This window comes from Streptomyces sp. NPDC005576 (assembly GCF_042871745.1).
In the GTDB taxonomy this organism is placed as follows: domain Bacteria; phylum Actinomycetota; class Actinomycetes; order Streptomycetales; family Streptomycetaceae; genus Streptomyces.
Map to the genome: position 1 here is coordinate 1 of NZ_JBIAJC010000026.1, position 53,184 is coordinate 53,184.

General features: G+C 70.3%; 48 protein-coding genes. 18 read left to right on the forward strand and 30 right to left on the reverse strand.

Annotated elements, in window-relative coordinates; genetic code table 11:
- The first annotated feature begins 140 nt into the window (after positions 1-140).
- A complete protein-coding gene (locus tag ACFYPN_RS31610) occupies positions 141-392 on the forward strand; it encodes a hypothetical protein (protein WP_358763510.1) in 252 nt (83 codons plus the stop codon).
- A gap of 336 nt (positions 393-728) precedes the next feature.
- Here ACFYPN_RS31610 and ACFYPN_RS31615 read toward each other — a convergent pair whose 3' ends face one another.
- Entirely contained in the window at positions 729-1,256 is a 528-nt protein-coding gene (locus ACFYPN_RS31615) for a hypothetical protein (RefSeq protein WP_358763511.1), read from the reverse strand.
- Between the two features lie 615 nt (positions 1,257-1,871).
- Here ACFYPN_RS31615 and ACFYPN_RS31620 point away from each other — a divergent pair.
- Positions 1,872-2,711 carry an alpha/beta hydrolase gene (locus ACFYPN_RS31620; RefSeq protein ID WP_358763513.1) on the forward strand — a complete coding sequence of 280 codons (840 nt, stop codon included), beginning with the start codon at positions 1,872-1,874 and terminating at the stop codon, positions 2,709-2,711.
- On the opposite strand, the gene ACFYPN_RS31625 is transcribed toward ACFYPN_RS31620, so the two are convergent.
- From ACFYPN_RS31625 to ACFYPN_RS31690, 14 genes are all read right to left on the reverse strand, one after another.
- Complete coding sequence (locus ACFYPN_RS31625; RefSeq protein WP_358763515.1) at positions 2,684-3,391, reverse strand: ScbR family autoregulator-binding transcription factor; 708 nt, start codon at positions 3,389-3,391, stop codon at positions 2,684-2,686. The genes ACFYPN_RS31620 and ACFYPN_RS31625 overlap by 28 nt on opposite strands.
- Positions 3,392-3,396: 5 nt before the next feature.
- Complete coding sequence (locus ACFYPN_RS31630) at positions 3,397-4,476, reverse strand: DMT family transporter (protein WP_358763517.1); 1,080 nt, start codon at positions 4,474-4,476, stop codon at positions 3,397-3,399.
- A gap of 97 nt (positions 4,477-4,573) precedes the next feature.
- A complete protein-coding gene (locus ACFYPN_RS31635; protein WP_358763519.1) occupies positions 4,574-5,602 on the reverse strand; it encodes a GntG family PLP-dependent aldolase in 1,029 nt (342 codons plus the stop codon).
- A 47-nt stretch (positions 5,603-5,649) separates the two neighbouring features.
- A complete protein-coding gene (locus tag ACFYPN_RS31640) occupies positions 5,650-6,894 on the reverse strand; it encodes an MFS transporter (protein ID WP_358763520.1) in 1,245 nt (414 codons plus the stop codon).
- A 12-nt stretch (positions 6,895-6,906) separates the two neighbouring features.
- Complete coding sequence (locus ACFYPN_RS31645) at positions 6,907-8,220, reverse strand: DUF1116 domain-containing protein (protein WP_358763522.1); 1,314 nt, start codon at positions 8,218-8,220, stop codon at positions 6,907-6,909.
- Positions 8,217-9,581, reverse strand: coding sequence for an acetyl-CoA carboxylase biotin carboxylase subunit family protein (locus ACFYPN_RS31650; protein WP_389303047.1), 1,365 nt, complete (start codon positions 9,579-9,581; stop codon positions 8,217-8,219). Before ACFYPN_RS31650 ends, ACFYPN_RS31645 begins: the two co-directional genes overlap by 4 nt.
- 57 nt (positions 9,582-9,638) lie before the next feature.
- Entirely contained in the window at positions 9,639-10,640 is a 1,002-nt protein-coding gene (locus ACFYPN_RS31655; protein WP_358763526.1) for an aspartyl/asparaginyl beta-hydroxylase domain-containing protein, read from the reverse strand.
- A 52-nt stretch (positions 10,641-10,692) separates the two neighbouring features.
- A complete protein-coding gene (gene asnB, locus ACFYPN_RS31660; protein WP_389303051.1) occupies positions 10,693-12,495 on the reverse strand; it encodes an asparagine synthase (glutamine-hydrolyzing) in 1,803 nt (600 codons plus the stop codon).
- Between the two features lie 3 nt (positions 12,496-12,498).
- Positions 12,499-13,764: a hypothetical protein gene (locus tag ACFYPN_RS31665; RefSeq protein WP_358763530.1), complete on the reverse strand. Its 1,266-nt coding sequence runs from the start codon at positions 13,762-13,764 to the stop codon at positions 12,499-12,501.
- A gap of 41 nt (positions 13,765-13,805) precedes the next feature.
- Positions 13,806-14,813: a 2,3-diaminopropionate biosynthesis protein SbnB gene (sbnB, locus tag ACFYPN_RS31670; RefSeq protein WP_389303054.1), complete on the reverse strand. Its 1,008-nt coding sequence runs from the start codon at positions 14,811-14,813 to the stop codon at positions 13,806-13,808.
- An 86-nt stretch (positions 14,814-14,899) separates the two neighbouring features.
- Positions 14,900-15,880, reverse strand: a complete 981-nt coding sequence (gene sbnA / locus ACFYPN_RS31675; RefSeq protein ID WP_358763533.1) for a 2,3-diaminopropionate biosynthesis protein SbnA — start codon at positions 15,878-15,880, stop codon at positions 14,900-14,902.
- Positions 15,877-17,325, reverse strand: a complete 1,449-nt coding sequence (locus tag ACFYPN_RS31680; RefSeq protein ID WP_358763535.1) for a M20/M25/M40 family metallo-hydrolase — start codon at positions 17,323-17,325, stop codon at positions 15,877-15,879. The genes sbnA and ACFYPN_RS31680 overlap by 4 nt, the downstream gene beginning before the upstream one ends.
- Before the next feature lie 29 nt (positions 17,326-17,354).
- The gene (locus ACFYPN_RS31685; protein ID WP_389303058.1) at positions 17,355-18,287 is read right to left on the reverse strand and encodes a hydroxyacid dehydrogenase; all 933 of its coding nucleotides are present in this window, start codon (positions 18,285-18,287) and stop codon (positions 17,355-17,357) included.
- A gap of 269 nt (positions 18,288-18,556) precedes the next feature.
- The gene (locus tag ACFYPN_RS31690; RefSeq protein ID WP_358763539.1) at positions 18,557-19,564 is read right to left on the reverse strand and encodes a ScbA/BarX family gamma-butyrolactone biosynthesis protein; all 1,008 of its coding nucleotides are present in this window, start codon (positions 19,562-19,564) and stop codon (positions 18,557-18,559) included.
- A 147-nt stretch (positions 19,565-19,711) separates the two neighbouring features.
- Here ACFYPN_RS31690 and ACFYPN_RS31695 point away from each other — a divergent pair, with 147 nt between their 5' ends.
- The 8 genes from ACFYPN_RS31695 to ACFYPN_RS31730 all read left to right on the forward strand — a co-directional run bounded on the left by ACFYPN_RS31695 (position 19,712) and on the right by ACFYPN_RS31730 (position 26,479).
- Entirely contained in the window at positions 19,712-20,344 is a 633-nt protein-coding gene (locus ACFYPN_RS31695; RefSeq protein WP_358763541.1) for a ScbR family autoregulator-binding transcription factor, read from the forward strand.
- A 517-nt stretch (positions 20,345-20,861) separates the two neighbouring features.
- On the forward strand, positions 20,862-22,238 hold the full coding sequence (locus tag ACFYPN_RS31700; protein WP_389303063.1) for an IS1380 family transposase: 1,377 nt from the start codon (positions 20,862-20,864) through the stop codon (positions 22,236-22,238).
- Positions 22,239-22,558: 320 nt separating this feature from the next.
- A complete protein-coding gene (locus ACFYPN_RS31705) occupies positions 22,559-22,909 on the forward strand; it encodes a hypothetical protein (protein WP_389303065.1) in 351 nt (116 codons plus the stop codon).
- The gene (locus ACFYPN_RS31710) at positions 22,906-23,088 is read left to right on the forward strand and encodes a hypothetical protein (RefSeq protein ID WP_389303068.1); all 183 of its coding nucleotides are present in this window, start codon (positions 22,906-22,908) and stop codon (positions 23,086-23,088) included. Before ACFYPN_RS31705 ends, ACFYPN_RS31710 begins: the two co-directional genes overlap by 4 nt.
- Positions 23,089-23,415: 327 nt before the next feature.
- The gene (locus tag ACFYPN_RS31715; protein ID WP_389303071.1) at positions 23,416-24,486 is read left to right on the forward strand and encodes an alpha/beta hydrolase; all 1,071 of its coding nucleotides are present in this window, start codon (positions 23,416-23,418) and stop codon (positions 24,484-24,486) included.
- Positions 24,487-24,573: 87 nt separating this feature from the next.
- Positions 24,574-25,461: a helix-turn-helix domain-containing protein gene (locus tag ACFYPN_RS31720; RefSeq protein WP_389303073.1), complete on the forward strand. Its 888-nt coding sequence runs from the start codon at positions 24,574-24,576 to the stop codon at positions 25,459-25,461.
- 69 nt (positions 25,462-25,530) lie between these two features.
- Positions 25,531-26,226, forward strand: a complete 696-nt coding sequence (locus ACFYPN_RS31725) for an NAD-dependent epimerase/dehydratase family protein (RefSeq protein WP_389303076.1) — start codon at positions 25,531-25,533, stop codon at positions 26,224-26,226.
- 103 nt (positions 26,227-26,329) lie between these two features.
- Positions 26,330-26,479 (forward strand): hypothetical protein, encoded by a 150-nt coding sequence (locus tag ACFYPN_RS31730; RefSeq protein WP_389303079.1) that lies wholly within the window; start codon positions 26,330-26,332, stop codon positions 26,477-26,479.
- A gap of 237 nt (positions 26,480-26,716) precedes the next feature.
- Here ACFYPN_RS31730 and ACFYPN_RS31735 read toward each other — a convergent pair whose 3' ends face one another.
- Genes ACFYPN_RS31735 through ACFYPN_RS31755 form a run of 5 tightly spaced genes read right to left on the reverse strand, consistent with a single transcriptional unit; the run spans position 26,717 to position 32,075 of the window.
- Positions 26,717-27,802, reverse strand: coding sequence for a hypothetical protein (locus tag ACFYPN_RS31735; RefSeq protein WP_389303081.1), 1,086 nt, complete (start codon positions 27,800-27,802; stop codon positions 26,717-26,719).
- Positions 27,757-28,836 carry a hypothetical protein gene (locus tag ACFYPN_RS31740; RefSeq protein ID WP_389303083.1) on the reverse strand — a complete coding sequence of 360 codons (1,080 nt, stop codon included), beginning with the start codon at positions 28,834-28,836 and terminating at the stop codon, positions 27,757-27,759. Before ACFYPN_RS31740 ends, ACFYPN_RS31735 begins: the two co-directional genes overlap by 46 nt.
- Entirely contained in the window at positions 28,833-30,575 is a 1,743-nt protein-coding gene (locus ACFYPN_RS31745; protein WP_389303084.1) for a hypothetical protein, read from the reverse strand. Before ACFYPN_RS31745 ends, ACFYPN_RS31740 begins: the two co-directional genes overlap by 4 nt.
- Positions 30,572-31,081 (reverse strand): hypothetical protein, encoded by a 510-nt coding sequence (locus ACFYPN_RS31750; protein ID WP_389303087.1) that lies wholly within the window; start codon positions 31,079-31,081, stop codon positions 30,572-30,574. The genes ACFYPN_RS31745 and ACFYPN_RS31750 overlap by 4 nt, the downstream gene beginning before the upstream one ends.
- Before the next feature lie 4 nt (positions 31,082-31,085).
- Entirely contained in the window at positions 31,086-32,075 is a 990-nt protein-coding gene (locus ACFYPN_RS31755; protein WP_389303090.1) for a site-specific integrase, read from the reverse strand.
- Between ACFYPN_RS31755 and ACFYPN_RS31760 the strand changes: the two genes are divergently transcribed.
- On the forward strand, positions 31,983-32,855 hold the full coding sequence (locus tag ACFYPN_RS31760; RefSeq protein WP_389303092.1) for an AAA family ATPase: 873 nt from the start codon (positions 31,983-31,985) through the stop codon (positions 32,853-32,855). The two genes, ACFYPN_RS31755 and ACFYPN_RS31760, sit on opposite strands and share 93 nt — an antisense overlap.
- A gap of 31 nt (positions 32,856-32,886) precedes the next feature.
- Here the strand turns inward: ACFYPN_RS31760 and ACFYPN_RS31765 are convergent, their stop codons facing one another.
- A complete protein-coding gene (locus ACFYPN_RS31765; RefSeq protein WP_389303095.1) occupies positions 32,887-33,615 on the reverse strand; it encodes a TetR/AcrR family transcriptional regulator in 729 nt (242 codons plus the stop codon).
- A 151-nt stretch (positions 33,616-33,766) separates the two neighbouring features.
- Between ACFYPN_RS31765 and ACFYPN_RS31770 the strand changes: the two genes are divergently transcribed.
- The 4 genes from ACFYPN_RS31770 (at position 33,767) to ACFYPN_RS31785 (ending at position 38,298) form a co-directional block, all read left to right on the forward strand.
- Positions 33,767-34,915: an alpha/beta hydrolase gene (locus ACFYPN_RS31770; RefSeq protein ID WP_389303097.1), complete on the forward strand. Its 1,149-nt coding sequence runs from the start codon at positions 33,767-33,769 to the stop codon at positions 34,913-34,915.
- Positions 34,912-35,751, forward strand: a complete 840-nt coding sequence (locus ACFYPN_RS31775) for an amidohydrolase family protein (protein ID WP_389303100.1) — start codon at positions 34,912-34,914, stop codon at positions 35,749-35,751. Before ACFYPN_RS31770 ends, ACFYPN_RS31775 begins: the two co-directional genes overlap by 4 nt.
- A 103-nt stretch (positions 35,752-35,854) precedes the next feature.
- A complete protein-coding gene (locus ACFYPN_RS31780; RefSeq protein WP_389303102.1) occupies positions 35,855-37,360 on the forward strand; it encodes an FAD-dependent monooxygenase in 1,506 nt (501 codons plus the stop codon).
- Positions 37,357-38,298, forward strand: coding sequence for an MFS transporter (locus ACFYPN_RS31785; RefSeq protein WP_358763570.1), 942 nt, complete (start codon positions 37,357-37,359; stop codon positions 38,296-38,298). Before ACFYPN_RS31780 ends, ACFYPN_RS31785 begins: the two co-directional genes overlap by 4 nt.
- Positions 38,299-38,663: 365 nt before the next feature.
- On the opposite strand, the gene ACFYPN_RS31790 is transcribed toward ACFYPN_RS31785, so the two are convergent.
- Positions 38,664-39,707 (reverse strand): ParB/RepB/Spo0J family partition protein, encoded by a 1,044-nt coding sequence (locus ACFYPN_RS31790; protein ID WP_358763572.1) that lies wholly within the window; start codon positions 39,705-39,707, stop codon positions 38,664-38,666.
- Positions 39,704-40,933 (reverse strand): ParA family protein, encoded by a 1,230-nt coding sequence (locus tag ACFYPN_RS31795; protein WP_358763575.1) that lies wholly within the window; start codon positions 40,931-40,933, stop codon positions 39,704-39,706. The genes ACFYPN_RS31790 and ACFYPN_RS31795 overlap by 4 nt, the downstream gene beginning before the upstream one ends.
- Before the next feature lie 1,402 nt (positions 40,934-42,335).
- Here ACFYPN_RS31795 and ACFYPN_RS31800 point away from each other — a divergent pair.
- Positions 42,336-42,779: an HNH endonuclease family protein gene (locus tag ACFYPN_RS31800; protein WP_389303128.1), complete on the forward strand. Its 444-nt coding sequence runs from the start codon at positions 42,336-42,338 to the stop codon at positions 42,777-42,779.
- Here the strand turns inward: ACFYPN_RS31800 and ACFYPN_RS31805 are convergent.
- Positions 42,751-43,698: an IS3 family transposase gene (locus ACFYPN_RS31805; protein ID WP_389303107.1), complete on the reverse strand. Its 948-nt coding sequence runs from the start codon at positions 43,696-43,698 to the stop codon at positions 42,751-42,753. The two genes, ACFYPN_RS31800 and ACFYPN_RS31805, sit on opposite strands and share 29 nt — an antisense overlap.
- Positions 43,649-43,948, reverse strand: a complete 300-nt coding sequence (locus ACFYPN_RS31810) for a transposase (RefSeq protein ID WP_389303110.1) — start codon at positions 43,946-43,948, stop codon at positions 43,649-43,651. Before ACFYPN_RS31810 ends, ACFYPN_RS31805 begins: the two co-directional genes overlap by 50 nt.
- 173 nt (positions 43,949-44,121) lie before the next feature.
- Here ACFYPN_RS31810 and ACFYPN_RS31815 point away from each other — a divergent pair, with 173 nt between their 5' ends.
- Together ACFYPN_RS31815 and ACFYPN_RS31820 are read left to right on the forward strand one after the other, a co-directional pair.
- The gene (locus ACFYPN_RS31815; protein ID WP_358763583.1) at positions 44,122-44,349 is read left to right on the forward strand and encodes a hypothetical protein; all 228 of its coding nucleotides are present in this window, start codon (positions 44,122-44,124) and stop codon (positions 44,347-44,349) included.
- Positions 44,350-44,354: 5 nt separating this feature from the next.
- Positions 44,355-44,546 carry a hypothetical protein gene (locus ACFYPN_RS31820; RefSeq protein WP_389303113.1) on the forward strand — a complete coding sequence of 64 codons (192 nt, stop codon included), beginning with the start codon at positions 44,355-44,357 and terminating at the stop codon, positions 44,544-44,546.
- Between the two features lie 27 nt (positions 44,547-44,573).
- Here ACFYPN_RS31820 and ACFYPN_RS31825 read toward each other — a convergent pair whose 3' ends face one another.
- The 5 genes from ACFYPN_RS31825 to ACFYPN_RS31845 form a co-directional block, all read right to left on the reverse strand.
- Positions 44,574-47,228 carry a condensation domain-containing protein gene (locus tag ACFYPN_RS31825; protein ID WP_389303116.1) on the reverse strand — a complete coding sequence of 885 codons (2,655 nt, stop codon included), beginning with the start codon at positions 47,226-47,228 and terminating at the stop codon, positions 44,574-44,576.
- A 2-nt stretch (positions 47,229-47,230) separates the two neighbouring features.
- Positions 47,231-48,436, reverse strand: a complete 1,206-nt coding sequence (locus ACFYPN_RS31830; RefSeq protein WP_389303119.1) for a hypothetical protein — start codon at positions 48,434-48,436, stop codon at positions 47,231-47,233.
- Between the two features lie 89 nt (positions 48,437-48,525).
- Positions 48,526-48,777, reverse strand: coding sequence for an acyl carrier protein (locus ACFYPN_RS31835; RefSeq protein WP_358766284.1), 252 nt, complete (start codon positions 48,775-48,777; stop codon positions 48,526-48,528).
- Between the two features lie 26 nt (positions 48,778-48,803).
- Positions 48,804-49,655, reverse strand: coding sequence for a 3-hydroxyacyl-CoA dehydrogenase family protein (locus tag ACFYPN_RS31840; protein ID WP_389303122.1), 852 nt, complete (start codon positions 49,653-49,655; stop codon positions 48,804-48,806).
- Positions 49,656-49,701: 46 nt separating this feature from the next.
- Positions 49,702-53,184, reverse strand: a 3,483-nt coding sequence (locus ACFYPN_RS31845; protein WP_389303125.1) for an SDR family NAD(P)-dependent oxidoreductase, incomplete at its 5' end; no start/stop codon positions are given.

Below are 53,184 nucleotides of genomic sequence, written 5' to 3' on the forward strand. Positions count from 1 at the left end.
GACGGCAGCAACGGACCCACCAGCTCCCACAACCCGTCAGGAACCAACCGCAGCGACAGATCAGCACTCACAAACAACAATGATGCCGCACGTCACGGCATCACCACATGAGACATCCCCTTAGGCATCATTCGCTAGGAGTGTACGAAGAGCGCGTAACGCTTTGGAAAGCTGACTCGCTGGACGAGGCAATTACTTTCGCAGAGTCTGAAGCGCTTGAGTATTGTGAAGTGCTGGAAGAAGTCGATTATGCCAACTTCGCTGAAGCGTTCGAAATGGTCGATGCTCCTGGCGAGGGGAGTGAAGTATTCTCCCTCATGCGAGAAAGTACCCTTTCTTCCGGCGAATATGTGAGCAGATTTTTTGACACCGGCGAGGAGCGAACGAGCTGACCCGACAGGCACCACGGGTGCCAAAACGGCAACAGCCGTCCACGCGGCCGACGGCGGCGGGGACGTAGCAGATCATGGCGTTTACCCTCTCGGGTTCCGGGTTTTGGTCGCCCCGCAGGGCGCCCAGGGTGTCGCCGGCCAACGGCCGGGCGGTCAGGCCGCTCGGCCGTTGGCCGGCTGATCTCACGGCCCATTCGAGCGGCTCGCGGCCGTCGCGCCATACGACGGCGGTGGTGCGATGCTTCGGCCGACCGGTGCCGTTCTTCTTCGCCGCTTCCCGGGCGGCGGTCAGTGCCTGACGCGCGAGGTCAACCCCACTCAGCTCCGGCTCGGCACTCACGCGATCACCGCCCCGGTGGTGGTGCCGCCGAGGGTACGGGCGGCGAGCGCCGGCAGCCGGTCCATCCAGGGCGCGGCCCCGGCCAGCTCGGCCCGGTGCCCCGCGGCGGCCTGTTCGCGCAGCTGCTCCAGGCGCACCGCCAGCAGGTGGTGGGCGACGCGGTCCCGGGCGGTGGTAGAGGCCTTCGTCGCGGCTGCGATCGCGGCCTCGCCGGTCGGGTTGTGCCGGAACCAGCGGCGACCCTGCTCGGTCCGGTAGGCCCTGTCCGCCTCCGTGTCGGCATCGTCGGTCCGGCCGAACGCGGCCAGCGCACTGGCCTCAGCCTGGTCGGCGATCTGCTGGACGGTGCTGCGGGCGGTGAGCGCGGCCGCGAGCTCCGCCCGCTCCTGGTCGTCGTCGAGGTCGGCCGGGTCGGAAATCTCCTGGAACTGCGCCCACTCGGCGGCGACCTTGCGGCCGATCGCCGTACGGACCCTGGTGTCGAGAGCCGCGACGTCCACGGCACTGGCCGACGAGGCGAGCATCCGACCGCGACCCTTGACAGGGACACGGCAACTCGCCACTGTGAGGACGCCCCGCAGTGCGGTCGGCCGATCCGAGCCACCTGTCAGAGGATCTTCATCGGCACCCTCTCCCCGGCACCGGCGGGCGCGCCGGACTGGTACGGCGTCGTACCCCCGCGACTCGCCCCGCTCCGTACGGAGCTGCGTGACGTGTTCGGTGGTCTCCTGGCTCGCGGGAACTGGCGGGTGCTTCTCCTGCCGGCCCCCGCGTCGGTGGGCGGGGCCGGGTGGGCGCACCGGCACCAGCGGCAAAGGGGCTCGTGTGTACGGACGGGCCCCTTCTCCGTGTCCGGCCTTGGCCGTCGTTCCGTCACCTCACTCCGTTCGGGGAGTGAGTCCCGTCCGGTCGCGGTACGGACAAGAGTCGTCCCGCTCCTGGCGCGCCCCCCGTGAATCGCGGGACTGCCCGCAGTGCCCGCGCGGGCCGCCCCCGGGGCGAGGACCGCTCGGGGCGCGAGCGGCCCGTGGTCGCCGGGTCCGGCGCGAACCCGCCGTTTCCCGATACCAGCGCGGTCGTTGTGCCTGCCGTGTGTGCCTGTTTCGGGGCACGGGAATCGCTGCAGGAGGTACCACATCGTGCTGAAGCACGTGGAACGCGAGGGCGTCCCTCTCGTTCTGACCCGGCGTACGGGCTCGGGCAGACCGCTTCTGATCGTGCCCGGCGTCATGTCCGACGCCGCCGCGTGGCAACCGGTCGTGGACGCACTCGACGTCTCAGGCTCGGTCTATGCGCTCAACCGGCGCGGAAGACGGCCCAGCGGCCCGCTCGGCCCGGACTACTCCCTCACGACCGAGATCGACGACGTGGCCCACGTGCTCGACGTGATCGTGGCCGACGAGGAGGCGGAGCGCGGAGTGGACCTGTTCGGTTGGAGCTTCGGCGGGCTCGTCGCGCTGGAGGCGGCTGCGAGGCACCCCGAGAACGTCCATTCACTCACCCTCTACGAACCGGTCGTGCGGCCGTTCGGCCACCAGGTGCTCGATGCCCTGAGGAAGGCGGAGGCGGACGAGGACCTGGACCGGGCCGTGGAGATCGTGAACCGGGACATGTCGGGGTTCTCCGCCGAGTACGTGGCACGGCTGCGCGGCAGCGACACCTGGGAGCTCCTCAGGCCCCTGGCCGCCCCTCTCCTGCGGGAGTTGACGGCCCTCAACGAATACCCCGTCGATCCGCGGACGCGGAGCACGCTCGATCTGCCCGTCACCCTGTTGCTCGGGGCCGAGAACGAAGGCGTTCCGCCCTACGGGGAAGCATTCGCCCGCTTCGCTTCGGCGTTGCCGCGCGCCCGGGTCACCGTCATGCCGGGGCAGGGGCATCTCGCGCACGCGCAGGACCCCCAGAGCCTGGCCCGCCACCTCGGGGAGGCACTCGCCAGCACCGCCCGCCGTCAGGGCGCGGACGCCTGTCCCCCGTGACCGTGCCGCGGTCCGTCGGCTCGGGGTCCTTGGCCGATCCGCGCGGAACCGCTCGTGTCCTCCTGGGGTTTCCGCGTCGAGGGCGACGCAGGCACCGGCGGGACGGGCAGCAACCCTGGCAGGGTGGCGTGCCAGAAGCGCTCCAGGACCCGGGCCGCCCTTTGGGCGGGGCCCCGTCGGCGTGCCAGGACCTGGATGCCCACCGTGATCACCACGACGCTGTCGGAGATCTCGTCGACGGTGACGCCAGGCGCGATGCTCCCGTCGCGCCCGGCGTCCTCCAGCAGCCGTTTCAGGAGGCCGGTGAACCGGCGGCCCAACGCCGGTACCTCTCCTTCCGCACGGTCACAGCTGACCTGGAAGCCGGCCCGCACGACCACGTCACGGGTGAGGACCTGGGCGAACCCGCAGGTCATCTCGACGATGGCGGTCAGGGTGGGCGCGGACTCGCGTACATGGGCGGCTGCCAGTTCGTCGAGCGCGCGCGCCGCCTCCTGCTCCAGCGCGGAGGCCAAGGCGTTTTTGTCGGCGAAGTGGAAGTAGATCGCGCCCGGGGAGAGGCCCGCCTCGGCGCTCACCCTGGCGATGGTCGCGGCGGTCAAGCCGCGCCGGTCGACCACCTGGGCCGCGGCGCGCAGGATGACGTCGCGTGTGCGGATAGCGCGTTGCTGTCTTGCCACAGAGGTCAATTTCCTCCGTTGTCGAGCCTGCGGGGCGATCGGTCCGGCAGGGGCGCCAAGGGGGAGCTGGGGCGGCCCGCGGCCGGAGCCGCCAGCACGGCCGCGCCGATCAGCAGCACCGCTCCGAGCGCCACCGGCCAGAGCTCACGTACCGGTTGCCCCGTCAAAGGCCCCAGTACGAGCGACCCGAGCACCTGCCCGCCGACCATCGCGAGTCCTGCCGCCAGGACACCGATGCGGCGTACGGTCAGCACCGCGGACAGCACCACCGCGCAGCCCAGCAGGCCGCCCGTGTAGTGCCACGGCGGGCCGGCGGCGGGGGGCGCCAGCCTGCCGAATGCCGCCAGCGCCGCCACGACGGTGACCATCAGGGCGCTTCCGGCGGCGAAGCTGAGCAGGACCGCCGGGTACGGGTGCTGTCTGGCGGCCTCGTCCACGCGACCGTTCACCGCCATCTGCCAGGACAGTGCGCAGCCGGCGAGGAAGGGCAGGACGGCGACTGCGAGCGTGCGCCCCGCGTCCGGTGTGGCCAGCACCGGAAGGGCCACGGCGCACACGGACAGCAGTCCGCCGGCCAGTCGGCGCCGCGTGGCCCGGTGCGCTCGGCCGGGGCCCAGGCCGAGATGGTCGACCAGCACCCCGCACAGTGTCTGGCCCGAGACGAGTGCGAGCGTGTAGGAGGCCGGCCCGAGCGTCGCCGCCGTGAGCGCCTGGGTCAGGACCATGCTGCCGCCGGCGAGACCACCGAGGCAGTGCCATGGGCGCAGGGTGCCGGACCGCAGCGCGGCGAGCAGGGCGGCGAAGGCGGGGCGGAGCGCCGTCGGGAAGAGTGCCGCAATGGCCACGACGCACAGGCTGAGCATGTTCGACCAGGTCGCCGCGGCCACGGAGCCGGCGTGTTCGCCGAGCCTGCCGTTGACCACGGACTCCAGAGCGAGTGCGACTCCACCGGCGAGGGCCCCGGCCAGCGGCAGGGCGGCGGAACGTGCCGCGCCCGATGCGGCCGCCGGCTCACCCGGCGGCCGGGGAGGTGGCACCGGGCCGGTCTCGTGCATCGGTTCGCGTGGTGTGGACGACAGCGGCATGGGCGCTCCGGGTGGGGGTCGGCGGGCGGCTCTGGGGCGGCGAGGGGTCGGCCGGGTGGCGACCAGGTCGTCCCGGTGCCGGCGCCCGGCGTGCTGCTCAGTCGTGCGGGGGGAAGGACGCGACGGCCCGCAGGATGTCGTCGCGTGAGACGTCGCAGTGGGTGACCATCCGGACCGCGGCGGCCGTGGGTACGGTGAGGACGCCGCGCTCCGCGAGGCGGGCGACGGCGTCCTGCGGGTCGTCCGCCGCGACCATCACGATGTTGGTCTGCGGGGTGTCGGCTTTCCACCCGCGGTCGGCGAGAGAGGCCGCGAGGAGCCGGGCGTGTTCGTGGTCCGCCGCGAGCCGGTCCGCGCGGGTCAAGGCCACCAGGCCGGCCGCCGCGAGGATTCCGCCCTGCCGGACGGCTCCTCCCAGCATCTTGCGGACGTGGCGTGCCCGCCGCACGAACTCCGTGCCTCCCGCCAGCACCGACCCCACGGGCGCGCCCAGCCCTTTGCTCAGGCATACCTGGACGGTGTCGGCACCGCGGGCCAGTTCCGCCGGCGGCACGCCGAGGGCGGTCGCGGCGTTCCACAGGCGGGCACCGTCGAGATGGACCAGCAGTCCCGCGTCGTGGGCGGCGTCGACCAGGCGGCGGTGCTGCTCCGGTGCGGTGACCGTGCCACCGGCGGCGCCGTGGGTGTTCTCCAGGCAGAGGAGCCGGTCGCGCAGGGCGTAGTAGGGTCCGCCGGCCGTGACGGCGCGGCGGATGTCGGACGGGTCCGGCACGCCGGGGCCGGCCGTCCAGGGCAGGGCGTGGGGCATGCCTCCGGCCAACCACGCGGCCGTGCCGGACTCCAGCTCCAGGATGTGGGCACGGTCCGGGGCGAGGAAGCGGTCTCCGCGTTCGAGGTGCACATACAGGGCGATCAGATTGCCCATCGACCCGCTGGGCACCCACAGCGCGTCCTCGGTGCCGAGAAGCCCGGAGACCTCGGCCTCCAGTGCCCGCATGGTGGGGTCGCCGTCGAGGACGTCGTCGCCGACCTCGGCGCGTGCCATGGCCTCGCGCATCCGCGCGTCGGGCCGGGTGACGGTGTCGGACCGAAGGTCGACCGGTGGTCCGGTGGGGGGTGTGGTCATCAATGCCTCCAGGAGGTGGGTGCCGAGCGCGGTGACGACCGCGGGGGCTACTCGGGGCGGGCGACGCGGTAGCGGGTCATCAGCAGGGCGGCGAGCACGCTGAATCCGGCGCCGATGAACATGACCGAGGACGGGCCGGACGTGTCCACGAACCATCCGCCGATCAGCGCGCCGAGGGCGATGGAGATGTTGAAGGCGCAGATGTACAGCGAGGTCGCGGCTTCGGGCGCCTGCGGGGCGCTGGCGAAGACGAGGGTCTGAAGGCAGACCGGCAGAGCCGTGTACGCGATGCCCCACACCAGCAGCAGGATGACCGTGCCGGGGTGCCAGCCGCCGTTGACCACCAGCAGGACGACGGCGGCGGCGAGCAGCAGGACGCAGCTGAGCGTCGTCGTACGGAGTGCGCGCGCCGCGGCGGCGCCGCCGCCGAAGTTGCCGACGACCCCGGCCACGCCGTACAGGAGCAGCAGGACGCTGACCCAGCGGGCCGGTATGCCCGCGTCCTGTTCGAGGAAGGGCGCGACGTAGGTGTAGGCGGCGAAGTGGCCGATCACCATGGCCGTCGTGACGAGGGTGGCGATCCGCAGGTTGCGGTCCTTCAGCAGCCGGGGCAGGTCGGCCAGGCGCACCACGGTGCGGGGTTCGAGGCGCGGCACGAACAGGGCCGCCGCGGTGAGGATCAGGAAGCCGATCCCGGAGATCACCCAGAACGCGGTCCGCCAGTCGGACTGGCCGATGAACGTACCGAAGGGCACGCCGACGACGGATGCGATGGAGATGCCGCTGAAGACGACCGCGGTGGCCCTGACGGCCTGCCGCGCCGGTACCAGGCGGATGGCGATGCTCGCGGCGATCGACCACATCACGCCGTGCGCGAAGCCGGTCAGCAGCCGCGAGACCATGAGGACGGCGTACGAGGACGACAGGGCGGTGAAGGCGTTGCCCGCGATGAAGATGCCGAGGACCAGCAGGAGCAGCAGGCGGCGGTCGAGCCGGCGGGTGGCCGCGGTCAGTACCGGCGCGAAGAGGCCGGCGATCGCGCCGTACAGGGTCACCGACAGGCCGACGGAGCCCTCGGAGACGCCGAGGTCGCGGCTCATCGCGGGCAGCAGGCCGATGGGGACCATCTCGGTGGTCGTGAAGGCGAAGACACCCATGCCCACGGCGACGACGGCGAGCCAACTGCGGACGGAGCCGAGGGGGCCTGGGGGCGGGGCTGGGCGGGCGGCACCGTTCGGGGCGGCCGTGCGGGGTGTGTCCGTGTCCGGACGGGAGGGGGGCGAGGGCGTCACAGGGATCTCCGGTCAGGCAGGTGTGCTGGTAGTGGTGGTCGGCGAAGGCGCGGACAGCAGTTCCGCGGCTCGCCGGAAGGGTTCGAGCGGGGGGAGGAACAGGACGGCGCCGGCGTGGCCGCCTTCGCGCAGCGTCGCGCCGAGATGGATCGCGGGGACGACGCCCGTTTCGGCGACGCGCGTCACGTCGATGCCGCACGGGACGCCGCGGTAGGCGAGTGCGGGGATGCGGTATTCGGGGTGTTCCCGCAGCGTGATGCGGTACATGCGTTCGGTGAGACGGATCATCCCGAGCGGCGTGCCGGCGGAATGGTCCTGCAGCGGCATGGCGGCCGCGGCGGCCATGCCGCCGAGGCCGATCGTCTCCGTGATCAGGCTCTCCCCGCCCACGTACGCCAGGTCGTCGGTGGTCCAGCCGTCGTAGAGCCGGCCGCGCAGGGTGGACACCGGTGGGAGGGGCGCGGTGAACCAGTGGTCGCCGAGGCCCGACACCCGCAACCCGAACTGCTTTTCGTTGAGGTTCATCGCGGTGACCAGCGTGCTGCCGGCGATCCCGGAGGCACTGTCGGCCGCGGCTTTGGCCGCCGCCATCGCGAGGTGCAGGAAGAGGTAGTCGGCCGAGCGCAGGTAGGCGGCCAGCGCCCGGTGGCGCGGCGCGACCCCGCTCGTGGACAAGTCCAGTACGGCGTCCAGCAGGATGTTCCGGAGCAGGGCCCCGGACGCCTTGTGCCGACTGTGCAGATCGTCGCCCATGGCCAGGGCGCGGCGGATGAGCGGGGTGAGCGGCAGCCCGCCCAGGTGGCCCAGCACTTCGGCGAGGGCGGGTGAGACGGCGTCGCAGACGTGCCGCAGCCGAGCGCCGACCCCCTCGTCCCAGACGCCGAAGGTGAGCGAGGCGCGATCGGCTCCCTCGTTCATCCGGCAGAACGCGCGTCGTCCGGAGGCGTCGTCGCGGACGACGACCACCGGCATCGAGGCGGTGCACACACCGGTGAGTGATCCGACGGTCGCGTGGTCGTGGGAAGCCCGCACCGTGATCGCGCCGTCGGCGAGCAGCGCGTCAGCCTCGGCCGCGTCGCGGGCGAGGCCCTCGTAGAGAGCGGCGCCGATGACGGCCCGGCGCTGGCCGCCCTCGTACTGCCCCCAGGGCAGGGGTGGTCCGGATACCAGGATCGTCCGGGGGGTCATGCCGGGGACGACCTCCCCGGCGGGGGCGACGGTCTCCAGGACCGGACGCGCCTCGGTGATGCGGGCGACAGCCCGGGTGTTCGCCGCGTCGCGCGCGGCGACCGCGCTGCCGGGGGCGGCGTCAGGGCGACCGGTCATCGCACGGTCTCCCCGGCGGTGGCGAGCGACGGCTCCGCGGTGTGGATCGTCGTACCCGCGCTCGCCGAGGCCGCGACATCGCCGAGGTCCTCGTGGAGGGGGCCGTCCAGGACGACGGAGACCGACCGGCCCCCGGAGTCGGACAGGTCACCGAGCAGGTCGCCGCGGTGCCGGCTGACGAGGACCGCGTGGCCCCGGGACGGAGCGTCCCTCGGAAGCGGCGGCAGGTCCGGCCACCGGCCCCGGTCGCTGACCCAGTGGACGGGCATGTCCGGTGCCGTCACGTCGGCGAGGAGGCCCCTGGGGTGTTCGAGGTAGACCTGTCTGGCGCGGCGGCGCGGCGGCGCGGTGTACGGCTCGTCCCCGAGCGCGAGGTCCAGCAGGGCGGCGTCCACGTCCATGCCCGTGGCCAAGCGCCACAGCCGGGTGATGGCATCGCCGGGCGGGCGCGCGGCAGCCTCCATGAGGACCACCCGCCCCTCGGCCGTCAGCCGGAACTCGGCGTGGCACATGCCGCTGCCGAACCGGACGACCCGCAGGAATTCGGCGTTGGCCCCGAGTAGCGACTCCTCCTGGGCCGGGGTCAGGTCCGGCGCGGGCGACGTGTGGCCGGTCTCGGTGAAGAACGACGTGCCGGATTCGTTGGTGTCCTTCGCCGTGATGCCCGTCCAGAGTGCCGCGCCGTCGCGCACCAGCGTTTCGACGGAGAACTCGCGGCCGGTGATCCGCTCCTCCAGAAGGAGGAGTTCGCCGGGGCCGTAGTCGGGCAGGAGCGGGGGTACGGCGTCCGGTCCGTGGACCGCTCGTACCCCCGAACTGGACATCCGTGAGGCCGGCTTGAGGACGGCGGGGTACACGTTCCAGTCGCCCGCCGGGGCGTCGGCGCCCGGCGCCAGCAAGGTCCAGCGGGGCGCCAGGCCGGGGGCGGCCAGGCGCTGAAGCACCTTGTTGCGGCAGACCGACGCCGCGTGCGTGCCGGGTCCGGGCAGCCCGAGCGTCTGGGCGAGGGCTCCGGCGGACTCCACGAACACCTCGCCGACGTTCAGCACGGCGCGCACGGACCGGTCCCGCAGCCAGGACGTGACGCCGTTCAGCAGGGTCTCGACCGAGGTGTCCGTGACGTGCCGGACGTCCTCGTCGGGGAGGCCCGAGAGCGGGTGTTCCGGGTCGCCGCGATGCCGCGCCAGCTCCTCGGCGGCCGTTTCGGGACCGAAGACGAACAGCGGGGTCAGGCCGCGCTGCTCAGCCGCGCCGAACAGGCGCAGGTGCTTGGCGAGCACGATCAGGTCGGTGATGACGATGACGGTGGGCCGCGGGCGGTCGGTCGCGAGTGGCGCGCCGTTGTCGCGGAAGGCGGTCATGGTTTCCCTCTGTCGGGGGCGGGGCGCAGCGGTGCCGCGCCCCGCACACGGTGGTGGTCAGGCGCTGAGGCGCTCGGCGGACAGGGCCAGCTCGTGGATGCGGCTGCCCTCGCGGGTACGCAGAACGACCCTGGGGTCCGGGCCGTCCGGGAACACTTGGAGGGTGCGCTCCTCGCTCCAGCCGGCGAGCCGGTACTCATGGTCGCCGAGGTGGACCAGCGCGAAGGCGCGGTCGTCGGAGAGCCGGAGCGCCATCCCGTCCCCGGCCTCCGTCAGGATCGCCGTCTCCCGGGGCTGCTCGGCGGAGAGCGGGGTGAAGTCCTCCCACAGGTGGAACGTGGCGGGGAGGGAGAAGCGGGTGGTGCCCAGTCGACGGCGTTCGTCGGCGGTCTGCGGGCACTCCTGCCGGTTGAAGAGGACCTCGCCGTCGCGGAAGTACTCCTGCCAGGTCTCCGGGAAGAGGGAGGCCAGGCCGGGGGTGACCAGGACGTCGATGACCAGGTGCACCCGGTGCTCGCTGCCGCTGTTCTGCACCCGGTGGGTTCGGCTGAAGTCGCCGAACCAGAAGTCGCCCGGCTGCCAGCGGTGTTCGGCGCCGTCCAGGACGAGCACGGCACCGGGGTTGGTGACCACCGGCACGTGCAGCCGTCCGACACCCCAGCGCGGCCCGTACTTGGGGTCGGTGTGGTCCATGCCGACGGTGTCGGGGCCGAGCGCCATGAACCGGACGGCGTGCAGGGGGGCGGGGATGGAATCCAGCACCTCGCGGACGTAGGGGATGCGGTCGAGCCACACGGTGTCCGCGAAGCTCTGCGGACCTGGGCCGCCCGGGTCGGTGCGGTCGCCGTCGCCACCGGGGCTGCGCAGGGCGAGGCAGCGCCAGTCCACCTCGGTGGCGGCGCCGACGCCGTCCTCCGTGTAGACGCGCTGCTGGTCCCAGGAGTGTGCGCGGAGAGAGGTGAGTTCGCGGAGCAGACGGGCGGCGTCGAACGTGGGCTTGAGCCGGACTCCTTCGGCCGGCATGGGCGGTGCGCCCCGGAGCGCTGCGGAAGTGGGCATGGGAGGTCACCTTCGTGGGTCGGGGGTACGGTCGGGCGGGTGCGGTGCCGGCTCAGGCGTGGGCGGCTGCGGCCACTTCGCGGGCGGTGCTGTCTTCCTGTAGCTGGTGCCAGCGTTCGAGCATGAAGAGCGTCCACAGCGCGTAGCTGTGCCCCGGTTGGAACGCGCGGACCGCCGAGCGCAGCGCGTCCGGGCGGAAGTAGCCGCGTTCCAGGGAGGCTTCGGACAGCAGCGTGTCCGTGATGGTGGAACGCAACTCCGTGCCGAGCCAGCTTTCCAGGGGCACGGCCAGTTCCTGCTTGCGGCGGTCCAGGACCTGCCGCGGCAGGTAGCGGGCGGCCACCCGCTTGAGCGGTACCTTCTCCCGCGCTCCGACGAGTTTGCGGGAGGCGGGGATACGCGTGACGTAGTCGATGAGCCGGTGGTCGAGCAGTGGACTGCGGGGTTCCACGGAGTGCGCCATCGACATGCGGTCGATCTTCACCAGCTGCGCGTCCGACAGCCAGAAGCCGCTGTCGACCTGCATGGCGCGGTCCAGATCCGGCACCGAGGGGTCGGTGCGGTCGAAGCGGGCCCGCAGGTAGTTCCGGGGGTGTCCGGGTATCCGCGCGGCGAAGTCCGCCGAGTACAGCTGGTTCTTGAGCGTGTGGGGTACACCGTCCACGAGAAGGCCCTCGTAGCGGTCGGCGAGGTCACCGCCGTCCGCCAGATCGCGCAGGCGCTGGTAGCGGCCGTAACCGCAGAAGATCTCGTCGGCCCCGTCGCCGGTCAGCACCACGGTGACGTGCTCTTTGGCCAGTTTGTACATGCAGGAGGCCGCGATGGCGGACGGGAAGGCGTACGGCTCACCCATGTGGGTCAGGATGGTGTCGACGGCTTCCTTCGCGTCCTGAGCGCCGATCCGGTACACGTGGTGGCGGGTTCCGCAGTGCTCGGCCACGGCGCGGGCGTGCACCGACTCGTCGAAAGCCGCGTGCTCGAAACCGACGGAGAACGTGTGGATGGGGCGGCCCAGCTGCCGGGTGGCCATCGCGACCACCAGACTGGAGTCGAGACCGCCACTGAGCATGGCGCCGAGTGGCACCTCCGACTCCAGGCGGTCCCGCACGGCCTGCTGGAGCAGGGCGTCCAACCGGTCGTCGATCTCGGCCTGCGGGGTGTCCGCGAGTTCGGCGGTGAACTCGAACAGCCAGTACCTGCGGCTGCGTTCGGGCCGGCCCGGTTCGAAGACCAAGGTGGTCGCCGGCTCCAGTCGGCGGACCTGCCGGTAGACGGTGTGCGGGGCCGGCACGACCCGGTAGCTGAGGTACTGGTCGATGGCGACGGGGTCGGTGTCCTCGCGGACGCCGGGGTGCAGCATCAGCGCGGGCAGCTCCGAGGCGAAGGCCACCGAGTCGGCGGTCGGCCTGGTGTAGAACAGCGGTTTCTTGCCCACCCGGTCGGTGGCGAGCACGAGCCTGCCGTCGCGGGTGTCGTACACGGCCACGGCGAACATGCCGTGGAGCCGTTCGACGAAGTGCTCTCCCAGCTCCTGGTACAGGTGCGGCAGTACCTGCGCGTCGCTGCCGCCGCGCACCTGGCGGCCCCGGGCGGCCAGGAAGGCACGCAGCTCCTTGTGGTTGTATATCTCGCCATTGAGGACGCACACGACGGTGCCGTCGTCACTGAAGACGGGCTGCGAGCCGTCGTGCAGCCCGATGATCTTCAGCCTGCACATGGCCAGGACGGCCTCGGGGGTGACATGGGTCCCCGTCTCGTCGGGGCCTCGGTGCGCCATCGCCGCACAGGCGTCGGAGGCGAAGGGGCTGTGGACGGGAGCGTGTCCCAGCGATACCGTTCCGGCGATTCCGCACACCGCTCAGCCCTCCTTCAGGTCGAGCCGCCGCTTGGCGTGGCCAGACCTCAGCCCGTCCGGCGGAACGGCCCTCACCCGGACCGGCCCGACGAGGCCGGATGCGATCATCTGTGCCACATCCGGAGCGAGTTGCTCCACCTTCGCCCGGACCGCCGTGATCTGCTCATCGCCCACCGGTTCCCCGACGACCCTGATCACCAGACCGCCCTCGTCGGCCGCTTCGAAGGGGCGGCCGGGAAAGACCTCGGCCATGATCCGGGTCAGGTCGTGGTTGCTGATCCTCTCGCCGTGCTTGAAGTCTCCGGAGAGACGCCCGTCGACGCGTTCGAAGGCGAATACCTCACGGCCTTCGTAGTGGATGCGGTGCAGACCGGTGACGGCGTCGCCGGTCACGTAGCGGATCGCGGGGAAGTAGCCGCGCGAGAAGGACGTCAGCAGGAGGGCCCCACTGCCTTCCTGCCGGGACGGAATCCGGTCGTCCTCCGTGAAGTCGGCCAACTGCTCGGGGTCGAGTACCTCGGGGACGATGTGGTCGTGGAAGTGGTAGAGACCGGTCTCGGCGCACGAATGGCCGATGGCTCCGATCTCGATGGAGCCGAACACGTCCAGGATGTCGGCCGGGCGGAGCCCGAACCTGCCGGCTACGTGGGCGCGCCAGGCGAGGGGCGCCACATCGCCGACCACCATGATCTTCCGCGGTCGGATGGCCAGGCCGGGGCGGGCCTGCAGGAGCCTGTCCAGGATCATCGGCATCGTGAAGAGCACATCCGGACGCAGGGCGTTCAGCGTCTCGACGTGTTCGTCCACGGGCCGGGTGAAGTCGATGTCGTGTGCCTCGAAGCCGAGTTCGAGGAACACGCGCCGGGCGGAAGCCGCGGCGTGGCCTGTGCCGAGGTCCGCGACGGCGACGGCGCCACGCGGGACCGACCGGGTGAACCCGCCTAACAGCGCGCGTCGTTGGGCGACGTAGGCGTCGTCGTCCGCCGGGGAGTAGAGGATGCGCTTGCGCTGTCCGCCGGAGGTTCCGGAGGTGTGGTAGGCGGACGCGTCCGCCAGCTGCGGGTGCTCCGCCGTGTAGTAGTGCGCGCCGAGGAGGCCGGTGCCGACGACGGGGAGGTCGGACAGGACTCCGGAGCCCAGCGCGCCGCGGCGCAGCAGCAGCTCGCGGTACCAGGGGAAGCGCTGGGCGTGTCCGGCCGCGAGGGCGGCCAGTTCCGCTTCCCGCGCGGGGGCTTGGGGCCGGGGTACGACGACGGTGTCGTAAGGCATGACGGGTCCTTTCGTCGGGTGGACGAGGAGAGCGGGCGGACTCAGCTCCAGCGCTGCGTCTCGCCGAAGAAGCCCGGTACGGACACCGCGAGGCCCTTGTCCATGGCCTGCCGGTAGAGGCGCTGGCCCACCGCGAGGTCAAGGATTCCGAGGCCGAAGGGTGAGAAGATCCGCACCCGGTCGGACGCCGGGGTGGTCTCGCCGCGCAGTACCTGGGCGAGGGTGCCGTCGATGAAGTCGCGGTGTCCGAGGAGTTGTTCGGCCAGGTGCGGTGAGGTGCCGGCGGTCAGGCAGTGGTCGATGTCGTCGACGATGTTCTGTGCTCCGGCCACGAGTTCCGGGCCGAGGTCCCGCAGCGAGATGTTGAGGACGATCTGGCCCGGGGCGAAGGTGTCCGTCCGGGTGACCCAGGGCTCGGGCGCGGTGGTGGCGAAGACGACGATGTCGGCGTCGGCGATCGCCCGCTCGAAGGAGTCCTCCTGCTCGGCCCGGTAACCGAGTTTGCCGACGCGGCGGGTGAGGGCGGAAGCATAGGAGGCGTCCCGGTCGTGGACGACGAAGCGGCCGACGGACCACGACCGCGCGGCGAAGAACTCGGCGATGTTGCGCGCGATGACCCCCGCGCCCACCAGGCATATCTTCTCCGCGACCGTTCCGCCGGCGAGTTCCTGGGCTCCGAGTACAGCGGAGGCCGCGGTGCGGGCGGAGCTGATCTGCGACGCCTCGAGGCAGGCGAAGGGGTAGCCCGTCTCGTAGTCGTTGAGCAGGAGGGTGGCGGAGGCGCGGGGGATGTTGCGCTCGATGTTGCCGGGATAGCTGGCGATCCACTTGATCCCCGAGACGCCGTAGTCGCCTCCGAGATGGGCGGGCAGCGCGATGATGCGGGCGTCCGGCTTGTCGGGGAAGCGCAGGAAGTAGCTTCTGGGGTTGACCGAATCGCCGTCGCCGTGGGTGAGGTAGGCGGATCGGACGGTCTCGACGATGTCGGGCCGGGAGTCGTCGATGAGGGTGCGCAGAACCGTGCCGCCCACCACGTGGAAGTCGAACATGCGGGGTTTTCCTTGTCTCGATCTTGGGTCCGAGCAGGAGGTCGTACGTCGTTCCGGGGGGTCCGGGCGGGTTCGCCGGACGCCGGTCACACGGCGACGGGACGGCGGCCGGAGTCGTGGAGGGCGTCCGCGCCGAAGGTGTCGGCCACCCAGAGGTCGTCGTAGATCGTCTTGGCGTAGCGATCGCCCATGTCCGGGGACACCGCCACGACACGGGAGCCCGCGGGGACGCGATCGGTGATCGCTTCCAGCGCGGCGAGCACGGAGCCGGTGGAGCCCCCGAGGGGCAGTCCGTGCTCACGAGCGAGGCGGCGGCACATGCGGACGGCGTCGCTCTCCTCCACCAGGACCACCTCGTCCACCTGGTCGGGTTGGCACAGTTCGGGGCGGCGACTGGTTCCGAGGCCGGGGATGTGACGGGGACCGGGCGGACCGCCGAAGGTCACCGATCCGGCGGTATCCACCGCGACGATCTTCGTCCACGGCGAGAACGCCCGGAAGTGACGCGTGCAGCCCATCAGGGTGCCCGTGGTGCCCGCGCCCACCAGCAGGACGTCGACGTGTCCGATGTTCTTCAGGATCGACGTGGCCGTCCGTCGCGCGTGGGCCTGCGCGTTGGCGACGTTGGCGTACTGGTTGAGCCAGACCAGGCCCGGGTCGGCCTCGGTCATCTCGCGGATGCGGGCGATCCGGGTGCCCAGGTAGCCGCCGTTCTGGTCCCGGCGTGTCACCTGGACTGTCTCGGCACCGAGAGCACGGATCAGGGCGAGGCTCTGGGGGGAGATGTTCGGGTCGGTCACGCAGGTGAAGCTGTACCCCCGGGAGGCCGCGATCACGGACAGGGCGATACCGAGACTGCCGGAGGAGGATTCGACGATCCTGCCTCCGGGCCAGAGCGTCCCCCTGCGTTCGGCGTCGTCGACCATGCCGAGCGCGGACTTGAGCTTCACCGACCCGGCGGGGTTCATCCCCTCCAGCTTCAGGAAGAGGTGGCTGTCCGGCAGGACGCCCTCCACTTCGAGGAAGACCTCGTCGGTGACGATGTCGCAGGCACGCTGGTAGATCATCGGTCCTCCTGCGGGCCGGTCGGCGTTGTACGGGGGACACCGTCGCCGGCCACGCTCCGCGGGTCCGCCCGGAGGCCGGCCAAGCGGCGGAGGAAGAGGGCTTCGGCGTGTGCCAGGGAGGCGATCTCGCGCGGGCTCACGCTCTCGTCGGAGCCGTGGATGTTCGACGGCGGATCCTCGACACCGCACAGGAGGATCTCGGCGTCCGGGTAGAGCGCCCGGAAGGCGGAGCAGACGGCGATCGAGCCGCCGGCCCCCACTTCGAGGGGAGTGGCACCGAAGGCGTCCCGCAGAGCGCCGCGCATCACTCCGTGGGCGTCACCACCGGTGTCGGCGAGGAAGGACGGGCCGCTGGTGACACGCCGGACGTCCAGGTGCGCGCCCCAGGGGGTCTGCTCCCGCAGGTGCGCGGCGAGTGCCTCGTGGGCCAGGGAGACGTCCGCGCCGGGCGGCGTGCGCACGCTGACCAGTGCCTTCGCGGAGGGCAGCAGCGCGGGGACCGCGTCGTCGAGGGGTGGGGACTGAATGGCGAGGACGGTGACGGCGGGCCGGGTCCACAGCCGGTCCGTGAGGTCGCCGTCACCGATGAGTTCGACGCCGTCCAGGAGACCGGCATCGGCCCGGAGGTCTTCCTCGGAGTACGCCGCGCGGTCCCCGGAGTCCGAGTGGCGCGCGGCCACTTCGGTGTACGGGCCGGGCACCCTGGGCGCGCCCCGGCTGTCGTGCAGCGTGGCCAGGAGGTGGATGAGAGCGGTCAGCGCATCCGGCACGGGGCCGCCGAACTGACCGGAGTGCAGTGTCCTGGACAGCGTGGAGAGAGTGATCTCCACGACGGCCATCCCCCGCAGGGAGGTGGTGAGGGTCGGGACGCCGGGCGCGACGTTCCCGGTGTCGGCGACGACGATCACGTCGGGCGCGACGAGGCCGGGGTGGGTGCGCAGCAGCTTCTCCAGGCTCCCGTCCCCGGGTTCCTCGCAGCCGTCGACGAGGACCACCAAGTCCAGGTCCGGGCCGCACGCGCCTGGCGGTGTCTTCTGGAGGGCGCGCAGCGCGGTGAGGTGCATGACGATGTTGCCCTTGCAGTCCGCGCTGCCGCGGCCGAACCAGCGTCCGTCCCGGTCGGTCAGTTCGAAGGGCGGTGTGCGCCAGGAGCTTTCGTCCTGGGCGGAGACGACGTCGTAGTGGGCGTAGAGCGCCACGCGGGGCGCACCCGGGGAGCCGGGCCGGTGGGCGTAGACCGTCTCGGGGCCGTCCTCGGTGGGAAGCAGGCGGGTCTCGGGGAAACCGGCGTCCGCGAGCAGGTCGGCGATCCGGCGGGCCGCGCGGCGGAACTGGTCGGGAGGCGAGGCCCCGACGACGGTGCGCAGCGCGACCAGTTCCGCGAGATCGTCGCGGGCTCTGGGTAGCAGGGAACGCACGGTCTCGGCGAGCGGAGATGAGGACATGGCTGTCTCCAGCGTGCGGGTGCGGGCGCTCATGCCGCGGCTGGCGTGGGGGCGAGCAGCGGAGCCAGCACCGCGAGGACTTCGCGGACGGCTTCCCGTGCCGCCCTGATCTGGGCGTCATGGGTGCTGGCGCCCAGGTGCGGGATCGCGAGGACGTTCGGGAGGCCCAGCAGCGGCGCCGGAGGGGGCGGTTCGGTGGAGAAGACGTCCAGCGCCGCGCCGGCCAGGTGTCCTTCCCGCAGCGCGTGTTCCAGGGCGGCCTCGTCCACGATGCCGCCCCGTGCGGCGTTGACCAGGTGGGCGGTGGGCCGCATCGATGCGAGTTCCCTCGCCCCGATGAGGCCGGCGGTCTCCGGTGTCTTCGGCAGATGCAGGGTCACGACGTCGCTGGTGGCGAGCAGTTCGTCGAGTTCGACGGAGAGGACGCCATCGGCGGTGCCGGCGTACGGGTCGTGTACGAGAATCCGCATGTCGAAGGCGGCCAACCGCCGTGCGACCTGCCGGCCGACCCGGCCGTAGCCGATGATGCCCGCCGTACGGCCCGCGAGTTCGACGCCGGTGAAGTCGGACCGGCGCCACTCGCCCCTTTCGAGCGAGCGTGCCGCGGTATGGACGTGGCGGGCCAGGGCCAGGATGAGGCCCACGGTCAGCTCCGCCACGCTCACGGTGTTGGAGTCGGGAGCGTTCACCACGGTGATGCCGCGGGCCGCGGCGGCGCTGGTGTCCACGTTGTCCAGACCGACACCGGCTCGGGCGACGACACGCAACCGGTGCGCGTGGCCGAGCGCTTCCGCGTCGACGCGGGTACCGCTGCGCACGATCAGGGCGTCCGCTTCCGAGAGAGCGGCGAAAAGGGCGGGACGGTCGTGGCCGTCGACCTGCCGGACGTCGCATAGGGCTTTGAGTTGGACGACGGCGTCGTCCGGGAGTACGTCACTCACGATCACGATCGGTGCGGGCACAGAACTCTCCCTTGGGGAGGTCGCGGACACAATGGGGATCGAGTAAGCCAAACGGTTGGTTTGTTTCTGGCACAAGCCTAACGGTTGGTTTGTATACGGGACAGGGTGCCTCCGGGGTGTCCTGCGTCACATTCGGGGTCGCCCGCCGACGGGCGGCGGCCCGGGACCGGACCGGATCAGGACCCGTCGGTGGCGACCATTCCCCGTCGCGGCGTCGCGGCGTCGCGACGGGGGGCGTGGCGGCCCTTCGGCCCGAGAGGGCGTCGCGATCAGCCCGGGGGCGTCGAGGCGGCGTGGACCGTTAGGACGCATTCGTACGCGACGGCACCGTTCTGCTCGGCCGCCACCCGCACCTCGAACGGGCCTGGGCCGCCCCGGGGTCCGGGGGTCCAGGCCCGCACAAGGCAGGGGGTGTCGAACTCGACGTACCGGTGGAAACGGTTGCGCATCGCGTGCACCAGCACCGCGCCGGGGCCGCCGAGGCTGTACGCCGCCTGCCTCGCCGCTTCCAGGAGGAGCATTCCCGGCACGTGGTCGGTGGGATGGTCGAAGAGAGTCGGGTGCGCCCGGTTGACGCGCAGCGGCCACGCCCCCTCGGCCCGGCCCGGCGCACCGTTGCTCCCCGACGCACCGCCGCTCCCCAGCGGCCGGCCGAGCACCACGTCGGCCTCGGCGGCCCTGCCCACCTCTCGCGGGGACACGGGTTCGGGTGGGGCGGGCGCGTGGACGGGCATGTCGGCGTACGAACCTCGCAGCCTCCTGTAGACGGAACCGCGCATGCAACTGAACACCATCCGGCCGTGTCCCATATACGTCGCGCCCCGGCTCAGTCCCACGTCCATGGTCATTCCGGCGAGCCGGTCCCCGTGCAGCGTCACGTCGGAGCAGTCGATGGCCAGTTCGACGTCGACGGGCCGGTCGTCGAGGCGGAGAGCGCTCGGGTCAAGGTCGATGCTCAGTTCGGTCATCAGGGTCGGGTGGTCCCGGGGCAGGTCGTAGAAGACATGGCTGACAAGAGAGGAAGTCTGGCGGATACTCTCGGCGGCCAGGAGGGGATCATGCCAGCGATCATCGATCGGTCCGTAGAAGCCGTGCCCGCGCGACCACTGGGCCCCCACCCTGAAGCGGTGTGCGGCCAGGCGTATCCAGCCATCGGTGAGCAATACCTCACCTATGGCGCGGCGGTGTACCAGGTGGCGCGAAGCGGTCCGCTCGAAGGCGAGTTGGACCGTGGGTTCGGAGGTGAGGGCGGACGTAGGGGTGAGGGCAACCGGCATGTCACGACTCCCGTCTGCGGTGCATCCCCAGGCGGCGCTCAGTGGCCGCCGGACCAGAGCAATAATACTTAACGTATGGTTTGTTTTTGAGTAACAATTCGGCCTCCTCAGGGGATTGAAATCTCCCGGAAACTAGGGAACAACAGGATGACGCGACAGGAACGAGCCATCGAAACGCGGCGGAAACTGCTGGTGGGGGCGGCCGAAGTCTTCGACGAGCGCGGTTACGCGGCTGCGAGCATCAACGAGATCCAGGAGCGCAGCGGCATCACGAAAGGAGCCATGTACTTCCACTTCAAGTCGAAGGAGGAGATCGCCAAGGGCGTCATGGCCGCCCAGACCGAAGCCTCCCTCGGAGCCCGCGACTCCTCCGCGTCGCCCATGCAGCAGGTCATCGACTTCACGCACGAGCTCGCGCATCGGCTCCGCACCGATGTCCTGTTCCGCGCGAGCATACGGCTCACCGTGGAGCAGCGGATGTTCCAGCCGGACGACTCCGGCATGTACAACTGGTGGCTGCGCGCCTTCGCCCGGGACCTCGCGCGCGCCCAGGGCGCCTCGGAACTCCGGGCGGAACTGGTTCCGGAGGACGTGGCGGCCAGCGTGGTGGGTTCCTTCACCGGTATCCAGATCCTCTCCTACGTCACGACGGGACACCGCGACCTCCACCAGCGCCTGACCCACTGGTGGCGGCAGATCCTCCCTGGCATCGTGACGCCGGAGGTCGTGGCCAAGGCCCTGCCCGAGGGATCACGCGACTTCGCGGAGCCCGTGGTCTGAGCCTCAAAGCCGCCCTCTCGGTCCAAGTCCCTCGGCCCCGCGCGCGAGTGCGCCTCGGCGCCACGCCGCTGCCGACGGTGCCGGGGTGCCGCCGCACGGCGACCTCTCCCACGCGGCTCGTCAGGCATCCGGAAATGCCGTGCCCCTCGTCTCCCAGGGGCACGGCACTGTGCCGAAGGCGTTCCGGAAGGGACCAGTCACTCAGCCGACTTGCGGGAACGATCGACTGCTTGGCTCTGACCTGGGGAAATGGCCTTTCGGTTATCTCCCTCTTCGCGCCTCTTGACGCAGCCGAAAGTCCCAGAGCGTTCCCACAAATCTCCGTGGGCGGTTCGGGTTGCCTCCCGCGCGACCTCCCGCAGGAGAGCGTGACGTACTCCTACTTCGCGGCTTAGCCTCGGGCTGTCACGAGGTGGGCTGTCCGAAGCATGATCGAGAAAGCGAGAAGTGCTCCTGACCTGGAACGATAGGACTTGTCGAGGGTCCAGATCGTGCCGTGGAAAGAAGCACTTCTCAGGTGAAGAACCTTATCGGGTCGTACCCGCGTGTCCGCATTGAGGGCGGCGGCCGGGCGGTGGTCTCCCAGGCCGGGGGCGTGCTGCTGGTCGAGACCGTCCGCAAGGCCGGTTTGGACACCGCGATATCAGCGGCGCTGTCGCCATGGCGGAAGGCTCGGGCGGTGCACGATCCGGGCAAGATTCTGATGGATGTGGCCCTCGCGGTCGCGCTGGGCGGGGACTGCCTTGCCGACGTGGGGACGCTGCGGGCCGAGCCGGCCGTGTTCGGCCCGGTGGCCTCCGACCCCACGGTCTCCCGGCTCATCGACACCCTGGCCGCGGCCGGCCCGAAGGCCCTGGCCGCGATCCGGTCGGCACGGGCCGAAGTGCGCAAGCGGGTATGGAAGTTGGCCGGAGCCTCCTCGCCGGACAGCACCGGGCAGGTGACCGTGGACCTGGACGGGGTGCTGGTGCTGGCCCACTCCGACAAGCAGGACGCCACCGCGACCTGGAAGAAGACCTTCGGACACCACCCACTGATGGGCTTCGTGGATCACGGATGCGGTGGCACCGGAGAGCCGGTGGCCGCCCTGCTGAGGCCCGGCAACGCGGGCAGCAACACCGCCGCCGACCACATCACCGCCACCCAGCTCGCCCTGGCCCAGCTGCCGAAACAGTACCGGCGTGGATGCCGCACGCTGATCCGCACCGACTCCGCCGGCGGCACCCACGAGTTCACCGCCTGGCTCGCCCAGCGCGGCAGGTGGCTGTCGTACCCGGTCGGCATGACCATCACGGACACCATCCACCAGGCTGTCGGCAGGGTTCCCGCCACGGCGTGGACCCCGGCCGTCGAACCCGACGGCGAGATCCGGCACGGAGCATGGGTCGCCGAACTCGACGGCGGAACACTCAAGGGCTGGCCGACAGGAATGCGGCTGATCGTCCGCAAAGAACGTCCGCACCCCGGAGCCCAGTTGCGGTTCACCGACGCCGACGGGCTGCGGCTCACCGCGTTCGCCACCAACACCACGGAGATTCCGGTCGCCGCACTCGAGCTGCGGCACCGGCAGCGGGCGCGGGCCGAGGACCGCATCCGGGCAGCCCGCGCCACCGGTCTGCGCAACCTGCCCCTGCACAAGACGGCACAGAACCGGATCTGGCTGGAGATCGTCCAGATCGCCCTGGAACTGCTGGCCTGGATGCCCATGCTCGCCCTGACCGGTGAGACCCGCAGGTGGGAACCCCGCCGCCTGAGACTCCGCCTCTTCTCCGCCGCCGCACAGATCATCACGACCGGCCGCCGCCGCCACCTGAGATTCGCACGCCACTGGCCTTGGACCGACGTCATCACGAACGCGATCGCGCGTCTCGAGGTGCTCCCGAACCCCGGCTGAGCAGCAGATCCACCCATCCCTGCGACAGAACGTTCCAACCCGGAGCAGTGGAACCCGGCGTCCACCCGACACGACACTCGGGCCCCCGGCCTGCCCAACTGCAGCCACAAGCAACGAAATGGGCCACCGACTCCGTCGGCGGCCCATCACGAAAGATCGAGGCTAACGGCATTGGCCGCAAAGGGCGCCGCATCCGTGCTCGGTGTTCAGCCAAGGTGAGCCACATAGTTCAGAGAAGGCGCGTTCCACCTGGACTCCGCCTGGCACCACGGCTGGGAGACCGTCGCCGCGCTGCTCGCCACCACCAAAGCCACCACGCGGTGACCGGCCGCACCCGCACCCGCCTGGACCGGGTGCGCGCCTCGGTCGGCATCGCCCAGTTCGCCCTCCAGCAGATCGAGGACGACCTGAGCGCCGACGACGTCGACGGCCCGGAGCTCGCCGCGATCCTGCGCGAGCTCCAGGAGGACGTCGACGTCCCCGGCGGCCTCGATCCGATGCTCGCGCAGCTGGTCACCGCCGCCGCGCGCCGGGCGGAGCAGACCAAACCCGACCGCGACGGTGACGCCTCCTGCCCCCTACGCGAGGCCGCCGCCCTGCTCACCGGCAACGCCGGGCAGCGCATGAACCGGGCTGCCCGCGCCCTCCACCCACAAGGAGATCTCACATGACCGAGCTGCCCTGCTACCCGCCGATGCCCGAGCGCAGCCTCGTGGTCCTCATCGGCCCCGCCGGTGCCGGGAAGACGACCCTGGCGAACACCTGGCCCGCCTCGCGGGTCCTGTCCCTGGACGCGCTGCGGGAAGCCGTCAGCGACGACTTCTCTGTCAAGTTCAGCGTGTTGAGCTAGCGTCGCGTCGTCGGCGCCCTGTGCACGCTGCGCCGGACACCGCTGGACTCGACGATGACGGTGGGCAGAACTGGCTGTGCTCAAGAACCGATCGGGGCCGGCGCGGCCTTTGTCGGCCGGAGGAGTAGGACCTCGCCCATCCGACAGGGATGAGTACGGCGTCGTACGGGGCTACGGTCCGCTCCGACGAGAACGATGACCTCGGTGCTTCTGACGGGCATGCGCAAGCAGCGGAGTCCCTCGTGCCGGCAAACCCGTTCTCAGCCCCGTCGGGCGGGCCGCCCGGCGTGTCGTCGCTGGTCAGGTGCCTAGGAAAGATCCCTCCCATTGTGGACAAGCTGCACCGGGGGCACTCTCGAAACGTGGCATCCGGGCAACAGCCGGACCAGCCGCCCCCCGCGGGCCGACGAACGCCCACACCGGCATCCTGTCGACCTCACCGGTGACGGCTTCGACGGCGCGGGGAACGCAACGACCGAGGAGTACAGCGTGAAGCGCAAGATCACCTTCGACCGTGACGGTCTGACCCTGGTGGGCAACCTGTTCACCCCGGACGACCTCGACGAGAACGGCCACTACCCGGCGGTGATCGTGCAGGGCTCGTTCACCTCGGTCAAGGAGCAGATGGCGGGGACCTACGCCGAGAAGTTCGCCGCGCAGGGCTTCGTCGCCCTCAGCTTCGACTACGCCCACTACGGCGAGAGCGAGGGCCAGCCGCGTCAGTACGAGTCGCCCGCCGAGAAGCTCAGCGACCTCAAGGCGGCCGTCACCTACCTGACCGATCTGCCCTACGTGGACGCGGTCGGCATGGTCGGCGTGTGCACCTCGGCCAGCAACGCGGTCTACCTCGCCGCCGAGGACCCGCGCCTCAAGGGCATGGCGACGATCGCCGGGTTCCTCGTCAACGAGGACGTCTTCACCGCCACCTACGGCGAGGACGGCATGGCTACGCGGCGTGATCAGGCGGCCGCAGCCAGGAAGAAGTACGAGGAGACCGGCGAGGCGACGACCATCACGGTCTACAGCGAAACCGACCCGAACGCGGCCAACTACATCCCCGTCGAGGGCGCCTTCGACTACTACGACAACGAGGCGCGGGGCAACGTTCCGCAGTACAAGAACGAGATGGACGTCTCGTCGTGGACGAACTGGCTCGCCTTCGACGCGCTGGGCGAGGCGTCGTCCGTCATGACTCCGACGATCGTTGTGCACTCCGACGAGAGCGCGCTGCCCGACAACGCCAAGGCGCTCCACGACGCCGTCCGCGACGAGAAGGAGCTCGTGTGGTCCGACGGGAACCACTACGACTACTACGACTCGCCGAAGCAGATGGACAACGCCGTCGCGAACGTGAGCCGGTTCTTCCGTACCCACCTCACCCAGGGACAGGCCGCCTGACCCCTCCGGGCGTCCGCCTGATCCGCACCGGCGTGCCCGGGACGGTCCTCCGTCTCCGGGCACGCCCCCTCAGAGGCAGTGAGAGACGTGAACGCGAAGAACCCGCATCTGGAAGAGCTCGGCCAGTTCCTCAAGGCACGCCGCAGCGAGCTCAACCCCGTCGACCTGGGACTCGACCCGGGAGAGCCGGGCGGTCGCCGCGTGTCCGGACTGCGACGTGAAGAGGTCGCGGCGCGAGTGGCGATCAGCCAGGACTACTACGCCCGCATCGAGCAGGGACGGCTCGCCCCGTCCGAGCCCGTCCTCGAAGCCATCGCTCACGCCCTCCGCCTCACCCCCGACGAGCGCGCCTACGCCGAGAGCCTCGCGCGCCAGGCCGAACGCCGCACCCTGCCCAAGCGGCGCACGACACCGGTGCGCCCGCAAATCCAGCGCCTGCTGGACCAGTTGACCGACACGCCGGCGTTCGTGGTGGGCAAGTACCTCGACATCCTGGCCTGGAACCCGCTCGCCGCGGCCCTCCTGCTCGACGTCGACAAGAAGCTCCCCAAGGAGCGCAACTACGTCCGGATGCTGTTCACCGACCCCCGGATGAAGGACTACTACGACAACTGGGGAGCCATGGCCCGCGCCGGCGTCGCCCTGCTGCGCATGCAGGCCGCCGACAATCCCACCGACCCCCAGCTCACCTCCCTGGTCGGCGAGCTGTCGGTCGTCGATGCGCAGTTCCGTCAGTGGTGGGCCGCCCGCCACGTCGCCCGCGAGGAGTTCGGCACCAAGACCGTCCACCACCCCGACCTCGGCGACCTCACCCTGGACTGGGACGCCTTCCAGTGGGCCGGAGACCCTGACCAGCAGCTCATCACCTGGTCCGCCCCGCCCGGCTCCGCCACCCAGGAGAAGTTCCGCATCCTCAGCTCCTGGATCGCGGCCGCGCCCGCCCGCGACAACGCCGAAAAGACGACAGAGGCATGACCCGGCCCGCCGACGGCTGACCCAGTGAAAAGCCCTTCGTCGATCACCGACCGCACAGAAGGAAGATCCATGCGCATCATCGTCTTCGGGGCCTCCGGCATGATCGGACACGGCGCGCTGCGCGCCAGCCTTCTCGACGAGCAGGTCACCGAGGTGCTCGCCGTCGTCCGCAGCCCCCTGGACATCGCTCATCCCAAACTGCGGCAGATCGCCCACACCGACTTCACCGACTACACCGCTATCCAGGAACAGCTTCACGGTCTGGACGCCTGCCTGTACTGCCTGGGCGTCTCGGCGGTCGGCCGCAAGGAAGACGAGTACACGCGCGTCACCCGCGACTACGCCCTCGCAGCCGCCCGCGCCCTTGCCGCTGCCAACCCTGCCCTCACCTTCTGCTACGTCTCCGGCGAGGGCACCGACCCCACGGAGAAGAGCCGTCAGATGTGGGCACGGGTCAAGGGCCGCACCGAGAACGAACTCCTCGCCCTGCCGATAAGCGCTCACGTGTTCCGCCCCGGATACGTCCAGCCCGTCGACGGAGCCGTCTCCCGCACCCCCCTGTACCGCACGGTGTACCGCATCACCGCAGGGCTCTACCCGCTCCTGCGACGCGCCGCCCCCCGCTACGTCACCACCACCCGAGCCATCGGCCGCGCCATGCTCGCCGTCACCCACGCCGAAGGGACGAGCCCCTCCGTGCTGCGCAACGGCGACATCAACGACCTCTCGCTCAGCTACTCGCCTGCCCGGGCGACCAAGGCATAGCTCGCACCCGCCCGCGACCGGTGCCTCGCACACCGATTTCTCACAAGCGGTCATCTGTGTTCGACGAGGTCCGGCGCTCTCCGTGACCCAGTCCGGTGCGGGGTTGTGTGGGCAGTATCCGGACCACACCGACAGCATCGACCTGCTGCTGGCGCAGCACACGGTTCTCCACGGTGGACTGGTGCAGAGCGCCTACCAGCGCTTCGACGTCGGCGTTGAGCCGGGTGATCTCTTCCGCATCCGCGGCCCGTAGTTCCTTCAATCGCCGGACCTGCTGGCGCAGCCGCTTCGGGAGTCTGCCCGCGGGCGCGGACCTGGCCGTAGAACTCGTTCTTCAGGTCCGGGTGGCGCTGGGTGAGCGCGTTGCGGGGAACTTGGGCCTCCAGTGCGAGAGCGACGATGGTCAGCGCGCCGTTGGAGTGCTTGGGATGGCCGGACAGGATGCGGTCCATCGCCGCCCGGATGCGGTCGCGTTCGTCGAGGGCTGGGCTCATGAGGTCGGCTCCTGCGTGTGGACGCGGTCGTGCTTGTGGCGGTCAGCCAGCGCACGCAGCTGCGTGGCTCGATGGGCGAGGCGGTCAGAGAGGGGGCCGGGAGCCGTCTCGGAGGCGGCCTGCTTCTCCAGGCTCTGGGCGTGCTGGAGGAGCTGGGCGGCATGGTGGTCAGTGCGCGCGATGTTCGCGCATGACGGCCGGCAGCGGTCCAGCCGCGGGGCGTCATCGGCGTCCAGGCGGTGGCACAGCGCCCGCTCCCGGTTGTAGACGCACATCAGCAAGGAGCGCGGGTTGTCGTAGACGGTCAGGGCCGGGTTGCCGAGGATGTCGCGGGCCTGGCGGTGGGTGCGGATCGACCCGGCGAAGGCCGGCGTCTGCGCCGCGGCGTGGATCGCGCGGCGCGCGGCTGGACCGGAGATGCCCGCCCCGTGAGCGAGGTCGTCGTGGAGGTTGGTGAGGGTGTCGGCGGTGGCCCGGGCGGTTTCGATGTCCAGCAGTTGGTGGATGCCGTCACGGCCGCGAGCGGCGTATCCGCTGCTGACCGCGGTGCGCATGTGCCCGTACTGGATGGCCAGCGCCACCAGGTCGCCCGGGCGGCGGGCGATGTGCCAGGCCAGGGTGCGACGGAACCGGGCCAGACCGATCGCTCCGTGTGGGTCGTCGGGGACGACTTCGCTGTCCCGCCCCAGGGTCCGGGCCAGACCGGAGGCCCAGGCGGCGAAGGCCTCGATACGTGAGTGCAGGCCCGTGAAGCGCAGGGAGGCCGTGCTGTGGGTGGGGACGGTCACGAAGGTGTGCACGGCCGCATCGAACAGCAGCCCTTCGGCCGGGACGAGGCTTTCCAGCACGTGGATCGCGCGGACGACGGGCGGGATGGCCACCCAGGGGACCTCGCGCAGTCGCCCGGCTAAGTGGTGGTTGCCATCCTCGTCGAAGGCGTTCTTGAACTTGCGCCCGTAGATCAGGTGCTGGCCGGAGGCGGCCTCGGGGCAGCAGCCGGCCTGCAGGCCGAGCACTTCGGCCGGGCGCATCCCGGTCAGGTAGGCCACCACGATGAAGCACGCGGTTCCCAGATGCCGCATGAGCTCGCGGGTTTCGGTGAAGTCGATGAACGCCGTCCAGGGCTCGCCGTCGATGCGCCCGGTGATCGGCGTGACCAGGGGCAGGGGCCGGGGTTGGCGTCAACGTAGGCGAGCAGGTGCTGCCACAGCTCGGTGCTGAGCAGGCTGTTGACCTGCGTGGACGGGCAGCTGACCCGGGCAGCGATGTAGGTGTTGGCCAGGGCGTGGCGGTAGCTGGCGTTGGGCCTCGACGGCACCGGCTGGCCGCGGTCGATGAGGTCCTGCAAGAAGCTCTTCAGCCGGGCCTTCGACTCCGGCGTGGCCGGCGTACACAGGGCGGCGTCGGCGATGCGTCGGCTTTCCTCCCAGGCGGTGAGGATGCCGTCGGAGAAGTCGTCGACCACGCGCAGGGCCCAGATCAGCAGCGGCCCCATGGTGGCGGGCGAGATGGGCTCGGTGGTGTTCTCGCCCCGCCCGGCGCTGGGCGTGCGGGGGTCGTCGACGCCGAGACGGTGCCAGGGCGGCATCGCCATCCCGCTCGGAGCGGGACCGGCCGTATCGAACGCCCACAGCCGGGTCAGGGCCACCAGGACCTTGGTGACGTTGCCGCGGCTGGCGCCGGGCTGCCGGGCCAGATGTCCGGCCCATGAGACCCACACTTCTTCGGTGACAGCGTGCAGACCTCGCTCACCCCGCTGGTGCAGCCAGGCGCAGAAGCGCTGCCAGCACAGCACGCTCTGGTGGATCCCGGCAGGGCCCAGGCGAGAGTGCCACGTTGGATGGCCGACCAACACGCTCGCCGGCAGCGAAGTGTTGATCATCATCCAGGCGGCCGGCTGGACCTGCGGCAGCATCGAAGCCGGGAAACGTGACCAGTCCACCCCGGGCCGAGCGGCGCTGGGATTGGCGACCAGCGGGGCCAGCGACCATACCTCGTCGGCGTAGATCGACACCGGCACGGGGCCGGGCGCCAGGACCAGCGACGGTGCGACGACCGGCGTATCCCACAAGGGCAGGGCCGGCAGTTCAGCAGGCAAAGCAGTCAGTGCGGTCACAGGTCGAAGTTACCTTGCAGAAGCTGGTCGATGACCGTGCGGTCGGATGCGGTGACGGCCTCTCGCGCCGCCTGCCACACCGGCTCGCCGAGCCGGCCGCGCAGGTCGGTCAGCCGGGCATGAGCATCCGCCCAGTCCGCTTGCCAGATGCCCGGCTCCGCCACGCCGCGCAAGTGCTCCAAGGCATTGAGCAGGTGGGCCAGACGCGGGTGATGGGCGGGCGTGACACGGGCATTCGGGCAAGCCGTGCACAGCAAAAACGAGGCGGCACAGCCCTGCCCGGCCGGGCTGAACGGGCTGTACTCCCAGCCCGCGCAGCCCGCGGTCACCGTCTGCCGGTCTCCAGCCTCCCCCGCCTCCGGGGTGAGGCGGGCGGTGAAGACAGTGCGGCGGGCGGCATCCACCGCTTCCAGCGCGCCGTCGGCGATGATCGGCACCGCCGCCTGCTGGGCCTGCGGCTCACCCACGACGTAGATGCTGTCGTGGGTGTCCTGGCTGTTCTGCCCGGGCTCGCGACGGTGCAGCACGTTCACCGTCTTGCGCAGCCGCCGCAACGGGGAACCCCGCAGTCCCACCGAGCGAGCCCAGGCGCCACCGGCCAGCTCGTCCACCCCCAGCCCGAACGGGCCGATCCGCACCGCCCTTCGATACCCCTGGCCGTCGTGCGGGGTAGTCTGGCGCCAGATGAGCAGCCGGTCGACATCCGCATCCAGCTGGCCCACCAGGGCCCGGGCGTGTGCGGTCGCCTCCAGGGCCTCGGTGATCACACGCCCCGAGGAGTCGGCGCCGGAGTCGGTCACGTTGCGGCTCTCGAACCGGCCGCGGTGCCCCGCGCGGCGCCGCTTCTCCAGCCGCAACCGGTAGACCGGCATCCCTACCTCCGCAGTGCTCGCCAGCGCCTTGGGCACCGGCATCTCAGACAGCGTCGTGGCGTTCAGGCCGAACTCCGCGACGATCAGCACGGCCAGCGCGGCTGACTCCTTGCGGCTCAGATAGAGCCGCCCCCACGTGTACGGCGCCGAGCCACCCACCAGCGCGGTCCGGTAGCGCTGGCGGACCGTGCGCCGCCTGTCATACACGGGGACGTCACCGGTGCGGGCCAGCACGTCCAGCGCCTCGCCCAGCAGCCAGTTGCTAGAGCCCGGCTCGATCCGGCCCGCCCGCCACGCCTCCAGGCGCTCGGTGTTCTCCCTGATCCGCAACAGCGCCGCGCGGAACGTGCGTCGCGCCGCCACCCGGATGGCCGTGAACTCCGATGGCGTGTAGGCCTCTTCGCGGCCCGGCGTCCACGCGAAGCGCTTGGCCATGGCCTCCCGCACCGGCCGCGCCAGCCGTTCATCGTGCTGGAGCAGGCCAGCGACGGCGGCGTACTTGCTGTACCCGTTCGAGTTCGGCGGCAGGCTCAGCCGCCACGCATGCCAGTGCGCCGCACTCAGCCGGTCCACGTCCAGCGGCGCCGCCTTCAGCTCGCTGACGAACTCACCGAACGGCCGGACCAGGTACCAGCTCGCCTCGCTGGTCTCCACGCTGTCCCAGCCCCCGCCCGGGGCGCACTTGGCGGCGAACAGCACAGCCAGCGACCGTTGCCACGGCTCGGGGGCAGGGAAGGTGCCGAAGTCGTAGTCTCGCACCCGGCCCTGCTGATCTCGATGGCTCACCACTAGGCCGTCATGCACCAAGGGCATCGGCCGCTGGTGCGGGACGTCGGGCAGGGCGGCCGCGCGGCCGCGGCGGCTCACCGGGCCACCAGCTGGTCGTCCAGGTCCTGAATGCCCTCGCTCTCGCGGGCCAGCCGCGCGAACACCTCCGTCAGTTCCCCCTCGGACAGTGGGCCGTCGGCCGGCCGGAAGTCGGCCAGCAGCGACCGCAGTTGCAGGTCCGCCACCGGAGCGAGGTAGATGTGCTTCGTGGTCTCCAGCTGGGCGTGGCCGAGCAGGTCCTGCACCATCCGCCACGGATCGCCATACAACATCCGGAAGTCCCGCCGCTCCTCCGGCGTCAGGCCCATGCGCCGATCCATCACGTGGTTGAGGACCACGAGCATGACCAGGGCGAAGCTGTGCCGGGCCATATGCGGGGTGCAAAACGGCGGCTCGCCCATCACCGCCGCCAGCACCTTCTCGCACCGCTCATTCGCCGTTCGGAACACACCTTCCCAAGACGCCGGGCGCAACGGCAGCCCGGCCTCGTTCAGCCACAGCCACAACGGCTCCGGACCAGCTGGACCCTCAATGAACAAGCTCATCCGCTCATCCACCGTCGCCTCTGCCAGAGCCGTCTGACCCACCACGCCGTCCCCGTCCCGCCAGTGAAGCAGGCGGCGACGCCCACCCGTCTCGTGCGTCACCAGCCGCATCGGCAGCCCGTCGTACCGGCCCGACCGCCTGCGCGCGCCGTACCGCCCGAGCGCGTGACGACTCCACATAGCCCTTGACCTCGCCCACCACGACCGAGGAGGCATAGAACGTGCGCGCCCGTCTCGACTTCGTCACCACTCGTGCCAGACGCCCCGCGTAGTACCGGCCGCCCTCCAGATGGAGACGGGGAACCTCCAGCGTCAGCAGCGAGGCCCCCTCCCCCAGACGCACCCCGGAGGAAAACAGCAGGTCAGCGAAGGCCGCGTTGCGGTCGGCCAGCCGCCCCGCCCACCCGCTGTCCGGCAGCCCGTCCGCGCCGTGCCCGCGCAGACCCACATCCACCCAGCGGCGGAAGGCGCGCGGCGTCAGCCAGCGAACCTCGCTCGTGCGCGCGTTCTTCGCCCGCGCCGTCGGCACCAGCACTACCTTGCCGGTCCGGCCCGTGACCGTACGCATGAGCACAGGGTTCGCCAGTACGTACTCGCGCTGTACTGCCCACTCATACAGCCGTGCGAGCGCGGCCAGTCCCCGGTTCCACCGCGCCCCGCCGACCCGGCGGGGATTCCGTGGCGAGCGGGTCCGCCAGTCCTCGAAGTCCCACAGGTCGTCCGGCGACGCCTCGCTCCACCACTTCCCGCGACCCCACAGGAAATCGAAGAACAGGCAGTAGTCGTCCGTGTAGTTGCGCTTCGTCTCCTGTGCGAGACGGGCGAACGACGACCGGCACAAGTAGTGGCTCAGTACCTCGTCGATCCGGCAGTCCGAAGAGAGAAGGATCGGATCCCCAGGATGAATCCCAACGCGATCCTCACGTACGGCCAGATCCTCCCGCTCAGCCAGAACAGGCACCCGATCCCCCGCCACCCGGCGAGCTGCCAGCACCCAGAACGTACGCCAACCCGACACTCATCCACCCTTGCTCGATCCGCTTCAACAAGCCGATCCAACAGGGAAGACGATGCCGGCGACCAGGACGCGACCGCCGACGCCGTCGCCGCCTTGAACCTCCTCCTGGAGGCGAGGATGCGCCGGCGTCTGCTGACCGTCGTGGACGCGACCAACGCCCGGGCGGCCCGGCAGCCGCTGGTCGCCGCCGCGAAACGACACGGCATGCCCGTCATCGCGCTCATGGTCGCCACCCCGGCTGCCATGTGCACGGAGCGCCAGCGGCCGCGTCCCGCGAACCGGACGGTGCCGGACGACACGGTCCGCCAGCAGCACACGGCGATGGTCCGCTCCCACCCGACACTGCTGGCCGAAGGCTTCAACGAGATTGTCTTCTCCGACATGCTCCACCAACTGCTGCCGTATCTGGAGCGCCTGAGCGGGACGCGGCGGGCCGACCTCGGCCTGGACGACGAGGACGGCCTGGGTGACCTACTGGTCGTACGGCGGGTGTTCGGCGAGGAGATCCTGCCGCTGTGGCAGTGGAAGCCCGGCTCCGACCTCGCCGGCGGCGATCGCGTCGCCGAGATCCGCCTCGGACAGCAGTACCTCCTTACCCGCCAGTGGTTCGACCGCCAGTACACCGCCCTCGGGCGCACCCTTGGCGACATCGCCGAGGAGGCAGGCGTCAGCCAGGCGACCCTGATCCGCCGGGCAGCCCACTGGGGCATCCCCCGTCGCCCCCCCCCGGAATCCCCAGACGCCCTCGGCGCCTAACTGGAGACCCCGAGCGCGAAGAGCTTGGGGCCTAGCGGTCCTCGCAGTGTTCGGCCTCGAGGTCGCGCATGCCGCGGAGGAGGAGGTCGAGGCCGAGGGCGAACTCCTCGGTCAGGGGGACGGTGGCTTCGGCGGCGGTCCGGCTGATGGCGGGGTAGTGAGCGGGGTCGGCGTGGCGCAGGCGGTCGCCGGCCGTGCGGTCGGCGTCCTGTTGTTCTGTGCTGCCGCCGAGTTGGAGTGCGAAGCCGACGACGAAGCGGGCGAGGGCGGCGGTGAGCGTGCGCGCGTTCGCGGGGGTGAAGCCGTGGGCGAGGAGGATGGTCAGGCAGCGTTCGCGGAAGGCCATCGCGTGCGGTCCGGTGGGGACGGCAGCGCTCAGGAGCGGTGCGGCGTTGGGGTGGCGGGCGATGGCGTCGAAGAGGCTGGTGGCCAGGTGTCCGCATGCGGTGGCCCATTCGGCGGTGGCCAGGAGTTCCTCGTCGAGGACGACTTCGCCCAGGACTCGTTCGACGACGTGGGCGAGCAGGTCTGCGCGGTTGTCGACGTGCCGGTAGAGGGTGGCGGTGCTCGATCCGAGCCGCTGGGCCAGGGCGCGGAGGGTGAGGGCGTCGGCTCCCTGTTCGTCGACGATCTCCAGGGCGGCCAGGAGGATGCGGTCGAAGGGCATCCTGGGCCGGCCGGGTGTCCTGGCTGCCGCTCGTGCCGTGTTCCGTGGGGTCGTGGGGGTGGCCTGCGGCGGGGACTGGGGCTTCGACGGCATTGCTCCAGTATCCGCTACGGCCCTGGTGTCCGGTGCCGGAGACGGGTGATTGAGGCGGGCATTGTGACCCCTCACACTTTCGGATACGTTGTAGCTGAAATTCATGGATGGCCCTCGCCGTGGGTCGGGGGCCCGGTGCGGGAGATGCAGCATGGGCAAGGGCGGCGCTGGTGCGGTGGCGGTCGTGGAGAACCGGCGGTTTCTGGGGGTGCGTGCGGAGTCCGAAGAGGTGCTGGCGGGGTTGGGGCCGGAGTCTCGGGCGGCGCTGCGGCAGTTTTCCTTCGAGCGGTTGATCGGCTACGGGGTGGAGTTCTCGGACGCGGTCGAGCTCAGGGCGAGGGTGCTCGACGGGCAGGGCTGGAGGGAGGCTGCCGGCGAGTTGGCGTCCGCGTGCCGGGAGCGTGCCGAAGCAGTGCCCGGGGGGCCGACGTGCGCGGCTTACCTGCGGCGGGCCTCGGCGCTGACGCGGATGAGCCAGGTGATGATGCTGGCCGACACCGATGAGCGGCGGGCGGTGTACGCGCACGCGGTCGACCTGTACGCGCGGGCCGCACGGATATCCGGGGGGCGCGAGCACTTCACGGTGGAGACCGGGGTCGGCGTGCTGACCGGGTGGCGGGTGGATGCCGGCCCGGACGCCGTGGGCGCGGCGGTGGTGGTCGGCGGCGTCGAGGGCTGGGCGATGGACTTCGACGCGATGGGCACGGCGCTCGCCGAGCGCGGCATCGAGGCGTTCCTGCTGGACGCCCCCGGGCAGGGCGAGTCGCGGATGGCCAACGGCGTCTACCTGGGGGACGGGTGGCTGGACGCCTACCGGGCGGTGCTCGACGCCGTGGAGGCATGGATGCCGGGGCAGCCGATCGGGGTGGTCGGCAACAGCATGGGCGGATCGTTCGCGATGGCGCTGGCGGCGGCCGACACGCGGATCGCGGCCTGTGTCGACAACGGGGGGATCGTCGCCCCCGGGGCGGTCCCGCCGGAGGTGGGGACCTTCTTCACCAAGATGGCCGCCTTCTGCGACCGCCGGGACGCGGACGAGGTGCGCGCGGTGTGGGCCGACGTGGACCCCGCCGCCGACGGGCCGAACGCCGGGTACCCGCTCCTGGTCCTGCACGGCGGGCTCGACCCGCTCGTCTCGGACGAGATGGTCCAGGCGGTCCTGGAGCGGGTGCCGGCCGGGGAGTGCGAACTGGTCGTCTTCTCCGACGGCAACCACTGCGTCTACAACCACCGCGAGGACCGCGACCTGCTGGTCGCCGACTGGATGCGCGCCCGCCTCGCCGCCCGGGGCGAGAAGTGACGGCCGCTGAGCGCACCGAGGAGCACACCGTGGAGATCGTCGACGCCCAGATCCACCTCTGGCAGGGCGACGGCGCCCCGCCCCACCACCGGCAGCAGCCGTACCTGATCGAGGACGCGCTGGCCGGCATGGACGCCGCCGGGGTGCAGCGGGCCGTCAACTGCCCGGCGATCTGGGACTCCGCCGCCCACACCTACGCCGTCGAGGCCGCCGTGCGACACCCCGACCGGTTCGCCACGCTCGGCTGGTTCCCCCTGGACGAGCACGCCGGCCCGGCCTCGGTGGACGCCCTGCTGGCGCTGCCCGGCATGCTCGGCCTGCGCTTCATGCTCGCGGCCCCCGACGCGATCGCGGCGCTGACCTCGGGCGGCCTGGAGTGGCTCTGGGAGGCCGCCCAGCGGCACGAAGCGCCGGTCGCCCTGATGGTGCTGCCCGAACACCTGCCGCTGCTCGACGGCATCGCCGGGCGCTTCCCCGGCATGCGCCTGCTCGTCGACCACCTCGCCGTCCTGCCGTTCCTCGCCCTCCCGCAGGCCGCCGCCCACTTCGACGGCCTCCTGGCGCTCGCCGCCCGCCCGAACATCGCGGTCAAGGCGTCGGGGGTGCCGAGCATGGCCACCGACGCCTACCCCTTCCGCAGCACCCACGACGTGCTGCGGCGCACCTTCGACGCCTTCGGCCCCGAGCGGATGTTCTGGGGCACCGACATCACGCGCATGCGCTGCACCTGGCGCGAGTGCGTCACCGCCTTCACCGAGGAGATCCCCTGGCTGGGCGGCCGCGACCTCGAACTCGTGATGGGCCGCGCCCTGCGGACCTGGATCGGCTGGCACTGACGCCCCCTCCCCGGCCCCTTGCGGCGATAGGGGCCGGGAGGCGTAACCATGTTTCGGCTACACTGTATCCGAAACTAAGTTTCGATCATCCGAGGAGGAACCCATGCCCAGCACGGACACCGACGTTCTCATCGCCGGAGCCGGCCCCGCCGGCCTGGCGCTCGCCATCGACCTGCGGCGGCGCGGCGTAGCCCACCGCGTCATCAGCGCCGCGGACGGGGGCTTCGAGGGCTCGCGCGCCAAGGGCGTGCAGCCGCGCACCCTGGAGGTGCTCGACGACCTCGGAGCCCTCGAAACCGTCCAGGCGCACAGCCGCCTGTACCCCAAGCTCGGCCTGCACCTGGGGCCCCTGACCGTTTCCAAGACCATGATCAAGCGGCATCCTGCGAGCGAGGAGGTCCCCCACCCCAACTCCTTGATGGTCGCGCAGTACGACACCGACGCCGCCCTGCGCGGCCGGCTCGCCGAACTCGGCGGCACCGTAAAGTTCGGCATCCGGCTGTCCACCTACACCGCCGACGCCCGGGGCGCCACCGCCACCGTCGAGCGCGCCGACGGAGGCAGCGAGCAGATCCGCGCCCGCTTCCTGGTCGGCGCCGACGGAGGCGGCAGCACGGTCCGCCGCACCAGCGGGATCGACTTCCCCGGCACCACCGACGAGAGCGACCGCATGATCGTCGCGGACCTCTCCCTGGACGGGCTGTCCGCCGACCGGTGGCACGTCTGGCCCCGCCACGCCGGCCGCTTCATGGCCCTGTGCCCGCTGCCCGACGGCACGTTCCAGCTCATGCTCAAGCTCCGCCCCGAGGAGAAGGCCGACCTCGACCGCGAGGCCATCGCCCGGATGATCGGCGACTTCGTCGGCAGGGCCAACATCACCGTGCGCGAGATCCACTGGTCCTCCGTGTGGCGCCCCAACATCCGCCTCGCGGCGAGCTACCGCAGCGGCCCTGTCCTCCTCGTCGGCGACGCCGCCCACGTCCACCCGCCCACCGGTGGCCAGGGTATGAATACCGGCATCCAGGACGCCTACAACCTCGGATGGAAGCTCGCCCAGGTGCTGGCCGGTGCCCCCGACGCCCTGCTCGACACCTACCAGGCCGAACGCCGCCCCGTCGCCGCCCGCGTGCTGGGACTCTCCAGCGAGATCTACGACTCCATGAACAGCCGGCCCCTGGCCGGGACCAAGCGCGGCGACGAGGAGCGCCAGCTCACCCTCTCCTACGCCGGCGGCCCCCTCGCGCCCGACGCCGCCGGCAGCCCGGGGCCGCGTCCCGGCGACCGCGCCCCCGACGCCGCCTACACCGACACCGAGGGCCGCACCGGACGCCTCCACCAGGCGTTCCGCGGAACCCACTTCACCCTCCTCGCCCTGGGCACCCAGGCCCGCCCGGCGGCCGACGGCCTCGCCCGGCCCGCGGGCGGCGCCGAGATCCGCATCCTCGCCGTCGCCGACCCCGCCGGCGCCCTCCGGCAGCACTACGCGCCTGCCGGCCCGGCCCTGGTCCTGGTCCGCCCCGACGGCTACATCGCCGCCACCGCAAGCGCCGCCGACACCTCCGCCATCGAGAACTTCCTGGCTCTTGCCGCCCCCGCCCGCACCGCATGACCGGCCAGGACGTACCGCGGCCCGCCGACGCGCCCCCAGGCGGCCGACTCACACCGGTCGCGGCGTTCGCGGCAACGGCGTTCGCCCTGGCCGTCAGCATGGCGTCCTCGGCCGTCCCGACACCGCTTTACGCCCTCTACCAGCAGCACTGGGGGTTCTCGACGTTCACCGTCACCGCGGTCTACGCCGCCTACGCCGCAGGCGTCATCGCCGCCCTGCTGCTGGGCGGCCACCTCTCCGACCGGTACGGCCGACGCCCGGTGCTGGCCGCCGCCCTGCTGGTCAACCTGGCCGCCGCCGCCGCCGGCTTCGCGCTCTCGCCACCGCTGGCCGGAGTGCTGGCGGCCCGCCTGGCCTGCGGCGCGGCCATCGGCCTGACCACCGCCACCGCCTACCTCGCCGAACTCGCAGCCCTCGCAGGGTTCCGGTGCGCGCGACCAGGGCGAGGGCTGCGGCGAGGAGGGCGGCGAAGGCCAGGTAGGGCAGGCGCAGCGGGTGGGGCCATTACTCTGGTCCATCCCGACACACCGCACGCAGCGGCCTACCTCCACGGCCACCAGCTCGACTGCAACGGCAGGGGCCGGCTGCGCTGTGAGACGACCACGATCCTCGGGATCTTGCAGCCGACCTGCGATGCTCACCCACGCCGCCGCCAACCTGTCCCTCCTGACGAGGTCGGCATGGACCTTGCCCCCTACGACGTACACCTCGAAGCCAGTCGTCCCGACGGCACCAACTACGCACTGCTGCGCCTCGGCGTACTTCCAGACCTGGGTCGCCTCTCGCGACGCCGACCATCCAACACCGAGCTCGCAGGCCGTGCCCCCACCGTCGCCCGGGTCCACGGTCACCGCGAAGTACGCACCTGTTCGACGTCAACGACCACGAGGTCTACATCGCCGACGTTGCCGCGCTCCTGGCCGACGCCCGCGCAGTAGCGAGCCCGTGACCACCACGGCCCTGCACCGGATCGGGACCTGACAGACCGAAGGCCCGGCTCCCCCGCGCTCGTCTGCGGCGGGGCCCGGCCTTCTTGCGTATCTGGATCCGCTGTGGCTTCGAGCTGTCTCCCGACGCTGGCGAGGGCGCCGGGATGCCTCGTTCGTCCTTCCGGCCTACACGGGACAGGTCATTCACTGCCCATGCTGCTGTGCCAAGCGTGAACGGGTACGGCCCGGGCCGTGAGTGACTGTAGGCCCTTCGACTCGACCAGGTGTGGCCGAAGCCGACCATGCGCAGAGAGGACCCCGCCCCACTGCGGAAACGGGAGGCGGGGCCAGAGGAAGGAATTCGCCCGATGGGCCTACGCGAGGCCCTTCGCACGTTTGCTCTCAGCGATCTTGCGGTCCACCAGAAGCTCCGTTACCTTCCGCCATGCCTCAACGTCGAGCTCGGCAAGGATGTAGCCAACCAGAGTTTCCGGGTCATGCGAAGGAAGCCGGACCAGCTCGGCCGACCGCTGGGTGGGAACGTCCTCGCCTCCATCAGGGGTGTCTCCGCCTCCATTTATTACGGCGTAATAATCCGGGCCCCCTTCCGTCGGCGCTTTTGGTTCGCTGGGTGGAGACTGCTCCACCGGTGCTGGCGGCGCGGGCGACTGCTCCGGCGCGGCCGTTGTCGTGCTGGACCGAGCGGTCTTGTTCTGGCTCTCCTGCCGCTTCAGCTTCTCGAGGTGCGCGTTCTGCTCGGCTGGCTTCTTCTTCCCGACTCGGCGCAGCAGCGCAGCGGGCTCTTCCCCGGACTTCAGCTTGTCCTGGAGTTCGGGGGTCAGCGAGAGCAGCGACAGCCGCTGGGACACCCATCCCTGAGATCGGTGCAGACGGTTGGCGAGTGCTTCCTGCGTGCGGTGAACTTTCAGGAGCTGGTTGAGAGCGTGTGCTTCGTCGAGGGGGTCGAGGTCCTGGCGATGGACGTTCGCGACGAGTGCAGACTCAAGGAGCTCGTCTGGGTTGCTGCCGAGGTCGTCGTCGACCATCACCTTGATCTCGGCCAGCCCGGCCTCGCGGGCTGCGGCCAGGCGCGAGTTGCCGTCGATAGCGACGTACTTGGTGCCCGGTTCGAGGTCGTTCTCCCGGTCGGGGTTGCCCGCGAGGTAGGCGACGCGTCCCATGATGCTGATGGCGGTCTTCTGCCCGTGGTCGCGGAGGCTCGCCGCGAGGCTGCTCAGGTCGCCGAGCTCTGATCGCGGGTTGTCCGGGTTGAGGCTGATGGCGGTGACAGGAAGCCGGACGGGCAGGGGTGCACCTTCTGTCGGTGCCGCAGTGGTCGCGTTGATGGCGGCTCGCCGGGCGCTGATCTGCTGCGTTTGGCCGAAGCGGCCGGCACCGAGCTGGCTGGCTTTGCTCATGAGATCTCCCGTGCGAGTGCGCGCATGGCGACGGCCTGCTGGCTGCGGGGGGCGTACGACAGGAGGGGCCGCTTCACGCGTACTGCTTCCTTCTGCTCTTTCAGGTCTCCGATGAGTCCGACTACCTTCGGATCCTTTATGTCGATCCAGCCCTCGAGGGATGACGTGGCGATGTATCCGCGTCGGGAGTCGTACAGGTTGACGACGATGCCGAGGTAGTCGATGTCGATAGCGAGGTCGCTACGGAGGTCGTCGAACTGGCTGGTGAGAAGTTCGTAGGCGTCGGCGCTGCTGTCTTCGGCCTGGACGACGATGAGGGCGCCGGACTGGCCGGGCGCTTCGTTGTCTCGGCGGCGGCCGTAGTAGGCCGCGGCGTCCATGCTGAGGCCGAGGCTGGGCGGGCAGTCGATGATGATGACGTCGTAGTCCGCTTCGAGGGGGGCGAGGGCCCGTTCAAGAGCGGCTTCGCGAGCACGCACTGCCGATAGACGGACGTCGAGGAGGAAGGCGTCGTTGCACGCCGGCAGCAGGTCGAGACGCCCGCCGAACCGCTCTTCGTCGACCGTGACGATCAGGTCGCGAAGATCGCCCTTCGGATCGCCGGCCATGTGGTTGGTGAGGCTGTCGCCGTCCATGGAGAGCGGTGCGGCGCCGAGCTGGTTCGTGAGGTGGCACTGTGGGTCGAAGTCGACGAGCAGGACACGGAGTCCGGGGCCCGGCAGATTTTCGACATCGAGAGGGCTGTCCTCTCCCGAGGCCGCGGCGAGTTGCTTCGCGATCCGCACCGGGTGGAGAGCGTTGGAGTCTTCGGCTAGGGCTTCGCCGACACCGGCCGTAATGGCTGTTTTCCCCACGCCCCCCTTCTGATTGCAGATGATCATGCGGCGAGTGATGACGGGCCGCTCGATGTCGGGAGCAGGGTTGGTGTCCAACCACATCTGCACGGACTGCGCGAGCCCTTGAATGAGGGACACCCCCCGGGAGGTGCAGTCGCTCCGAAACGCCTCCCACTGGCCTGCGGGGAGGAAGGTCGCGAAGGACCTAGCGCCAGCGGTATCGATGGGGGAGAGGTTGGAACCCAGCCCGCTCCACGCCTCGATGCCGGCTTCGACGGCGCGCTGGATTTCGATGCCGCGCTGGGCCGCTCGGACTTTGAGGTCCTGCTGCAGTCCGGCGGGGAGTTTGGAGACGACCTTCTCGCGGTCGCCGGGAAGTGGCGATGTCATGAGGACACCTTACTAACGTTCAAGATCTTCAGGCGAAGCAACACGTTAGTTCATCGAGTGACGTGCCGTCAGTACCGGTACTACGGCGTCATGCCGCGCCCTGCATCTCGCTCCGCCTGCGCCGATTATTACGGCGTAATAATCGGCGCAGGGCTCCAACGTGCGCACCGCACGCGCAACAGTGACGACCCATCGGCAGTCGACTCGACCGCGACCACTCTCGAGCCTTTGAAGGCGTGAACAGCCTGGTGCAGGGCGCCTGCCAACGGAGCGACCCCGAAGTCGCCGGAGCGGCTGCCGCGTCGGCGCTCCTCCTCAGTGGTTCAGTACTACCCGGCACCGCAACAACACAAGCTGTAGCGACCGTGCCTGCGTGAACATCATGAACAGGCGCAGGCGGAGACGTCGGTCGGCTGTGCCGCACCAAGCGGAAAGTATGTCGGTCGTCATGAAGGGCGGAGCGGACGGATCGACGGCCCGCGGTCTGTCCGAGTTCCCCGGGGTGCTGCGCGGTCCCGCCCGATCGGCGGTACGGGTGAGCTTTACCTACTCGACCTCGCAGTACGGTCTGCAGGGCCCACAGCTCGTGGGCGGAGAGGGTGTTCATCCGCCAGTAGGCGACGCCAGGGCTGCGAGTGCAAGCTTGCCGGTCAGGTGTGCGGAGAGAGCTCTGCGACTACGAGCCGGACATCGAACGAGCTGTGCTTCACCTGTGCATTCGACTACGCCACGTCCAGCCCTTCCAGCGTAGGGAACTGCATCACGCGAACTTCCTAAATCCCCTAAAACTGTAGAATCAACAAAAAAGCGACAGCCGTAATGGCGGTGTAGACAGCCGAACTCGGCACAGCTGGTATGGCGGGGCATCCTGACCCAAGACGGGGCGTCAGGCGGCCGCACAGGCGTTTTTGACCTCCCGGCAAGCAGAACTACCCCGGAAACAAGGCATGATCGCCAGCCAGATCCTCTGCACGGCGGCCCCCCTGGATGGTTAGCGTGTCCCTGTGCTCCTCGTTGACGAGGACCTGCGGATCGCCATCATCGGCGACCACGGCACCGCGAGCACCCTCGCCCTGCTCGCCGTCTCCCTGGCCGGGTACAACCCGGGCGTTGCGGACCAGGAAGGCGACGCGAAGCCCGACTCCAGCGTTTCCACCTTCCCTCTCACGCCGTCACCGCCCGGAGCGCCGGGTGGGGCTCCCGCAGCGGGCGGGCTGTTGCTCGCGGACGCCGTCGGAAAACTCCTGACGGCGGTGGAGAAGCGTGACGGGTACGAGCGTGACAGCTTCCATCATGGGATCGACGAGGACGGCGACGCGTGCTCCCCTCGGCCCGAGGCCCTGCTCGCGGAGGCCACGACGAAGCCGACCCAGGGGGTTCGGTGCGCGATCAGCGAAGGGGCGTGGATGTCGGGGTACGAGAAGGCCGAGGTCGCCGACGCCGGGAAGTTGGACATCCACCACATGGTGCCGCTCGCGGAGGCGGGGGCAGCGGAGCGTACGGCTGGACCGCCGAGCACCGCGAGGCGTACGCCAATGATCTCGGCTCGGAGCGATCGCTGATCGCGGTGACTGCGAAGTCGAACAGGAGCAAGGCTGACAAGGACCCCGCTTCCTGGCTTCCGCCCACCGAGGATGACCGCTGCGTGTACGCCACCGACTGGACCGCGACGAAGCTCCGCTGGGAACTGAGCGCCGATGAGGCCGAGCACGCCGCGCTGCTGAAGCTCGCCGAAGCCTGCCCGGACGCGGTCGTGGAGTACGAGGCCACCCCTGACCGCGCTGTGAAGTTCCCTCCGCGAGTCGGACAACGGGTGTTTACGCTGCCGGGGTCAGGTTCTGCCTGAGCAGGATTCTCGTTTCGAGCGGGGTGACGTATCCGTGATCGGGGTGCCGGCGGAGCCGGCTGCGGTTGTACTCGATCCCGATGTAGTGACATAGGTCGGCCCGGGCGGCCTCGCAGGTCTCCCGGACAGTCGTTCCGATCTCGGCCTTGAGCAGAGCGAACCAGCTCTCCGCGGCGGCATTATCGCAACAAGAGCTGACGCGCCCCATCGACTGCCGCATGCGCAACTTGCTTATTTCGGCGCGGAATTCGTCACCCGTGTACTCGCTGCCGCGATCCGTAGACATGACGCATTTGTCCTCCAAGCCGCCGCGTCCGGCGGCCATCCGCAGGGCGGCAACCGGCAGTTCGGCGCGGTGATGGTCGGCCATGGCCCAGCCGGCCACCTCCCGAGTCGCGAGATCGATGCAGGTTGCCAGGTACAACTTCCCCTCCACAGTGACCAGTTCGGTCGTGTCACCGACCAGTCGCATGCCGGGACGGGGTGCGGTGAAGTCCCGGCCGATGGGATCGGCGGCGAACACGACCGGCCTGACGGGTGAGACCGCGGCGCCGTCGCCGGATGATCCCGCGACGTGGTGGACGCGCATCAGCCGCTCGACCCTTTTCTCGCTGACGAGTCGGCCCGCCCGCCGCAGAGCCGCGCGGCACCGTACGCGCCGCGTGAGCCGGCATGCAAAATCCGAACCTCGCCCACCAGCAGCTCCACGGCCCGCTGCCGCACCGCCCGGGCCGGCCGTGATGCCAGGTGCGCGTAGTAGGTGGAGCGGGGCACTCCCAACACCCGGCATAGGTGACTCACACTGTGACCTGCAGGATTGTCCTCGGATGCCTTCTCCGCGTCGATGAGACGACACCGTGCCGCGGTGTCTACCTCGTCCTGTTCTGGGCGACGAAGGCGGTCGCTTCTCCCAGTACATCGATCGTGGCCTCCTGCTCGCGGACCTTCCGCCGCAGCCGGACCAGCTCCTCACGCTCCACGGTGGTCAGGGCCCCGGCCGGACTCTCCCCGCGGTCGATCTTCGCCTGCCTCACCCATCCGAGCAGCCTCTCCGGACTCCCGCCGAGATCCCTCGCGAGCCCGGTGAACGTCTTCTCCGAGGACAATGCCCACGCGACCGCGTCTCGTTTGAACTCGGCCATATATCGCTTACCCGTATTGCTTTTCATGCTCACTACCTGTGACAACTTCCTCCGGGACCATCCGTCCCAGTATCAGGCTGTCCAGCTCACAGGAGGAACATCAGTCGGAGATGGCCGGTTGGGCCGGATACGGGTACTGCGCCAACCACAGCTGTTTCTGCTGAGGTTTGCACCTGTTCCTGGTGTGCACCCCGACCGGCATGCCGATCTTGTGGGCCCTGCCGAACTCGAAGATCGACGAACGCCAGGTGCTGATGGCGATGCTGGACCGCGAACCGGAGACGGTCACCGGCCGGCCGGGGCTGCTGGTGATCGCGGACAAGGGCTTCGCCTCCAAGGAGTTCGAGGCCGACCTGGTCTTCCGAACGCGGAGTCGCTGCGTCCTGCGTTCAAGCGCGAGAAGAAGCGCAAGGGCGAGAGCCTCCTGAAGTCGGTGCGGCAACTGATCGAGTCGGTGAACGACACCCTCAAGGGCCAACTCGACCTGGAACAGCGCGGCGGCCGGACCTTCGAACGCCTCGCTTTCCGCGTCGCCCCACGCATACTCGCGCTGGCCGCGGCGATCTGGCACAGCCACAGGACCGGACAGCCGGTCATACGATCCCTGATCGCCTACGACCACTGATCACATCGGAATGACTCGTCCAGGTCTTCAGGCCGAGGCGTTCCAGCGTTTCAGGAGTTCCAGGGTCTCGATGAGGCCCGCGCGGTCGTCCGGGCCGCGGCGCATGGTGGTCAGCACGGTTGCGTTGGCGCCGGAGTCCTCGACGCTCTGCCACAGTGCGGGGGCGAGTACCGGGTGTGCGCTGACCTCGACCAGCACGTCGTGGTCTTTCAGCAGCTCGGCGGTCGAGTCGGCCAGCAGGACCGGCTGCCGCAGGTTCCGGGCGAAGTAGCCCGCCGTGGCCTGCCGCCAGTCGAGCTCCCGCCCTGTGACCGAGGAGATCATAGGGATGCGGCCGGGCCTGGGGGTGAGCTCGCCGATGGCCTGTTCGAGGTCCGCCAGGATCCGGTCGATCGCCGGACTGTGGGCAGGCAGGTCGACCCGGACCATTGCGCAGAGCACGTCCGCGGCCTGGAGCTCGGCGACGATGGCCTCCAACTCGGACCGGTCGCCGGCCAGGACGGTGGTCCGCGGACCGTTCCGGGCGGCCACGCACACGCTCCCCTCGCGCCCCCGCACGTGCTCGGAGAGGTCAGCGGCCGAGAGCTCCACCACGGCCATGCCGCTGTCCGGGCCGGCCACGCGGCGCTGCTGGTCGCTGTAGTGGTGGACGAGCCGGGCGGCGTCCGGCAGGTCAAGGATGCCGGCGATGACGCTGGCGGCGACCTCGCCGATGCTGTGGCCCGTGACAGCACCCGGCCGGACGCCCGCCTCCTCCAGCCAGCGGGCGATACCCACCTGGAGGGCGAAGAGGATGGGCTGTATGACGCCGACGTCATGCGTCCGGGCTTCGGGTTCGTCGAGGAAGAGCTCGTGGACGAGGGACCAGCCGGTATGCCGGGCCAGCTCGCTGTCGCACTCCTCGAGTGCCGCCCGGAAGGTGGGTTCCGTGCGGAACAGCGTCCTCCCCATGCCGACCCACTGCTGCCCGTACGGGGAGCAGACGAAGGCGATCCGGGAGCCGCCAGCGGCAACGGGCTCCGCTACGGAGGACGGGCCGCTGCCCCTCAGCTCGTGGACGGGCGCACCGTCGAGTGCGCTGAGTCGTGAGCCGGGAGCGGCAGCCACCGCGTCGAGCAGCTCGGTGAACTCCTGAGTCAGCCGCTCGGCCTCCGCGGGCGCGAACAAGTCGAGGGCATAGGTGAGGCTGCCGTCGATGCCGTTCGGCGCCCGGTGGCCGTCGAAGCCCTCGAACAGCTCAAAGCGGAGGTCGAAGCGTGTGATCCCCTCCGTGACCGGCTCGGTCTCCACTTCCAGGCGGGGGAGCTGGAGCTCGGCGCTCTCGTTGTTCTGGAACGCGAGCATCACCTGGATGAGCGGGTGCCAGGCGGGGGAGCGCGGCGGATTGAGGGCCTGGACCAGGTGGTCGAACGGGACCTCCTGGTGGGCGAAGGCTGCCAGATCCGTACTCCGCACACGGAACAGCAGCTCCCGGAACGTCGGGTCGCCGTCGGTCCTGGTCCGCAGCACCAGTGTGTTGACGAAGAATCCGATCAGGTCGTCGAGGCCCTCGTCGGTGCGGCCGGCGGTGGGAATGCCGATGGCGATGTCGGTGCCGGCCCCGCGTTTCGTGAGCAGGGCCGCAAGGGCGGCCTGCACGACCATGAACACGCTGGTGCCGGTCTCCCGCGCCAAATGGTTCAGCGCCCGGTGGGTCGACGGCCCGACGCGGAAGGGGACTCGGCCGCCCCGGTGCGAGGGAGTGTCCGGGCGCGGCATCGTGACATCGATCCGCAAGCGGTCGGGCATCCCCGCCAGTTCCCCCTTCCAAAAGGCGAGCTGCCTGTTGATCAGGCTGTTGGGATCGTGCGGGTCGCCCAGCAACTCTTCCTGCCAGAGCGTGTAGTCAAGGTACTGAACCACGAGCTCCGGCCAGTCGGGCTCCTGCCCGAGACGGCGCGCGGCGTACGCGAGCGCCAGGTCGCGGTTGAGGGGGAGCAGCGACCAGCCGTCGCAAGCGATGTGGTGGACGACCAGGAGCAGGACGTGCTCGTCCGCAGAGAGCCGGAACAGGTGGGCCCGCAGGGCCGTCTCGGCGGTGAGGTCGAACGCGTAGCCGGCCGCGACGCTCAGTGCCTCAGGCAGCTCGGCCTCAGTGACGGTGTCGACCGGCAGCTCGACCGGAGCCTCGTCCGCCTCCAGGACGATCTGCTGGGGCCGGCCGTCCCAGTTGGGGTAGGCGGTCCGCAGGCTCTCGTGCCGGGTGGCAAGGTCGTCGAGCGCGAGGCGCAGGGCGGGCAGGTCGAGGTCGCCGCGCAGCCTGTGGGCCGTCGGCATGTTGTAGTGTCCGGCGGCGCCGTGCAAGCGGTTCAGGAACCACAGGCGCCGCTGGGCCTGGGAGAGGGGGATCTCCGCGGGGCGTTCCACCGGGCGCAGTGGCGGGCGCCGGCTGCCCGATCCCTGCTCCAGGTGCTTGGCCAGTTGGGCGACGGTCGGGGCTTCGAAGACCGTCCGTACGGGAACCTCCAGGTCCAGGGCGGCGCGGATGCGGCCAGCGAGCCGGGTGGCCAGCAGGGAGTGGCCGCCCAGCTCGAAGAAGGAGTCGTCGATGGTGACCCGGTCGCGGCCGAGCACCTGGGCGAACACCGCGCAGAGGATCTCCTCCTGTTGGCTCCGTGGGGCACGGCCTTTGTGCTCGCCCATGGTCAGCTCCCGCCGACGGCGGCGCGGACCCGGGCGGGCCATGCCGCGGAGTCGAGCCCGTACTGGCAGAGGAAGGCGTAGACGAGCCGTTCCAGGCCGAAGCCGACGCAGCCGCTGCGGGCTGGGCCGTCCGTGCCGTGGCCGATGCCGAAGGCCTTGCCGAAGAGGTCGTCGTGGAAGTTGAAGGAGCCGACGGCGATCGTCTTCTCGGGGGCGACGTGGAGCCGCAGCTCGTACTTGAGCTCCAGCAGCCGCTGGGACCAGATGCGCTCGGAGGTGTCGGTGCCGCAGAAGAACGGGTCGTTGCCCACCTCGCAGAAGCCGCTCAGGCCGAGTTCCTCGATGAAGGCGAAGACCTTCCGCATGAAGCGTTCGCGGGCGTTCAGCACGACGTCCCGAGACCCCATGAAGACCATCTCCCGGATGGTGAAGTCCCAGAGCCGTTCCAGGCTGGTGGCGTACGCCGCCTCGAAGCGGAACGACTTGCCGCGAGAGGTGACCACGTGGAGCCGGTCCGGGTCCAGCGTGCGGTCGCTGTACTGGCTGAAAGTGTGGTAACACATCGTGGGCGGCAGGCAGTAGTCCACGTTGCCGCAGGAGTCCAGAACCGCGGAATCGATGCCGGTGGCGGCGTGCCGCTCCTGGAAGGCGCGGTAGACGTCCAGATCGTTGCGGAGCCGGGTGACGAACATCAGGTGCTGCGGGAAGGCCTTGAAGTAACCTGCCGTCTCCAGCGTCTTCGTCCTGATCAGCGTCGGGTAGCGGTACTCGCGGACCTCGTGGTTCTCGGCCAGCAGGTCGCACACGGCACGGTCGAAGTAGGTGAAGAGGGAGAGCAGCGGCTCACCGATGGCGACCTGTCCCTCACCGACCTCCGTCACCGCACCCGTCTTGGACAGGAGATCGAATATGTCCTGGTGTGGGGTGCGCTGGTGCGGCGACGTCCACACGGCCTTGGCCAGCGTCACCCACTGCTTCCGGACGTCGTTGTCCACCATGGAATTGACCTTCTTGGCCAAGGCGTCGTGCGGGAGCGGCTGTTCGGAGCGGAGCGTCACGGAGCGCACTTCGCCGCCGTCGGCGTGCAACTCGAAGCCAGTGATCTCGGGCGACACGAAGAAGAGCCGACGCTCGATCTCGGCGGCCAGCGCCTCAGGGATCGGGCTGTGCAGGTCGATCCGGGTGAGGACTTGGTTGGGGTGGGTCATGGTGGTCGATTTCCTCGCCGGTGGGAGAGCGGTCGAACGGTCCGGCGCGCGGCGGCGTAGGGCCGCCGCGCGCCCGCAGGGGGACTGGACTAGGCCGCCGTCGCCGTCCGCGACGTGACGAGGCTGACGAGGCCGTCGACCGTCCGGAAGTTGTCGAAGTCCATGTCCGCCGGACCGAGGGTCAGGGCGAACTCCTTCTCCACGAAGAGCGCGAGCTGCATCGCAAAGAGGGAGTTGACGTAGCCGAGGGCGAAGAAGTCGTCGCTGTCGGCGAGGGGCTGGCCGGCCAGCTGCGGGGCAAGGAATTCACGGACCCGGGCGCGCACGTCGTCGTTAGTCATGGGGTTTTCTCCTTGGCTGTGTCGGGTTAGTAGGTGTAGAAGCCCTGGCCGGTCTTGCGGCCCAGGAGCCGTGCGTCGACCATCCGCTGGAGCAGCGGGGCGGGGCGGTACTTGCTGTCCTTGTAGCTCTCGTACATGACCGTGATGGAGTTCAGGATCGTGTCGAGGCCGATCAGGTCACCGGTTTCCAGGGGGCCCATCTTGTGGCCGAAGCAGCCGCGGAACATCTTGTCGACGTCCTCGGCCGGGGCGATCCCATCCTGGACGCAGAAGATCGCCTCGTTGATGGTCACCATGAGGACCCGGTTGGTGATGAAGCCGGGGGCGTCCTGGACGACGATGCCCTCCTTGCCCATCTCCGATAGGAGGCCCAGGGCGGTGTCCAGCGTCGCCTCGCTGGTGAAGTGCCCGCTGACCACCTCGACGGTGTCCATCATCGGGACGGGGTTCATGAAGTGCAGCCCGAGGATCTCGGTTGGCCGGCCGGTGACCGAGCCCACTCGGGTGATCGGCACGGCCGAGGTGTTCACACCGAATATCACCCCGGGCCGGCAGGTCATGTCGATCTGCTCATAGACCGACCGCTTGACGGCCCAGTCCTCAGTGACGTTCTCGACCACGAAGTCGACATCGACCAGCGCGGTGAGCTCGGTGGCGGTGGTGATCCGGGCGAGTACGGTCTTGGCGTCCTCCTTCAGGGGCTTGCCGAGAAGCATCGGCTGGACCAGCAGGTCGCGGCCGATCTGCTCCATCGCGCTGGCGAGCTGTGCCTGCGAGACGTCCACGAGGACCACCTCGAATCCGGACTCCGCGAAGGAATGGGCGACGCCGCGGCCGATCGTGCCGGCGCCGATCACGCCTATGGTTCGGATGCTCACTGGGATACCACCTTCGTGCGATACAGAGGGAAGCGGGTGTGCCTGATCAGCCCTGGGTGTCCTTGGTGTCCAGGTGTGCGGCGAGGTCCGCGATCGTGACGTAGCGGAACAGGTCGACCATGGAGACACGGATGTCCATGGTCTTCTGGATGCTCTGGGCGATCCGGAGCGCGGCCAGCGAGTCCACACCGAGCGCGAACGAGGTGTCGTGCACGTTGAGCTCGGTGAGGTCGAGCTCGCGGGCCCAGATCCGGGCGAGCGCGTGCTCGGTGTTGCTGAAGCCGCCGCTCTCCCTGCCGAAGAGCTTCGGCTCGTCGTCGGACGGGGTGGCGGGCGGCACCTCGGCGGATTCGCCGCCCTTGCCGCGGGCGGCGGCGATGGCCTGCCGGATCGGGGCAGTCAGTACCAGCGGAGCGCGGCGAAGCAACTCCGTTAGCCCCCCGGATCCGCCTAGCCTGGGGTGGTTGATCTCGCCGACGATCACCGGACTGCAGGCCGAGGAGATGATCTCCTCGAAGCTGTTAAGACCGTCTTCCACCGATACCGACCGGAAGAAGCCCTGGTCCTGCTGGACTCCGTGGTCGAAGGCCATGCCGGTTTCCAGCCAGTCGCTCCAGTCGACCGTCACCGTCCATCGGCCGCGCGCGGAGCGCTGTTCGGCGAAGTGGTCCAGGTAGCTGTTGGCGGCAGTGTAGTCGCCCTGCCCGGCCGCTCCGAAGATCGCCACCGTGGAGCCGAAGTTGACCATGAGCTCCGGCGGATCGTCTTGGGTGACCAGGTCCAGCACGGTGGCGCCGAGCACCTTGGGGTCAAGCGTCTGGCGGAAGGTTTCCGCTTCCTTGCGGAAGAGGAAGCCGTCGCCGGCCACGCCCGCCGCGTGGACGATACAGCCGATAGCGCCGAGTTCGGCGCGGATCTTCGCGACGACCGCTTGCATCGCCGTGAAGTCGGTGACGTCGCCGGAGTAGCTGCGGACCTCGGCGCCGTTCCGCTCCAGCTCGCGCAGTGCTTCGATCTGCCCGCGCAGCCTGGCGTCGGCGACCTCGTCCCACTGCTCGCGCGGAGGCAGTTCGGTACGGTTGACCAGGGCGAGCCGCGCACCCGGCACCGAGCGGCTCAGGTGGCGTGCGACTGCGAGCCCGAGCCCGCCCAGGCCGCCGGTGAGGAGGTACACCCCGTCCGGGCGCACCGGTGCGGACCTGGGCTGCTCCTGCAGGTGTACCGGCGCGAGCTCCGCGACGTACCGCAATCCGCCGCGCAGCGCGACGGTGGTGGGGGTCCGGGCCCCGAGCAGCTCGGCGCAGACGGCCTCCGCGCCGGTTTCGGCGGCGATGTCGAGGCAGAACACATCGGTTCCCTCGAACTCCTGCCCGATCACCTTGGCCAGGCCGAAGAGCGTCGCGTGCACTGCGGCCGTCTCCGGCTCGGTGCCGGTCACCCGCGCCACCGAAGGGGCGACCACGCTGAGCCGGGCCGGGGCGGCACCGCGTTCGGAGACGCTGCGGGCCAGGTGGAACAGGCTGTGGACGCCGTGGTCGAGCCGTGCCTTGAGGGTCCGCAGATCCTGCTGGACGCCGCCGTCGGCGGGAGCTGCGACGTGTACGACCTCGTCCGGGAGGTCCGCACCGAGCGCATCCAGCAGGCGCCCGAAGCCTTCCCGGGTGGGCGGAACCTCGTACCGGTCCGGAGCGGTCTGCCGCCACTCGCCTGCGAGTTCCGCCTCGGTGACGACGATTCCACGCGCACGGAGCGCGGCGCTCAACTCCGCTCCGATGCCGCCGTGTTCACCGGCCACCAGGACCCGGGCGGGCGGGGCCTGCTGCTTCTCGGGCGCCGGCGCCGGCGCCGGGATCCACCGGAGGGTGTGGTGCCGGGCGTGCGGGCGCAGCTGGGCGACCGTGCTCCGGGCGTCGGTGACGCGCTTCACGGTGAAGCCGCGGATCTCGGCGGCGGTGGCCCCCGACTCGTCGAAGACCACCACGTCGACCTTGCGGAACTCGGCGTTGTCCACGTAGCCCGGGTGCGGCTGGATGAAGCTCAGACCGCGGGCGGGCAGCGGGCCGTACAGGAGCAGCGAGTCGTAGCCGACCGGGAGGAAGAAGCCCCGCTCGCCGAGGGCGAGCCGGCGGTCCTCGGCGCTCTCCAGGACGGCGAAGCCGCTGAACCCGGTGGCCTGGTCGAGCAGGGCCGGGTGCAGGGGATGGTCCTGGCACTCGTTGCGGTACTGCTCGGGAAGGTCGAGTACGCCGAGGGCGGCCCGGACGCCGACGTGCACGGTCGGCAGGCTGCTGCGCCAGCGGTCGCCGAAGTCCATGACCTTGTGCTCGGCCTGCCGCTGGGCGATGTCCACGCTCTCCAGCGAGCACAGTTCACGCAGGGCAGCCAGGTCCTGCTGTGGAGCGGGTGAGGAGTGCGGCCTGACGCCGACCGTGCCCTGGACGTGCGTCGTCCAGTGGTCGCTCGCCGGGTCGTGGCTGGCCACGGTGAATTCGGCCCGTAGGTTGTCGATCTCGCGGACGGTCGTGTGGGCCGTACGGGAAGTGCCTTCCTGCACCAGCAGCGGAACGAGGAACGTGACGTCGCGGAGCTCGGTGACCGGGCGGCCGAAGTGCTCGGACGCCGCGGCTCGGGCCATCTCCAGGTACGTGGTTCCGGGGACGATCGCCTCCCCCAGCAGCTTGTGCTCGGAGAGCACCCAGTGCCGTTCCAGCGAGAACTCGGTGAGGAAGACGGACTGACCGGCAGACCGGAGCAGCACCTGGTCCAGCAGCGGGTGCGGGCCGGGCGCGTGCCGGACCACGGCCTTCGGGGTCTGAGGCTCCAGCCAGTAGTGCTTGTGTTGGAAGGGGTAGGTGGGGAGGGGGATGCGGTGGCGTTGTTGGTGGTTGTGGTAGGTGGGCCAGTGGGGTGTGGTGCCGGTGAGCCAGAGGTTGGCGAGGGTGCGTTGGATGGTTTCGGTGGGGGTGCGGGGGTCGCGTTTGTGGGGGAGTGAGGCGAGGGTGGTGGCGTGGGTGTTGGTGTGGGTGAGGATGCGGCGGGCGAGGCTGGTGAGGGTTTGGCCGGGGCCGAGTTCGAGGAGGGTGGTGTCGGGTTGGGTGGTGGCGGTTTGGATGCTGGTGGCGTATTCGACGGTGGCGCGGATGTGGTGGCCCCAGTAGGTGGGGTCGGTGGCTTGTTGGTCGGTGATCCAGGTGCCGGTGGTGTTGGAGATGATGGGGGTGTGGGGGGTTTGGGGGTTGGTGGTGGCGACCGCGGTGGTGAATTTCGCGATCATCGGTTCCATGAGGGGGGAGTGGAAGGCATGGCTGGTGGTGATGGGTTGGGTGGGCCAGCCGTTTTCTTCGGCGAGGGTGGTGAAGGTGTGGATGGCGTCGTGGGGGCCGGAGACGACGCAGTCGCGGGGGCCGTTGTGGGCGGCGAGGGAGAGGGTGCCGGGGAGGGCGGCTTCGACGGTGGTGCGGTCGGCCATGACGTTGAGCATGGCGCCGGGGGTTTGGGCTTGCATGAGGCGGCCGCGGAGGGCGACGAG

What these genes read in the sequence shown, in the direction of transcription:
- ACFYPN_RS31690 (WP_358763539.1), bottom strand. Translation starts at nt 19,564, where the DNA reads ATGCCGGTTGCCCTCACCCCTACGTCCGCCCTCACCTCCGAACCCACG.
- ACFYPN_RS31790 (WP_358763572.1), bottom strand. Translation starts at nt 39,707, where the DNA reads ATGAGCAAAGCCAGCCAGCTCGGTGCCGGCCGCTTCGGCCAAACGCAG.
- ACFYPN_RS31710 (WP_389303068.1), top strand. Translation starts at nt 22,906, where the DNA reads ATGACCGAGCTGCCCTGCTACCCGCCGATGCCCGAGCGCAGCCTCGTG.
- ACFYPN_RS31650 (WP_389303047.1), bottom strand. Translation starts at nt 9,581, where the DNA reads ATGACCGCCTTCCGCGACAACGGCGCGCCACTCGCGACCGACCGCCCG.
- ACFYPN_RS31735 (WP_389303081.1), bottom strand. Translation starts at nt 27,802, where the DNA reads ATGCGGCATCTGGGAACCGCGTGCTTCATCGTGGTGGCCTACCTGACC.
- ACFYPN_RS31770 (WP_389303097.1), top strand. Translation starts at nt 33,767, where the DNA reads ATGGGCAAGGGCGGCGCTGGTGCGGTGGCGGTCGTGGAGAACCGGCGG.
- ACFYPN_RS31665 (WP_358763530.1), bottom strand. Translation starts at nt 13,764, where the DNA reads ATGCCTTACGACACCGTCGTCGTACCCCGGCCCCAAGCCCCCGCGCGG.
- ACFYPN_RS31805 (WP_389303107.1), bottom strand. Translation starts at nt 43,698, where the DNA reads ATGTACTGGGAGAAGCGACCGCCTTCGTCGCCCAGAACAGGACGAGGT.
- ACFYPN_RS31725 (WP_389303076.1), top strand. Translation starts at nt 25,531, where the DNA reads ATGCGCATCATCGTCTTCGGGGCCTCCGGCATGATCGGACACGGCGCG.
- ACFYPN_RS31630 (WP_358763517.1), bottom strand. Translation starts at nt 4,476, where the DNA reads ATGCCGCTGTCGTCCACACCACGCGAACCGATGCACGAGACCGGCCCG.
- sbnB (WP_389303054.1), bottom strand. Translation starts at nt 14,813, where the DNA reads ATGTTCGACTTCCACGTGGTGGGCGGCACGGTTCTGCGCACCCTCATC.
- ACFYPN_RS31780 (WP_389303102.1), top strand. Translation starts at nt 35,855, where the DNA reads ATGCCCAGCACGGACACCGACGTTCTCATCGCCGGAGCCGGCCCCGCC.
- ACFYPN_RS31830 (WP_389303119.1), bottom strand. Translation starts at nt 48,436, where the DNA reads ATGACCCACCCCAACCAAGTCCTCACCCGGATCGACCTGCACAGCCCG.
- ACFYPN_RS31825 (WP_389303116.1), bottom strand. Translation starts at nt 47,228, where the DNA reads ATGGGCGAGCACAAAGGCCGTGCCCCACGGAGCCAACAGGAGGAGATC.
- ACFYPN_RS31615 (WP_358763511.1), bottom strand. Translation starts at nt 1,256, where the DNA reads ATGCTCGCCTCGTCGGCCAGTGCCGTGGACGTCGCGGCTCTCGACACC.
- ACFYPN_RS31750 (WP_389303087.1), bottom strand. Translation starts at nt 31,081, where the DNA reads ATGAGCTTGTTCATTGAGGGTCCAGCTGGTCCGGAGCCGTTGTGGCTG.
- ACFYPN_RS31785 (WP_358763570.1), top strand. Translation starts at nt 37,357, where the DNA reads ATGACCGGCCAGGACGTACCGCGGCCCGCCGACGCGCCCCCAGGCGGC.
- ACFYPN_RS31645 (WP_358763522.1), bottom strand. Translation starts at nt 8,220, where the DNA reads ATGACCGGTCGCCCTGACGCCGCCCCCGGCAGCGCGGTCGCCGCGCGC.
- ACFYPN_RS31680 (WP_358763535.1), bottom strand. Translation starts at nt 17,325, where the DNA reads ATGTCCTCATCTCCGCTCGCCGAGACCGTGCGTTCCCTGCTACCCAGA.
- ACFYPN_RS31835 (WP_358766284.1), bottom strand. Translation starts at nt 48,777, where the DNA reads ATGACTAACGACGACGTGCGCGCCCGGGTCCGTGAATTCCTTGCCCCG.
- ACFYPN_RS31655 (WP_358763526.1), bottom strand. Translation starts at nt 10,640, where the DNA reads ATGCCCACTTCCGCAGCGCTCCGGGGCGCACCGCCCATGCCGGCCGAA.
- ACFYPN_RS31765 (WP_389303095.1), bottom strand. Translation starts at nt 33,615, where the DNA reads ATGCCGTCGAAGCCCCAGTCCCCGCCGCAGGCCACCCCCACGACCCCA.
- ACFYPN_RS31810 (WP_389303110.1), bottom strand. Translation starts at nt 43,948, where the DNA reads ATGAAAAGCAATACGGGTAAGCGATATATGGCCGAGTTCAAACGAGAC.
- ACFYPN_RS31635 (WP_358763519.1), bottom strand. Translation starts at nt 5,602, where the DNA reads ATGACCACACCCCCCACCGGACCACCGGTCGACCTTCGGTCCGACACC.
- sbnA (WP_358763533.1), bottom strand. Translation starts at nt 15,880, where the DNA reads ATGATCTACCAGCGTGCCTGCGACATCGTCACCGACGAGGTCTTCCTC.
- ACFYPN_RS31815 (WP_358763583.1), top strand. Translation starts at nt 44,122, where the DNA reads ATGCCGATCTTGTGGGCCCTGCCGAACTCGAAGATCGACGAACGCCAG.
- ACFYPN_RS31760 (WP_389303092.1), top strand. Translation starts at nt 31,983, where the DNA reads ATGAATCCCAACGCGATCCTCACGTACGGCCAGATCCTCCCGCTCAGC.
- ACFYPN_RS31795 (WP_358763575.1), bottom strand. Translation starts at nt 40,933, where the DNA reads ATGACATCGCCACTTCCCGGCGACCGCGAGAAGGTCGTCTCCAAACTC.
- ACFYPN_RS31695 (WP_358763541.1), top strand. Translation starts at nt 19,712, where the DNA reads ATGACGCGACAGGAACGAGCCATCGAAACGCGGCGGAAACTGCTGGTG.